The organism is Reyranella sp. (genome assembly GCF_050185545.1).
GTDB lineage: Bacteria > Pseudomonadota > Alphaproteobacteria > Reyranellales > Reyranellaceae > Reyranella.
This window is the reverse complement of record NZ_JBFWZI010000012.1, coordinates 1-57,228: the sequence shown is the minus strand read 5'-3', so window position 1 is coordinate 57,228 and position 57,228 is coordinate 1. Positions and strand designations below refer to the sequence as shown.

Sequence of the window (57,228 nt, the reverse complement as noted above, 5' to 3'; positions counted from 1 at the left end):
CCGCGGGCGTCTCGCCCGCTCATCGTCAACAAGAGCGGGCGAGACGCCCCCCGTCCCGTAGACCAAGACCGCTCCGTCGCCGTATGACGGCGAAACCTCCCCAGCGGAGCTGGGGAGGAGTATGAACTACGCCACCTTCGCCGGCTGGCGCCGCTTGTCGACCTGCCAGGTGTCCAGCATCTCGCGCGCGTGGTTCGACTTGGGATCCATCGCGCTCTCCCGGCCTGGGACCTTGGCGGCGAGCTCGATCACGTAGCCGTTGGGGTCGCGGAAGTAGATCGAGCGGATGAACTTGTGGTCGGAGACGCCGCGCACCTCGCGTCCCTCGGCCTTGCCCTTGGCGAACATCTGCTCGAGAACATCCGGCTCCACCTCGAGTGCGATATGCAGGTCGAAGTCGTGCTGCTCCTTGAACTCGAACGGCATGTCGGGCGCCTCGAAAAAGGCGAGGCACGAGCCGTCGTCGAGCTGGAAGAAGGTGTGCAGCACCCCGGTGCCGGTCTTGCGGCCGGTGATCGTCTGCTCGATCCTGAGCGTGTGCACGAGCGGCAGGCCGAGGAAATCCTCGTAGAAGCGCCGGGTCTCCTCCGAGTCGCGGCAGCGATAGGCGTTGTGGTGCAGACCCTTGATCATGGGACTCTCCTGGTCAGATCGCCTGCCAGGGTTGTCCCTTGGTCGAGGCGCAGAAGCCGTTGAAGGTTTCGTAGATCTTCGCGTAGTTCGGCCCGGCTTTGAAATTGGCGAGCCAGCGCTGGATATTGGGATAGGCCGACATATCGCAATGGATCAGTTCGCCCGCCGTGGTGACGGCGGCACCGAAATAATCCGCGATCGTAAGCTGGTTACCGCACAGGTACTTGTTGCTCGGGCCGATCCAATGGTCGTTCAGGATCTGCAGCCAACCCTTCGACTTCTCCTTGCCCCAGGCCACGACGGCTTCCTGCACCTTCGGGTCCTCGCGCTTCAGATGGGGGAAGAGCTGCGGGTAGATCAGGCCATACCCCCAGTCGCGATAGAAGTTGGAGTTGAACCAGTCCATGACCTCGTTCACGCGGGCCCGCTGCTTGAGGTCCTTCGGATAGGTGTCCGAGCCGATCTTCTCGGCGAGGTAGCGCAGGATCGCCGCGCTCTCGGTCAAGCGGAAATCGCCGTCCTCCAGCATCGGAATCAGGTGGTTGGGGTTGATCTTGCTGTAGGCCGGCTCGTAGTGCTGGCCTTTCAGGATGTCGACGACCTCCATGTCGACCGGGATGTTGTTGTCGGCAATGAACTGCATCACCGGGCGGCTGGTCGTGGATACGGGATGCATGTAGAGCTTCATCGTCTTCTCCCTGTCAGTGGTCGAGCCGGACGTCCTCGAACCGGCAGTGATTATAGAACGGGTGGATGGGCAGGTTCACGCCTTTGACCTCGGGCCGCCGGCACGTCGTGGTGCCCCGGACGTGCTGTATCACGGGACGGGCGCCGCCTTCCGGTAACTTTTTGTCGATCCGTAACGCGACGACCGGCGAACGGCAGCATGTCTCGCGGGAATAGTGACCCGGCGCTTGTCGCGCCGCGTCCCCGAGCTTAAGGGAGCTTGAGAACCGTTCGGCCGACGGCAACCTGCCAAAGGGCGGCAATCAGGACGATGACGGCCACGGCGAGGAAGGCTGCGCGATAGCTGGCCAGCGCAGCGATGACGGCGAACAGGGGTGGTCCGATGACTGCCCCGGAGAAGGCGAGCGCCGTCTGCACGGCAGCGACCGCGGCAACCTGTCCCGGCGGAGCGAGGTGGGCGAACTCGGCGATCGACACGCCGTTCCAGCTGATCACCACCGTTCCGTAGGCGACCACGATGGCGGCGATCAACCAGTAGGGCGTGTCGGTCGCGATCAGCGCCGTGGCGGCGGCGCCGGCGGCGATGGCGAGGCCGGTCCAGCCGAGCAGCATCATCCGCGGCAAGCGGTCTCCCAGCGCACCCAACACCAGGCGCTGTCCGGTGCCGGCCAACTGCGCGAGGAACAGCAGGAAGCCTGCCTGGGCGATGTCGAGCCGGCAGTGCTCGTAGAGATAGGTGACCAGGAAGAAAGTGAAGGTGTGCTGGGCCACGACATAGATCAGCGCCGACAGGCCGAGCACGCGCAGCGCCGGGTGCCCGATCACGAATCGGAACGAGCGCCAGATGCCGGGCGACGGGCCGGGCGGCGTCATCGCGGCATCGAGACGGCGGCGCAGCAGGCCGAGCCCGAACGCGCCGGCCAGCAGCATAGCCCCGGCCGCCAGGGAGGCGCCGCGCCAGCCGACCCAGCCGAGCAGCAGCGGCAGCACGATGCCTGCGGTGGCGAAACCGACCGGCACGCCGGTCTGCTTGACCGAGAAGACCAGGCTGAACCAGCGCCGCGGCACGCGCTGGCTGAGGATGTGCGCCGAGGCCGGATTGATCGGTCCCTGGGCCAGCCCGATCAGTACGACGGCCACGACCGTGGCGACGAGCGAGGCGGCCGCGGTCACGGCCAGCCCCGCCGCGGCCGCGATCATGGCGAGCTGGCAGACCCGGACGGCGCCGAGCCGGGCGATGGCGCCGGCGCTGCCCAGCGCAATCGCCGCGGCGACCGCATAGGTGATGGCCGTGAAGCCACCGACCAGCTTGGGATCGACTGCGAGGTCGCGCGCCACGGCAGGCATCAGCACGCTGAGCGCCAGCACGGCCAGGGAGATCGCGATCTGGGTGCCGAGCATGGCACCCACCGGCACCAGGGCGGCTTTCAGCTCGGCGTGCGGCTCACCCATAGACCAGGCGGGGCAGCCACAGGCTAATGCCCGGAAGGTACGTGATGGCGATGAGTAGGCCGAGCATCAGGACGATGAAGGGATTGACCCCCCTGATAACGATAGCGAGCGGTGTCCTGGACACCGTGGCGAGAACGTAGAGGTTGAGGCCGACCGGCGCGGTGATCAGCGCGAGCTCCATGTTGACGGTGACGACGATCGCGAAATGAACCGGGTCGATGCCCAGGGGCTTCAGGACCGGTATCAGGATGGGCATGGCGATCAGCAGGATCGAGGCGACCTCGAGGAACATGCCGAGCACGATCAGCATGAGATTGATGGCGAGAAGGAACTGCCAGGCGGAGAAGCCGTTGTCGCGGATGAACTGCACCAGGGCGGCCGGAATCCCCGACTCGGTGATCCAGTGGCCGAACGCCAGGGCGGTGGCGATGATGATCATGATGGTGCCGGCGTTCTTGATCGATTCGCCGATCACCGACAGGGTCTCCGACGCCTTGAAGCCCTTGTAGTAGAACAGGCTGATCAGCAGGGCCACGGCGGCGGCCAGCGCCGCCGTCTCGGTCGTCGTCACCCAGCCGCCATAGATGCCGACGGCGATGATCACGGGCATGGAGAGCGCCGGGATGGCGTCGATGTTGACGCGCCAGAACTCTTCGCGCGAGCGCGGGGGCTCGGCCGCCAGGTTGTGGCGGCGGCCGTACCACAGCACGTAGAGGATGAAGATCGTCGCCTGCATCAGTCCCGGAACGACGCCGGCCAGGAACAGTCGCGGCACCGATTCGTCGGCGATGATGGCGTAGAGGATCAGCGGCAGGCTGGGCGGGATCAGGATTCCCAGCGTGCCCGAGGCGGCGGTGACGCCGAGCGCGAACGGCCTGTCGTACTTGCGCTCGATCATTGCCGGAATCAGGATCGTGCCCATGGCGAGCGCGGTGGCGACGGAGGAGCCGCAGATCGCCGCGAACATGGCGCAGGCGGCGACGCAGACCACGCCGAGCCCGCCGCGCACGTTGCCGACCCACGCCGCCGCGACGTCGACAAGAGCCTTGGCGATGCCGCCGCGCTGCATGAACGAGGCGGCCATGACGAAGAAGGGCACGGCGAGCAGTGTCGTCGAGTTGAGCTCGTCGAGCATCTTCTGGGCGATGCCGACCAGCGGCTTGCCCTCGATGGCGAACATCGAGCCGGCCGAGACGCCGAGCACCAGCCAGATCGGCAGGCCCATGCCGAGCAGGACGAAGAAGACGACGGCGAACAGCTTGGTCATGGCTACTCGCGCCCCGAATGGACTTCCATGGTCGCGGGATCGAAGGCGAAGCAGAACTGCCACAGCCGCCGTGCGTAGCGCATCGACATCAGCGCGGCGGAGACCGGCAGGGCGGCGTAGTAGATCCAGAGCGGAAAGCCGAGCGCGGTGTTGCTGCGCTCGCCGAGGTCGAAGGAGTCGTAGGCGACCAGCCAGCCGTACCAGGTGAGCCCCAGGCAGAAGCCGAGGGCGATGGCGCAGTTGGCGATCTCGACCCAGCGCTGGCGCTCGGGCCGCATCATGCGCAGCAGCAGGTCGGCGCGCACGTGGCCATCCTCGCGCACCAGCAGGCTGGCCACCAGGAAGGCGGCCCAGATGATGATGTAGACCGTGAGCTCCTCGGCGACCGAGAAGTCGATCGCCGTCGTTACGTAACGGCCGACGATTTGGGTAAGGTAGACAACCAGCCCGAGAGCGCCCAGCAGACCGATCAGCCAACGCTCTATCCTGTCCCATGCATCGAGCATGCGAACCCTCCGCCTGTCGTCGATATGGTGGAAGAGAAAGGGGCGCCCGCCTGCACGGGCGCCCCTGTCGTTTAGCTCTTGCCGCTGATGCCCAGCGCCGCGTTGGCCTGGGCGACCAGGGCCGGGTCGAGCTTGAGCTCCTTGATGACGGTGTCCTGCGTTACCATCAGGCGCTTGCGCGTCGCATCGAGAGTCGCGGCGTCGGGCGTGACCGCCTTGATCCCGGCTTTCTGCAGGGTCTCGAACGATTCGGCCTGGCTCGCCGCCATGTCCTTGCGCCAGCCGTCAATCTTGGACGCCCACAGGCCGGACACGACCTTCTGCAGGTCAGGTCCCAGCTTCTTCCAGAACGCCTCGCCCACCATGGGGATGTATTGGGCGAAGAACTGGTGATCCTGCAGCGAGAATTTCACCCCGGAATCCCAGAGCTTCGCTGACTTGACGCTCTCGTTGGTGGTGAACAGCGCGTCGAACGTGCCCTGGCTCAGCGCCAGCGGCACGTCGGGCCACGCGGTGAAGTTCGGCACGCCCTCGAAGAACTTGACCCGGACCATCTGACCGGCGCCGCCCGACGTGCGGATCTTGAGGCCCTTGAGATCGTCCGGACTGTTGAGCGGCTTGGCAGTCGAGAAGGTATGCGACGCGCCGAGGTCGAGCCACTTGCCGAGGATGTGCACGCCGAGCTTCTTCTCGAGCATGCCGTTCAGCGCGCGGCCGACGTCGCCATCGATGACCTTGTACACCTCGGCGGCCGTGCGGCCGTAGAAGGCCGGCGACTGGGTGATATCGAGGTTGGCCTCGATGCCGGTCAGGTTCCACGGCCCCGGGACGCCCATCTCGGCGCCGCCCTGGCGCAACGCCTTGCCGACGTCGCGGTCGCGAAACAGCTGGGCCGAGTGGAACACCTCGACCTTGATCTTGCCGCTGGCGACCTTCTCGAGCTCCTGGGCGAAGCTCGTCATTTGCAGGGTACGCGTGTGGGTCGCCGAGGTGTCGAGCGACAGCCGCATCTTCACCGGTTCCTGGGCCCGCACAAGTGCCGGAGCGGCGAGGGTCGAAGCGGCGACGCCGCCCAGCAGGGTCCTTCTAAGCATACTCACTTTCCTCCCAAACCAGACCGTCTTGTTCATTCGCCGGCGGTTCGGCGTGTCACATGCCGAAGAGATCCGCCTTGTTGAGGACGGTGTTACGCAGAATACGAATCGACGCAACGTCGACCATGATGCCATCGACGTTGATCGCGCCCAGACCCTTGGCCTCTGCTTCGGCATAGGCCTTCTCGAGCTTGCGCGCGCGGGCGACATCCTCGGGTTTCGGCGAGTACACATCAAGCGCGATGTCGATCTGCGACGGATGGATGGCCCACTTGCCGACGCAGCCCAGGATCATCGAGCGCTTGCATTCCTCGCGGTAGGCATCGGGATTGCGGAAATCGGCGAACGGGCCGTCGACCGGATCGATGCCGGCGGCGCGGCACGCCATAATCAGGCGGAAGCGGGCGTAGTGCCAGATGTCGCCGGGATAGCCGTCGGTCTCGCCGACATTCTTGTTGGTGACGCCCATCGAGGCCGAGAAGTCACCCATGCCGAACACCAGACATTCGAGGCGCGGCGTGCAGGCGGCGATGGCGTCGACGTTCTGCATGCCCTCGACCTCCTCGATCAGAGCCTCGAGGCCGATGCGGCGCTTGAGCTTCAGCTTCTTCTCGAGCTGGTGCAGGAGCTTGTCGGCGAACAGCACGTCGGCCGGCGTCAGCACCTTGGTCATCATGATCGTGTCGAGATGCTCGCCGGCGCCCTCGACCACCTCGATGATGTCCTCGAAGGCGTATTCGGTGGTGAGGTCGTTGATGCGCACGCAGCGGGTCTTCTTACCCCAGTTCAGTGACTTCAGGCCCTCGACGATCTTCTTGCGCGCCTGGCGCTTCTGGCTCGGGGCGACGGCGTCCTCGAGGTCGAGGAAGACGTGGTCAGCCTTCGAGTCGGCCGCCTTCTGGATCATCTTCTCGCTCGATCCCGGCGTGGAAAGCTGGACGCGGCGCGCGCGGCGCGGACGGTCGGTCATGTCGGATCTCCCTCAGGCAATGATTTTCCCGGCCCGCAGCCGCGCAATATCCGCGCCACCGAGGCCGAGGCCGGTCAGATACTGGTCGGTGTGCTCGCCCAGCAACGGGGCGCGATGGCGCACTCGTCCGGGTGTTTCGCTCATCTTGATCGCCACGCCGGCGACCTTGGTCTCGTGCGCGAGGCCGGGATGGGGTACCGACACCACCATGTCGCGGGCGGCGAAATGCGGGTTGGCGAAGACGTCTCGCACGTCGTTGACCGGCGCGAACGGCACCTGCCCGCCGAGATGGTCCAAGAGCTGCTGCTTGGTTCGATCGCGGGTGAAGGCGGAGACCGCCTCGATGATCTCCTCCTGGTTGGCGCGGCGGTCCTGGACCGTGGCCAGGCGCGGATCCGTGCCGAGCTCGGGCCGGCCGATCAGCCGGCACAGGATCGGGAAATGCGTGTCGGCGTGGGCGGCGATCGTGACGTGGCCGTCCTTGGCCGGGAACATGCCGAACGGGCAGAGCAGGGGGTGATGGTTGCCTTCCGGTACCGGAACGCCGCCGGTGTAGGAGTGCTGGTGCACGATGCGCTCGCAGAGCGACAGGATGGCGTCGACCATGCCGACATCGACCAGCTGGCCCTGGCCGGTCTTGTGAGCGCGAAGTATGGCGCTGACGATGCCGACGGCGCACATGGTGGCAGGCATCAGATCGCCGATGCCCGGGCCGACCTTCATTGGCGTGTCCTTGTCCGGACCGGTGATCGCCATGACGCCGCCGAACGCCTGCGCCACCACGTCGTAGGCCGGCCAGTCGGTGTAGGGACTGCGGCCGGTGCGCCAGTCGCCGAAGCCGCGGATGGTCGCGTAGACCAACCTGGGGAACCGCTCGTGCATCGTCTCGTAGCCCAGCCCCAGCCGGTCCATGACGCCGCCGCGGTAGTTCTCGACGATGGCGTCGGCGCCCTCGCACAGCCGCAGCACGAGCTGGCGGCCCTCCGGCTTCTTGAGATCGACGGCGACCGATTTCTTGTTGCGGTTGACCGAGGCGAAGTAGCCGCCGAACGCCTTCAACGTGTCGTCGGCGTGGTAGGGACCGACGATGCGCGTGTGGTCGCCGTCGAGCGGCTCGACCTTGATCACCTCAGCCCCCTGGTCGGCCAGCAGCATGGTGCAGAACGGCCCCGCCAGCATCTGCGTCAGATCGACGATGCGGACCCCGTCGAGCGCGCCGAGGGGGGAGGTCATGCGTTTTCCCTCCTCCCCAGCTTCGCTGGGGAGGTGTCGGCGTCTTCGCCGACGGAGGGGTCATGCTTTCTTGGACCGCGGGCGTCACGCCCGCGCAGATTCATGAGCGGGCGAGACGCCCGCGGTCCCGAAGACCAAGTCCCCGCCGCCCCCTAAGACGGGGCCCATCCCCCGCAAGGCTGGGGAGGAGGTCCTGAACTCACTTATCCCCCCAGTGGGTGCGGCGCTTGATCAGCACCGTGCGCTCGCCTTCGAAGACGTGCTTGTCGTCCTGGTTGACGCCGTAGTGCCTGAAGCGGACGATGCCGCCGTCGGGCCGCGGTCCGTCCTTCGTCTCCAGCACCTCGCTGTAGCAATAGAGCGTGTCGCCGTGGAACACCGGCGCCTTCAGCCGGATCTTGTCCAGGCCGAGCTCCATCAGGGCGTTCTCGGCGGTGTCCTCGGCGGCAAGCCCGATGCACATCGAGATGGTGACGCCGCCGAAGCCGAGCCGCTTGCCCCAGGGGCTCGACGACATCAGGTGCTCGTTGAAGTGACCCTCGGCGGTGTTCATGGTCACGTTGGTGATCCACACCTGCTCGAGAGGCTCGACCGTCTTGCCGCGGGCGTGCTTCAGGACGTCGCCGACGGTGAAGTCCTCGAAGTAATTGTGGCTGCCGGTCAGGGCGCAGACCTTCATCAATTCCTCCCGCGGCCCAGCAGTCGATCGGAAATGATGCGCTTCTGGATCTCCGACGTACCCTCGAAGATCTTGGTGAGACGCGCATCGCGCCAGTGGCGCTCGACGGCATGCAGGGTCGTGTAGCCGGCGCCGCCGTGGATCTGGATGCCCTCGCTGCATACCCGCTCGGCCATCTCCGAGGCGAACAGCTTCACCATCGATGCTTCCTTGTCGCAGCGCTGGCCGGTGTCGATCTGCTCGCAGACGAAGTAGTTGAGCTGTCGCGCCGCCTCGATCTGGGTCGCCATCTCGGCGATCTTGAAGCGGATTGCCTGAAAGTCCGCGATCGACCGGCCGAACTGCTTGCGGTCGTTGGCGTAGGCGATCGAATCGTCGAGCGCGCCTTGCGCGAGCCCGATGGCGCGCGCGGCCGTGTGGGCGCGCGCCGTCTCGAGGCCCGAGGTGGCGTAGTAGAAGGCGTGGCCTTCCTCGCCGATCATGTCGGACGCCTCGACGCGGAAATTGTCGAACGCCAGCTCGTAGGTCTTCCAGCCGAAATAGCCGATCTTGGGAATCGGCGCGCCGCTGCAGCCCTTGGGCAGCTCGCCGCGCTTCTTCTCGACGAAGAACATCGACAGGCCCATGTGCCGCTTGTTCGCCGGCGCATCGGAGGTGCGGGCGATGATGATCAGGAAGTCGGCGCCGTCGGCGAAGGTGCACCAGTACTTGTTGCCGCTGATCAGGTAGCCCGTGCCATCCTTGCGGGCGCGGCAGGATATGTTGGCGATGTCGGAACCGGCATTGGGCTCGGACATGGAGAAGGCGCCCAAAAATTCGCCCTTCGCCATGCGCGGCAGGTAGCGCGCCCGCTGCTCCTCGCTCATCATCTGCGCGCCGATCAGGAGGTTGCCGCGCGCGATCAGCGAGGCGACGCTCATCCAGCCGCGCGACAGCTCCTCGGTGACCAGGCAGTACTCGAAGCAGCCCAGGCCGAGGCCGCCGTACCTCTCCGGGATGAGGATGCCGAAATAGCCGAGCTCGGCCATCTTGTCGCGCAGCGACATCGGGATGTCGCCCTTCTCGGGGTCGAGCTTGTTGGCGACCGGCAGGACCTCGTTGAGGGTGAACTCGCGCGCCTGCTCCTGGATCATGCGGCGCTCTTCGGTGATGTAAGGCATGTTAGGGATTCCTGAGACGCACGAGGTTGGTGCGCTTGAAGTCGATGACGATCTCGTCGCGCTGGTTGAGGCCCTTGCTGTGCCAGGTGACGATGCCGAACCCCTTGTGGGAGTCGGACACGCGGCGGTCGAGCACCTCCGACTCGGCGCGGAGCGAATCACCGGGATAGACGGGCTGGTGGAAGCCGAGCTCGTTGACCCCGAGGAACGGCCCGCCGCCTTCGCTCAGATCTTCGACCGTGAGGCCGAACACCGTGGTGAAGACGAGCATCGGGTTGGCGACGACGCCCGGATGGCCGTGCGCGCGGGCGTAGGCGGCGTTGTAGTAGTGCGGATTGAAATGCAGCGTCAAGGTGGAGAAGAGAGTGCTCTCCGACTCGGTGATGGTGCGCCCCCAATGGTGTCGGAACACCCGCCCGACCTCGAAATCCTCGTACCGGTTGCCCTTCGGCACCAGCCGGGCGCGTGATCTGAAATCTTCCGTCATTCTGTCTCCAATTCATCTCCCTCCCCAGCTTCGCTGGGGAGGTGTCGCCGTCTCACGGCGACGGAGGGGTCATCGCCGGGAGCGCGCCACTCCGTGGCGCTCTTCTTGTCGATCACACATTCCATGAGCGCCACGGAGTGGCGCGCTGCCGGCCATGAGAGGAAAGTGACTAGCCCCTCCCCGACGCCCGCGCGAGCTCGCCGACATCGTCCAGCGTATCGATGCGTTCGATCGCGTCGAACAGGCGCTTCGCGCCCGCCGCGCCCAACACGGGCACGACCAGGCTTTCGTACTTGTTCTCGATGGCCTTGCGCTGCTTGGCGAGGTCGGCCCATGGGATGCCGGAATCGTGCGAGGCCTCGATGGTCGTGCCGTCGTCGAGCTGGATCGCCATCTCGGCCAGCGAGTGTTCCCAGTTGGGCTTGAACTCGATCGCCATCTTCTCGCGCAGGGCCTGGATGCGCGGCTCCCGCGTGACCGCCTCGTTGTAGGAGTCGAGATTGGCCGTATCGACGCCGGTCAGCGCCATCGCCACGGTCTGGCGCAGCGAGAACTTGGCTTCGAGGCCGCTGGTCGGATGGGGGATGTTGCACACGCGGTCGGCCCCAGCGTCGATGCGCAGCAGGATTTTCTTCACCCGCTCGGGCGGGAAGTTGCTCTTGAGCCTGATCTCCTTGGCGCACTCGATCGGCGCATGCGTCAGGTAGCAGGCGGCATGGTACTTGAAGAGGTTGTTTCGCAGGTGCCATCCCTGCGGGGCCTCGCCGAGCGCTTGCTCGGCGTTCAGATGGTCACTCTGCGAGGAGGCAAACCCCTGATCGCACTCGAGCACGTCGCTGCGCGCGGTAAACCCCTTGGCGGCGAGGCGCGCGGCGCGCAGGCCGTGCTCGGAGGCGGTGCCGGCGTGCAACGGCTTGCACATCGTGCCGAAGCTCGACTTCAGGCCCGCGGCCTGGGTCGCCGCGATGCCGAACGCGACGGCGAGCTGGCGGTCGCTGAGGCCGAGCATGCGGCCGGCCGCGGCCGTGGCGGCGAACGAGCCGACCGTTCCGGTGACATGAAAGCCCTTCTGATAGTGGCTCGGTGAGACGAGGCGGCCGACCCGCCCCGAGGTCTCGTAGCCGGCAACGAAGCTCTCGATGAAGAGACGACCCGAGGCGCCGGTCTGCTCGCCGAGCGCCAGCAGGGCAGGGACCACCGTTACCGTCGGATGGCCACCCATCGAGAAGTTGACGTCGTCATAGTCGAGGGCGTGGCTTGCCGCCCCGTTGATCAGGGTGGCGGCCGACGGCAGCACCCTCTCGCTGCGACCGACCACGGTCGCCGGACCCTTGGCGCCATCCTCGAGCGCCTCCCGAACCAGGATCTCGGTGAGCTCCTCCTGGGCGCCGGCCACCGTGACGGCGAACCAGTCGAGCAGGCACTGCCTGGTGCGCTCGATCAGGTCGTCGGGCAGGTCGGTCCAGGCGAGAACGGCGGCGCGTCGGGCGATCTCGGACGTGACGGCAACGGTGGCCATGGCGACTCCTTGCGGGCAATCCTCTAAGTTTCCGACGAGAGCACGCGCATTGTCTACTGCGGCGCGGCGTCCTCGCGCTTCCGCGCTACGATATGGAAGATGTGCCAGTGCTTGGCGTTGCCGCGAGGCGTGACGCCGTCGGCCTCCTCTTCTTCGAACATCTCAAGATCGAAACTGTCGAGCAGCCCGAGCGCCTCGTCGCGGCTGAGGAACGTCATGCCGGAGCGGCCGACCCAGCTGTCGCGCGGCCCGTACCATTGGCCGGCGAAGCGGCCGCCCGCCGGCAGGGCGTCGCGAATGCGCTGCCAGAGCCGGCGGAAGTCGTCCGGTGCGCACAGCGGCATGGCGAAGCTCGAGTTGACCAGAGTGACGCCAAGCGGCAACGGGACGTCCTCGAACCGGGCGACGATGGGCGTCAGGTCGCTGCCGGCGGGCAGGGGACGCGCCTGCAGCCTCTTGAGCGCTTCCGGTTCGGCATCGACGGCCACGACACGCCAGCCGCGGCGCAGTATCTCGATCACGTCGCGTCCGTCGCCGCATCCGAGATCGATGGCGAGCGAGCCCGCCGAGGCTGGTCCGAAGCGATCGAGCGCGGTGAGAAGGGTGCGGCGTGGCGGCCGGTCGCGAAGCTTCTCGTAATAGGCGGCCCAGTCGGCCGATCGGTCGTCCGTCATGGGCTCCCTTGCCGGGCACGCGAGCTTGTCGCGCGCCGGCCCGTGTGATCGTATCGCCCGCAACGATAATACGAACGTGCTCAGGGAGGAAACCGATGAGGGTGTGCGCGCGCATTTGCGTCGTCCTCGCGCTCGTCTTCGCGCCGGCCGCGCGGGCCGACGTCAAGGCCTTGGAGAAAGCCGCCAGGAAGGAAGGGGAGCTGACCTGGTATGTCGCCCACTACACGTCGGAGGGCGCCGAGGAGCTCGCCGACGGGTTCGGCAGGCTCTACGGCGTCAAGGTGAACGTGGTGCGGATGGCGGCGCAGGTCGCCTATCAGCGCCTCCTGCAGGACCTCAAGAGCAACCAGCCGATCTGTGACGTCTTCTCATCGACCGACATTGGCCACTATGTGCGGCTCAAGACCAAGGCACTGTTCGAGAGATATGTTCCGGAGTCATCGGCCAGGATCCTGCCGGCCTTCCGGAACTTCGACCCCGACGGCTACTATCATGCGACCTCGGCCGGCCTGGTCGCGCTCACCTACAACAGCGCCAAGGTGAAACCGGAGGAAGCGCCCAGGAAGTGGCAGGACCTGCTCGACATCAAATGGAAAGACAAGGTGTCGACCGGCCATCCGGCCTTCTCCGGCTATATCGGCACCTGGGTGTTGGCGATGAGCAATCTCTATGGCTGGGAGTATTTCGACAGGCTGGAGAAGAACCGACCCCAGATCGGCCGCTCGATCAACGACACCGTGAAGGCGCTCACGGCCGGCGAGCGCGTGGTCGCCGCCGGTGCCCTGGGACCGACGCTGTTCAGTGCGGCCCGCGGCAGTCCGCTGGCGGTCTCCTACCCGAGCGACGGCGCCGTGCTGGTCATCGCGCCGTCGGCGATCATGAAGGATGCCCGACACCCCAATGCCGCCCGGCTGTTCATGGAGTATCTCGATTCGCTCGAGGCGGCGAAGATCAGCGCCAAGCACTTCTCCATTCCGCTGCGGCCCGAGGTGCCGGCGGCACCCGGCGCGAAGCCGATCAGTGAAATCAAGACGATCCAGCCGACCGTGGCCGAGATCGACAAGGGCATGCCCGAAGTGATCGAGCATTGGCGCGACACGTTCGGGAATTGACAAGAATGCGCTGGGAGCGCGCCACTGCACCTCCCATGAGCGCCATCGGAGTGGCGCGCTCCGAGCCATGAGCCTCTCTTCCATTTTCGCGGCATCGTGGTGCGCGCCGGGCGTGCTGGGTGTCTCCCCCATCATCGGAACGATGACGGAGGAAGATTGGAGAAATATCGAATCTCTGGCATTTTCGCTGGAGGGAGCAGACATGGCGTCAGCGTGCCGCAGTGGTCGTCGGCGCGTCGTTGCGCCGCTGCTCTGGTGCAGCCTGCCCCGTCCCTGGCCCTTGATCTTCATACCGTCGACGCGCGAACTGTCGGCCGCGGTCTTCTCAACGGCCCGAGCATCAAGGTGGCGTCCGTCATGATTTTCGAGATGAGCGAGGAGGGCACTCTCGAGTACCTGGCTGCGCTCGCCCTGATCCTGCAGGGGCTGCTCATGCCGACCCTGCCGCTGCCGTGGACCGGCCCAAAGGCACTGGGTCGCGATTTCGTGCCGAGGCCCAGCGCGACATGAGCAAGCTCGCGCTCAGAAACGTCTCCCGCTTCTACGGCTCGGTCGAGGCTGTCGCCGATTTCTCGCTCGAGCTCGCCCAGGGGGAGTTCGTGTCGCTGCTGGGGCCCTCGGGCTGCGGCAAGACAACGACCTTGCGCATGATCGCGGGCTTCGTGCCGCCGTCGGCCGGCACGATCGAAATGGACGGCCAGGTGATCTCCTCGCCGACGAACGTGGTGCCGCCGGAGAAGCGGCGCATGTCCATGATCTTCCAGAGCTACGCCATCTGGCCGAACATGACGGTGGGCGAGAATGTCGGCTTCGGCCTGCAGGTGCGCAAGCTGTCACGAGCCGAGATCGACCGCCGGGTCGACGCCATCCTCGACGTGGTCCAGATGCGCAGTCTCAAGGGCCGCTATCCGGCCGAGCTGTCGGGCGGCCAGCAGCAGCGCGTGGCGCTGGCCCGCGCCATCGTGGTCGAGCCCGAGGTGCTGCTGCTCGACGAGCCGCTCAGCAACCTGGACGCCAACCTGCGCGAGGAGATGCGCTTCGAGATCCGCCGCCTGCACGATGCCTTCAAGATCACCACGGTCTACGTGACGCACGATCAGTCGGAGGCCATGGTGACCTCGGACCGGATCGTGGTCATGAACAAGGGCCGGATCGAGCAGGTCGACGCCCCGCACAAGCTCTATGTCCGGCCGAAGAGCCGGTTCGTGGCGGGCTTCATCGGCCGCACCAATTTCCTCGAAGGCAAGCGGCAGGGCAGCGATGTGTGCTTCGATGGCTTCTCGGCGGCGGCGAGCCGCCTGGAGGGCGCGGACGCTGCGGGTGGGCTGCTCTATTCGCTGCGCCCGCAGGCGATCGGCCTGTCGAGCCAGAAGCCCAACGGCAACAGCGTCGCCGTCGAAGCGGAAATCGCCGGTCGCTCCTACCTCGGCGAGTATTGGGACTACCAGGTGCGGCCGCTCGCCGGCGCCGGGGCGGTGCGGGTCTCCACCGGCCCGAACGCCATCTTCGAGGTCGGCAGCCGCGTCTGGCTGGAGATCGATCCCGCGGCCATGGTGCGGGTGGAGTAGGAGCGACAACGTCGCGACGACAGCCATGATCGAGGAACGTCGAGATAGCTACTACGGGCAGACAATTGGGGAACGGGTCGCGCTGGTGGCAGGAGAACTTGCCGCTGACGGCGTTGGTTTCTGGCGGGTCGTTTCTTTTGACCGGCAAGGATTTGATCTGTCTGGTGACGATCTGACCCAATACGTCCGTCGCAACGTACTTGCCTTGCTGCACAATGGCGCAAAGCCGGTCATTTGGGTGGCAAACGTCATTGACGGCCGCGGCCGGCTACCTGCCGAATACGGGCGCATGCCCGACGAGATCGCCGACGCCACCATCGCGGAATGGCTGCGCGAGAAAGAGAACTCCACTGTCCGCGTGTGGTTTGCGTTGCCTCAAATGTGCCTGAAGCTCGAATAGGGAGCGAAAGGCGAAATCGCAGGGCGGCTCTGTTCAGGGTGTCTGGCTGGACGTCCAGTCGGCATGGTACGGATGGTTCCTCGTCCACGACCAGAGAGCAGCCATGACCGCCGGACCGCTTTCCCGATTCACCGTCCTTGACCTGACTCGGGTGCGCGCCGGTCCGACCGCAGTGCGCTATCTCGCCGACTGGGGTGCCAACTGCATCAAGGTCGAGATGCCGCCCGGCGCCGGCGATATGGACATGGGCGGGCCGCGCCACGGACCCGACTTCCAGAACCTGCATCGCAACAAGAAGTCGATCACGCTCAACCTCAAGGAGCCGGACGGCAAGGCCGTCTTCATGAAGCTGGTCGAGAAGGCCGACGTCGTGGTCGAGAACTACCGCGCCGACGTGAAGTTCCGGCTCGGCATCGACTACGAAAGCCTCAAGAAGGTGAACCCCCGCATCGTCCTGGGCTCGATCTCGGGCTTTGGCCAGGACGGGCCCTATGCCGAGCGCGCCGGCTTCGACCAGATCGCCCAGGGCATGGGCGGCCTGATGTGGGTGACGGGGATGGAGGGGCAGGGCCCGGTGCGCGCCGGTATTGCTGTCGCCGACGTCGGCGCCGGCCTGCACTGCGCCATCGGCATCCTGATCGCGCTCCTGGAACGCGAGACCTCGGGGCAGGGCCAATGGGTGTCGAGCTCGCTGCTGCAGGCCATGATCTCGATGTGCGACTTCCAGGCGGCGCGCTGGACCATCGCCAAGGACGTGCCCGGGCAGGCGGGCAACAACCATCCGACCTCGATTCCGACCGGGGTGTTCAAGACCAGGGACGGTTACATCAACATCGCGGCGTCCGGAGGCCACATCTACAAGCGCTTCTGCGAATGCATCGTGGCGCCGGAGCTGTTGACCGACGAGAGGTTCGCGACCGACAAGGCGCGCCGCACCAACCGCGACCTGCTCAACTCGGAGATCGAGAAGCGGGTCGAGGCCTACGGCAGCGCCGAGCTGGTCGAGAAGCTGAACAAGGCCGGCGTGCCCGCCGGCCCGATCTACAAGATGGACGAGATGTTCGCCGACCCGCAGGTCAAGCACCTGATGATGGCCCATCCCGTGAAGTCACCCAAGCTCGGCGAGATCGAACTCATCGGTCAGGCGATCAACATGAGCCGCACGCCGTTCGAGATGCGCTCGGCGACGCCCGAACAGGGCGAGCACACCGAAGCGGTGCTCAAGGAGGCAGGCTACGACGATGCTGCCATTGCGAGCTTCCGGCAGCGTGGCGTGATTTAGAGTCAGAATCCTCCCCAGCTTCGCTGGGGAGGTGTCGCCGTCATACGGCGATGGAGGGGTCATGCGTCATCGCTGGGAGCGCGCCACTCCGTGGCGCTCATAGGATGTGTGATCGAACGAGAAGAGCGCCACGGAGTGGCGCGCTCCCGGCCTTGCCACCTCCGTCGCCGTATGACGGCGACACCTCCCCAACTTCGTCGGGGAGGAGAACATGAATGGAGACCCCGTCATGATCAGTCCAACCCCCAACATGATTGCCGAGAAACATGGGCCGGTCGGCAAGCTCGTCTTCAACAAGCCGGCGAAGCACAACGCCACCTCGACCGACATGTGGGAGGCGATCCCGGTCATCCTCGATGATTTCGAGAAGGACCCCGCGATCCGCGTCGTGGTGGTGACCGGGGCAGGCGACAAGGCCTTCGTGTCGGGCGCCGACATCTCCGAGTTCGAGAAGGCGCGCTCGACGCCCGAGCAGGTCGCCTACTACGACAAGATCGGCGAGGTCGCCAATGCGCGCCTCACCAAGTGCTCGAAGCCCACGATCGCCCGCATTCGCGGCTACTGCATCGGCGGCGGCCTGGCGGTTTCCCTGACCTGCGACATCCGCATCGCTTCGGACAAGTCGAGATTCGGCGTACCGGCCGCGCGGCTCGGTCTCGGCTATCGCGCCGCCGGTCTCAAGAACCTGATGGACCTGGTCGGCCCGGCCTATGCCAAGGAGATCTTCTTCACGGCTCGCCATTTCAGCGCCGAGGAGGCGCTGGGGATGGGACTGCTCAACCGCGTGGTGCCCGACGGCGAGCTCGACGCCTACGTCGACAACTACTGCAAGCTGATCGGTGAGAACGCGCCGCTCACCATGCATGCGGCCAAGCGCACCCTCGAGGAGCTGACGCGGCTGGACGGTAAGCCTGATTTCGGGCGCACCAGCGCGCTGGTGCAGGAGTGCTTCGCCTCCGAGGACTACATCGAGGGCCGCCGCGCCTTCATGGAAAAGCGCCGTCCGCAGTTCAAGGGGCGGTGACGAGCGCCATGCTCTTCTGGGCCGCGAGCGTCTCGTTCGCTCATGAGCTTGAGCGAGCGAGACGCTCGTGACCCGGAAGACGATGAGCCTTCGGCAGTCCCCTGCAACTCGAAGCATTTGGTCTTTGCACGGCACGGGCGCACTGTTCAAAATATCCGGCACTATCAGGAGAGATTCCCATGCCCGTTCTCAGCCGCGAACAGATCGATGCCTTTTGGCGCGACGGCTATCTCATGGTCGAGGACGCCGTGACGCCGGCCCAGCTCGCGGCGCTCAGGGCCGAGATCGACTCCTGGGTCGAGCAGAGTCGGGCGCATTCCCGGCCGTTCGGCCCGCCGACGATCGACGGCCGCCCGCGCTTCGACATGGGTTCCGAGCACAGCGCTGAGAAGCCGGCGCTGCGGCGCATCAACAACCCGTCGGACATCTCGGACACCTATCGGGAGGTCATGCTCGACGCCCGCACGGTCGATATGGTGGCCGACCTGATCGGACCGGACGTCAAATTCCATCATTGCAAGATTAACCTGAAACTGTCGGGCGCCCGCACCGAGGTCGCCTATCACCAGGACTTCGCCTATACCCCGCACACCAACTCCGACATCGTGACGGCGCTTCTCTTCCTCGACGACATCGACGAGAGCAACGGTTGCCTCACCGTGGTGCCGGGCTCGCACAAGGGCCCGATGCTGTCGCTGTTCGACGGCGAGCGTTTCACCGGCGCGGTGGCGGCTGATGCGGAAAAGCAGGCACTGGCCCGGTCGGTGCCGTGCGTCGGCAAGGCGGGCAGCGTTTGCCTGATGCACACCAAGCTCCTGCACGGCTCGGCCGCCAACGGCGCCGACAAGGCGCGCGGCCTCTATATCTGCGTCTACACTGCCGCCGACGCCGTGCCGATCGCGCGCAACCCGATGCCGAGCCCGAACGAAGGGCGCATCGTGCGCGGCAAGGAGGCAAGGTTCGCCCGTCTGACCGAGGGGCTGGTCGAGCTGCCCAAACAGCCCAAATCAGCCTCGTTCTTCACCGTGCTGGGTCAGGAGTCGAAGCAGGCGGCGGAGTGAGCGATCCATTCCCCGCCATTGCCGAGGCGGAGGCAAGCGGCTCGACGGCCGAGCTGTTTGCCGACATCCGTGCGACGGTGGGCGTGCGGGTGGTCAATCTGGTATGGCGCCATCTGGCAACGATGGACGAGGCCTTGCCGTGGGCGTGGGCCGCCGTGAGGCCGCTCTATCAGCAGGGCATGGTCGACCAGACGGTCATCGGATTCCGGCAAGCCATGGCCTTGCCGCGTCTGGCGACTCTTGCCGGCGACGAGCCGGCAAGCGTCGACGCCGTGCTGGCGAGCTACGACCATTCGAACACGGTGAACCTTTTCTCTTTGGGAGCGCTGGCAGCGTGGCTGCGCGGGGAGGGGGCGGCGCACGGCTTGCCGCAACCTGGCACACGTCTTCCGACGCCCGACGTGGCTCTGCCGGCACTCGCCTCGGAAAACGACGTCACGCCGGAAACATGGCGACGGGTCTTGCGGCTCAATTGCTTCGGCGACTCGGAGCAGCCGCTGATTCTTGCCAGCATGTATCGTCATGTGGCCCATGCGCCGGCGTTCCTCGCCCGCCTCGAGCCTGCGCTGGCGGCGGTGCAGGCGGACGGCTCACTGGATCGCGCCATCGCGGCAAACCGCGAGGCAGCCCGTCGATCCTCTCGTCTGCTGGCGCGCGCAATCACTGCCGAACGCCCTGCGCACGCCACCGACATCGAGAGTTCGGTCTCGGCCTTCGTCAACCACGCCATCGGCAAGATGGTCACGATCTGCCGGGCGATCCGGGTGGCGCGCGAGAGCGCTGCGGCCTGACGTTCGCACCCCTCTTGTGATCCTGCAGCGAGGTGCCTGCCCTGAGCGGAGTCGAAGGAAAGGATCTCATTGTCAGAAGTTTCGGCGTACACCGCACCGGGCGCCAAAGAGATCCTTCGCTTACGACGCCTTCTCCGCAAGCGTCGGCCTCAGCACGACAGAAAAGTCAACCGCGCTCCAACCAATACTAATCCAACCCGGCGCGGCGGAAGCCTTCGACGTAGTGCGCGCGTTCGGCGTCGTCGCGGATCGGCACCTGGTCGGCGACCCACTGCAATGAAATGTTGGGCTGCACCCGGCGCAATTCCTGCAGAGCGCCCGCTGCGACCCCAGCCTGTCCGGACATTCCCGCCGCCGAGGTGAGTCCGCGGTAGCCGCCAATAAAGTCGGGATGCAGCCGGATCGCCGTGCGCGCCAGTTGCATCGCTTCGTCGTAGTTGCGGCCGACGAACTGCGTGTAGGAAGCTACGCCGTAGTAGAGGGCGGAGAATGGATCGTGCGGGCTCAGGCGCAGCGCCCGGTGTGCTGCCTCTTCGCCCTCTTTCCAGCGGCCGCAAAAGGCCAACGCCAGACCGTAGTAGCCCTGGGCCAGGCAGAAATTCGGGTTGAGCCGCAGGGCGTGCTCGAAATCGGCAAGGCAATCGTCGAACCGGCGGGCAAACAGGTGAATGCAGCCCAGGGCATGGTGCGCCCAGGGGTCGTCGCTGTCGGCCCGGATCGCCGCCAGCGCCGCACGCTCCGCAATCGGCCCGACGATCGTCCTGTCGGCCCATCCCATGGAAGCATTGAACAGATGGGTCGTGGCGAGCAGGCCGAGTGCCTGGCCGTACACGGGATCGATCTCAATGGCCTTCTCGAGCAACGCCAGCGCGATGGCGTTGTCTTCCCGGGTCAGGCGCCAGTAGTGCGACGTTGCCCGCATCAGCAGGTCCCAGGCGTCAAGCCGGTCCGGCGGCTTGCGCAGGGTCCGGAAGTTCTCAGCGGCATAGATCTGCGGTTCGATCGCCGCGACGATGGCCTCCGTGATCTCGTCCTGGACGGCGAACACGTCGGCGAGATGATGGTCGTAGCGTTCCGCCCAGATCTGGCTGCCGTTGAAGGCGCTGCTGAGCTGCGCGGTGATGCGAACGCGATCGCCGCGGCGGCGGACGCTGCCCTGGACCACGTAAGCGACGCCCAGTTCCTCGGCGATCTGCTTCAGTGGGACGGTCTTGCCCTTGTAAAGAAAAGAAGAATTGCGGGCGATCAGCAGGAAACGGCGCAGCTTCGACAGCGCCGTGATGATGTCTTCGCTGATGCCGTCGGAGAAATAGTCCTCGGCTGGATCGCCGCACATGTTGGTGAACGGCAGGACCGCGATGGCCGGCCCCTCGGCATGCGAGAGGCCGATGGGCAGGGGGACTTCCTTCGATGGTTGTGGATCGATTGCCACCACGGCACGGCTGCATGGAGCCTCGGTTCGCACGTCGCCGACGAACCGCAACCCCTTGCGGGAAATCGTGCGGATCAGCTTCTGGCCCTGGCCGTCGTCGCCAACCGCCTTGCGGGCGGCATGGACGCGGCTCGTCAAGGTCGCATCGGATACGATCCGGCCACCCCAGACCGAGGCAATGAGATCGTCCTTCGTGACGACGCGATCGCGGTTCTCGACGAGACAAATCAGCAAATCCAGCACCTGCGGCTCTACGGCAATGTCCTCGGCGCCGCGACGCAGCTCGCGGCGGTTGGTGTCAAGTACATGATCGGCAAAGATAAATTCCAATTTGCTGTCCCCGGTTGCTGGCCAAGAATTTTTCCCGAAAGCGACCAAGTCGTGGCAGATCACGATGGTCGTGCGCTTTCGCGGCCGCCTGTGGCTTTTGTGCACGGGCCGGTACCAGAACCCGGTTCACGCCGCACGCATCAAAAATGCAGACCTTCTCAATGAAAAATCAACGTCGCCTGCAGTGCGGCTTCAAGCCGGTCCTCGGAGCCACGGTTAAGCATGATCCATCCGCGCATCTCGCATGGGCGGCGTTTGTGAAAGGACCAGGATCATGGCTATCAAGGCTAGCTTCACCCCCGGCGCCGGCCTTCTGTCGGTATTCGGCGATGAGCTCGAGAACAGCATCACCATAAGCCGCAACGCAGCCGGCCTACTTCTCGTCAACGGCGGCGCCGTGGCGATCACCGGCGGCACGGCCACGATTGCCAATACCACGCGGATGTCGTTGTTCGGCCTCGGCGGCGACGACGTCATCACGCTGAGCGAAGCCAACGGCGCGCTTCCTGCCGCCGACATGTTCGGCGGAGCCGGCAACGACGTCCTCACCGGCGGTTCGGGCGGCGACCGGCTGTTCGGGCAGGCCGGCAACGACACCCTGCTGGGCAAGGGTGGCTTCGACTTCCTGTTCGGCGGCACCGGCGACGATGTCCTGACCGGGGGCGATGGCGACGACCAGGTGTTCGGCGAAAGCGGCAACGACCGCATGATCTGGAACCCGGGCGACGATACCGACCTGTTCGAAGGCGGCGCCGGGACCGATACCGCGGAGGTCAATGGCGGCGGCGGTGACGAGGTCTTCACCGCCACGGCAAACGGCACGCGCGTGCGCGTCGACCGGCTCAATCCGGCACCGTTCTCCCTCGACATCGGCACGACCGAGAAGCTCGTGGTCAACATGAACGGCGGCAACGACAGCTTCAGCGCCACCGGCAATCTCGCCGCGCTCATCAGCGTCACGGTCGATGGCGGCACCGGCAACGATACGATTCTGGGCAGCAACGGCGCCGATACGCTGCTGGGTGGCGACGGTGATGATTTCATCGACGGCCAGCAGGGCAACGACGCGGTCTTCCTGGGCGCCGGCGACGACGTCTTCCAGTGGGATCCCGGCGATGGCAGCGACGTCGTGGAGGGTCAGGACGGCACCGACAGGATGCTGTTCAACGGCAGCGCCGGCAACGAAATCTTCGAGGTTTCCGCGAACGGCGGGCGCACCCGCTTCACCCGCAACCTCGGCAACATCGTCATGGACCTCGACGACGTCGAGCGGATCGATCTCAATGCGCTGGGTGGCGTCGACTCGGTCAAGGTCAACGACCTGACCGGCACCGACGTGACCGAGGTCAATGTCGACCTCGCGGGCACGATCGGCGGGACCGCCGGCGATGGCGCGGCCGACACGATCACCGTCGCCGGCACCAACGGCGCCGACATCATCGACATCTTCGGCGCCGGCAGCTCGGTCTCGGTGCTGGGCCTCGCCGCACGGGTCAATGTCGCTCATTCGGAAGGCGCCAACGACCGCCTGGTCATCAATGCCGGCGAGGGCAACGACGGGATCACCGCGACCACGATGCCGGCGGGCGTCATCGGCCTCACCATCGATGGCGGCACCGGCAACGACACCATCCTGGGCAGCCAGGGCGCCGACGTACTGATCGGCGGCGAGGGCGACGATTTCGTCTTCGGCGACAACGGCAACGACCTCGCGCTGCTCGGTGCCGGCGACGACGTGTTCCAGTGGGACCCGGGCGATGGCAACGATACGCTCGAAGGCCAGGACGGAAACGACCTGATGCTGTTCTTCGGATCCAACGTCGCCGAGAACATCGACATCGTGGCGAACGGGGGGCGCGCACTGTTCGTGCGCAACATCGCGAGCGTCACGATGGACCTCGACGACATGGAGCGCATCGAATTCCGCGCGCTCGGCGGGGCGGACAACATCGTCGTCGGTGATCTCACCGGCACTGACGTGACCAGGGTCGACGTCGACCTGCGAGGCCCAAACGGCGGCGGCGACGGCGCGGCGGACAATGTCACAGCGAACGGCACGAATGGCGGCGACACCATCTTCGTCTCGGGTGACTCGGGAGGCGTATCGGTCACCGGCCTTCAGGCCACGGTCAACGTGTTCTTCCAGGAGGTCGCGAACGATCGTCTCACGGTCAACGGCCTCGGCGGCAACGACACCATCAACGCTTCGAGCCTGGAAGCCGACGGCATCCAGCTGACCTTGAACGGCGGCCTCGGCGTCGACACCTTGATCGGCAGCGAAGGGGGCGACCTCTTCAACGGCGGCGACGGCAACGACACTGCCCTGATGGGCGCCGGCGACGACACGTTCGTCTGGAACCCGGGCGACGACAACGACATCGTCGAAGGCCAGGCCGGCACCGACACGCTGCTCTTCAACGGTGCCAATGTCGCCGAGATCATCGACATCTTCGCCAACGGCGGGCGCGCGTTGTTCACCCGCAACGTCGCGACCGTCACGATGGACCTCGACGACGTCGAGAGCATCACCTTCAATGCGCTGGGTGGCGCCGACACCATCAAGGTCAATGATCTCACTGGGACGGACGTGACCCACGTCACGGTCAATCTGGCGAGCACCCTGGGTGGAAGCCTGGGCGACGGCCAGGCGGATACAATCGTCATCGACGGCACCGCCGGCGACGATGTGATCGTGATCACCAACGACAACGGAGTGATCAGGGTCCAGGGTTTGGCCGCCGAGGTGACGATTACCGGCTTCGAGGCGGCGAACGATCGGCTCGTGATCAACGGTCTCGCCGGCGATGATGTCGTCGAGGCGTCGGGCCTGTCGGGGATCCAGCTCACCGCCAACGGCGGTTCGGGTAACGACGTCCTGATCGGCAGCCCGGGCAACGACGTCCTGGCGGGCGGCGAGGGCGATGACGTGCTGCTGGGCGGCGGCGGGCTGGACGTGCTCGACGGCGGTCCGGGCGACAATGTCGTCATCCAGTCGCTGATGGGCCAGTTCATGGCGTCGAGCTTCGTGCCGGCCGGGCCGGGCCTGGGCGGCATGTCGATGGCCGACCCGGCGACGAGCCAGCCGATGCTTCTCGCGCAGCCGCACGCCTGATCGCTGGAACTCGGGTCCTGGAGAACGCCGATGAGCACCTCAACCGCCATCCCGGCCGATCCGGGACTCGAGGCCCTCGTGACGCTGCTGCGCCTGAAGGACGTCGCAGCCGATCGACGGCAGATCAGGCACCGCCTGGGGACAGACAAGATCGGCGCAGCGGAGATGCTCCGCTGCGCGAGGGATCTCGGCCTGAAAGCGCGCGCCTGGCGGACCCAATGGTCCAGGCTCGCACGTACTCCTCTGCCTGCCATCGCGTCCCTGCGCGATGGCAGCTTCATGGTCGTCGCCAAGGCGTCAGAGGACCAGATCCTGGTCCAGTCGCCGCAAACAGCGCGCCCGGCGCTGATGACGCGCGACGAATTCGTCTCGGTCTGGGACGGCGGGTTGATCTCGATGACCCGCAGGGCCGCGCTCGGCGATGTCGCCCGCCGCTTCGACGTCACCTGGTTCGTGGGCGCGATCCACAAATACCGGTGGCTGCTTGGCGAGGTGCTGGTCGCCTCGTTCTTCCTGCAGGTCTTCGCCCTGGTCGCGCCGCTGTTCTTCCAGGTGGTGATCGACAAGGTGCTGGTGCACCGCTCGCTCAGCACGCTCGACGTGCTGGTGATCGGCCTCCTGGCGATCACGCTGTTCGAGACCGTGCTGGGCATCCTGCGCACCTACCTTTTCGCCCACACGACCAACCGTATTGACGTCGAGTTGGGCGCGCGCCTGTTTCATCACCTGCTGGCCTTGCCGATGGCCTACTTCCAGGCTCGGCGGGTCGGCGATTCGGTAGCGCGCGTGCGCGAGCTCGAGAACATCCGCACCTTCCTTACCAGCTCGGCACTCACTCTGGTCATCGACCTGTTCTTCACCTCGGTGTTCCTGGGGGTGATGTACCTCTACGCGCCGACGCTTACCTGGATCGTGCTGGCCTCGCTGCCCATCTACGTTGTCCTCTCGGCGGCGGTGACGCCGCTGTTCCGGCGGCGGCTCGACGAGAAGTTCCAGCGCGGGGCGGAGAACCAGGCATTCCTGGTCGAGAGCGTCACCGGCATCGAGACGCTGAAGGCCATGGCCGTCGAGCCGCAGATGCAGCGGCGCTGGGAGGAGCAGCTCGCCGGCTATGTGAGCGCGAGCTTCCGCGTGCTGAGCCTCGGCAACACCACGAGCCAGATCGTGCAGGGCGTCAGCAAGGTCGTCACCGCCGCCATCCTCTATTTCGGCGCCAGACTGGTGATCGACGGCAGCCTGTCGGTCGGCGAGCTGATTGCCTTCAACCTGCTGGCCTCCCGGGTCAGCGCGCCGGTGCTGCGCCTGGCGCAATTGTGGCAGGATTTCCATCAGGCGCGACTCTCGATCCAGCGCCTGGGCGATATCCTGAACACCACCGCGGAGCCGACCTATGCGGCGGGACGCAGCCGCCTGCCGGCGATCCGCGGCAGCATCAAGTTCGACCATGTCGGCTTCCGCTACCGTCTCGACGGCAAGCAGATCCTGAACGACGTGAGCTTCGAGGTGCCGGCCGGCCAGACGGTCGGCATCGTGGGACCCTCGGGCTCGGGCAAGAGCACCTTCGCCAAGCTGGTCCAGCGCCTCTACGTGCCGGAAAGCGGGCGCGTGCTGATCGACGGCATGGACCTCGCCATGGCCGACCCGGCCTGGCTGCGCCGCCAGATCGGAGTGGTGCTGCAGGAGAGCACGCTGTTCAACTGCTCGGTGCGCGACAACATCGCGCTCGCCGATCCGGCGATGCCGATGGAGCGCATCGTGGCGGCGGCGCAGCTCGCCGGCGCGCACGATTTCATCCTCGAGCTGCCCGAAGGCTATGACACCATCGTGGGCGAGCGTGGCTCGACGCTGTCGGGGGGCCAGCGCCAGCGCATCGCGATCGCGCGCGCCCTGGTCGGTGACCCGCGCATCCTGATCTTCGACGAGGCGACCAGCGCGCTCGACTACGAGAGCGAGCGCATCATCCAGGAGAACATGCGCCAGATCGTCAAGGGCCGCACGGTCCTGGTGATCGCCCACAGGCTTTCGACGGTTCGCGGGCTGGACCGCATAGTCACACTCGAGAACGGCCGCGTGGTCGAGGAGGGCACGCACGACGCCCTGATCGCGACCGGCGGCCGCTACGCCTCTTTGTACCGCTTGCAGGCAGGTATCCATGAAGTCCGCTGACATCGCCGCACCCGTGGTCCCGATGACTCCGGGCAGGCTGGCCGAGGGTAAGCCAGCCGAGGGGAAGCTCGCTGAGGGAAAGCCGGCCGAAGGCGGGGCGGCGGAGGGCGGGGCGGCCAAGATCGTCCGTCTGCCCGAGAGGGCCGGCAAGACCCGGCCTGCCCGGCGGAGCCGCGAGGAGCTGGCCTTCCTGCCGGCCGCGCTCGAAATCGTCGAGACGCCGCCGTCGCCCATCGGTCGGACCATCGGCCTCACGCTCGTCGCCCTGTTCTGCGCGGCGCTGGCCTGGGCGTGGTGGGGCACGATCGATATCGTGGCGTCGGCCACCGGCAAGATCGTGCCGAGCGGCCGCATCAAGGTCATCCAGCCCTTCGAGACCGGCGTGGTGCGCTCTATCCGGGTGCAGGACGGGCAGGCGGTCAAGGCCGGCGACGTGCTGATCGAGCTCGATCCGACCGCCAACGCCGCCGACCGCGATCGCCTGCGCAGCGATCTTCTGGCCGAGCGGACCAGCATCGCCCGCCTGCGCGCCGCCCTGGGTGGCGCCGAGGATCCTTTGGCGGATTTCGCGCCGCCGGCCCACGCCGATCCGGTCCTGGTCGGCGTCCAGCGCCAACTCCTGCTGAGCCAGGTCGGCGAGCACCGGGCGAAGCTGGCCTCGCTCGACCGTCAGCACGCGCAGAAGGAGGCCGAGCTGGCCACGACGGTCGCCACGATCCACAAGCTTGAGACCGTGATCCCGGTGATCCAGCAGCGCGTCGACATGCGCCGCGTGCTGGTCGAGAAGGACCTCGGCTCGAAGATCGTCTACCTGGAGACGCTGCAGCTCCTGTTCGAGCAGCAGAAGGAGCTGCTCGTCAGGAAGAGCAGTCTCGTGGAGGACGAAGCCGCCGTCGCGGCGCTCCGCGAGACGCGGCGCCAGGCCGAGGCCGAGTATGGGCGCACGCTGGCCGACGAGCTCGCCAAGGCCGAGCAGAAGGCGGCCGGCCTTGCCCAGGAGCTGATCAAGGCCGAGCAGAAGACCCGGCTGCAGCAGCTCACGGCGCCGGTCGACGGCATCGTGCAGCAGCTCGCGATCCACACGGTCGGCGGCGTCGTCACGCCGGCGCAGGCCCTGCTGGTCGTCGTGCCGAGCGACAGCCGGCTCGAGATCGAGGCGCTGGTGACCAATCGCGACATCGGCTTCGTCCAGCCCGGGCAGCAGGCCGAGATCAAGGTCGATACCTTCAACTTCACCCGCTACGGGCTGCTGCACGGCGAGGTGCTGAGCGTGTCGCAGGACGCCATCATCCGCGACCGCCGACAGGACCGCGCCGACGATCGCAAGCTGGGGATGCAGACCGACAGCAGCGAGCCCAAGGGCCAGGAGCTGAACTACAGCGCCCGCATCTCGCTCGACGCCACGAAGATGCGCATCGACGACCGCATGGTGACCCTGTCGCCCGGCATGGCTGTCACGGTGGAAATCAAGACCGGCTCACGCCGGATCTTGAGCTACCTCCTGTCGCCCCTGCTGCGCTACCGGCACGACGCGCTGCGCGAGCGGTGAAGTAGTGTCGCCCCGCCGCACTGGGTTGCCCTCATGGATGGACGTTTCCCTGACGTGAGGCGCGGGAGAGGGCGGCATACGAACGTACCGTTGGTTCGAATTCCACTCGCTCCGCCAGTGATCCTAGGGAAAACATTCTCCGTTTGGGATAACAGGAGCGAAAAGGCCCAGCATTTGCGGGTTTTTCGGCACGGACCTGATGACTGCCTTTGTCGGCTCGGAGGCCATTTTGCTCTCTCTCTTCGGCCCTTCTTCTCCAAAGCTGTTGACTCCGTGATTTCAGTACGCTTCTTGTAAGTCGTTGATTTAACGCGCCTTTTTAGGATGGCGAAAAGCGTACTTCGAAACCTGATCTTGCATGGGCGAGCGTCGCCAGAATCGAACCAGTGCATTGATTTCATTAGGAAACATCGAGTCTCCAGTACGGAACATGCGGTTCGGAAGGGCGTGCAGATCGGCCTTTGGGGCAACGCCGGGTGAAGCGCATGCTCAAGCCCTTTAGCCCACATGTGGCGTAACCGAGCGACCGTGCACTTCTCGTAGCGGCCCATCAGCCGCGAGTAGCCGGCGACGTCGGCCGACACGGTGGCGGCGATGGGAGCGAGACTGCTCCCGACCGCTTCCCGAGGTGCAGCGACAATTGTCGGTATCGCAAGACCTGCCCTTCATTCAGCAAGCGAGCGCCGGGCCCTCCACTCAGAGGACTCGCCGAAGTCTGGTTGCCTCGTCTCGCACCTCAGGATCGCGTTGGAACTCCTCAATCGCGCGGTCGATTTGCGAGCGCACGGCTTGCCGTTGGTCGGGGGAGAGCACGGCGCCCATATCTAGTGCGCGCGCCACGCCTGTGAACAGGGTCATGAAGGGGTGGACGGTCGGATGCCCGCGGTCGCGCTCAATCGCGATCGCTTCGCCCAGTACCGTGATCGCCTCCGCAAGATCGACGGCGCCGATCTGGCGTAGCACCTCCATCCGGCCAAACAGCATCCGCCCGATGGTCGTCTTGGTAAATTGGTGGTGAGCCTCGATGGAGCCTGCAAAGCGGGCGTGCTGGACTGCCATGTCCGCGCTTTCGCGCCGCTCGAACGGATCGATTGCGGCAGCGGCGATATCTAGCCGGTGTTGCGCCCGCTGGTGCCAGTACCGTGAATTCCACGCCCACGCGCGCTTCGTGGTCTCGTAAAAGTCGCCGGAGGCCTCGCGACCGAGAAGTGGCTTCACTACCTCGTCATAGTCGAAAAGTCGTGACGCGATACGGGCGCAGGGCTCGCCTGTGACGATGGTGCGTACGTTCACCCTCGGCGCTATGGCGGCTGCGAGATCGACGAAGACGCGGAGCATTCGCGTGGGCTCGCGATTCGCGAACCTGCCTAAGACAGTCGTCGAGACTGCCTCGTTGGCCGGCGTCACGAGTTCGATGTCAAGCACCGTCTCGGACTTCAGGGGCAGAGGACCGTCAGCCTCGATCTGCAGGTCGACCTTGTAGTCGGGGAAACGACCTGCGATCACGTCCATCTCAACGCCGCTTCTATGGCAATGTGCGGCAAGCGCCGCGAAGACGTAGCAGTCGACGTCCTGCGGACGATGACCGAGGGACTTGTCCACGATCGCCGAGAGCGGCTCGAAGTCGTTTAGGATCCGGCAGCACGCGATCGCGACGAGTTCGTCGGCGAGAGCGAATCTGATTCGGTCCGCACTGCGGGGCGCGGCGAGGCCGAGGCCCTGATAGGCGGACACAAGCTCTCGCGCCATGTCCGCGCCGACCGCGCCCAGCGGGATGGGTTCAATCACGCCTTTGCCGAGAACCCGCTCCACATGCCCGAGGCGGTAGTCGCGTTCGGCGCCGACAAGAACGACATCATGATCGCGCAGCCGGTCCCGTAGGGCGGCAACTTCGGCGACATTGTCGGCGAGGTTTTCGACGAAGACGTATCGCCGTCCCTTGATGCTCTCCAAGATCGCCACTGCGCCGGCAACCCGAATGCGACCGACCGATCGCGCCCATAGACAGGGAGCGCCGGTCTGGGCCAAGCTCCACGCAATCCTGCGGAGCGTGGTCGACTTACCTGAGCCCGGTCCGCCGGCCACAACGACAATCCGGGACTTGCCCGCGGCGACGATCCTCCCTTGGATCTTGCCGGTGTCTGGCCGGGCGACGTCGCGGCCGTTCTGGATGTCCGCCCATGTCGCTTGGTGACCATAGGCAAAATTGGGACCACCGTCCCGGTCAGCGCTCGCGTCGAAGGGGGCGCGCTCGAAGTCTGCATTGAATTCGGCGAGCCGGGCGGGTTCGACCGGCAGGTGCGAGATGTCGCCCAGATTGTGCTCGATCGCGTCCGCCACCGACGGACGCGCCGGGAAGCGGCGACCGACCTCTCCGAAAAAATCGAGTGCGGAGCCCTCGAAAAGATCGAGCCCGTATGTACGGCAGTCAATTTCAGTTGCGGCATCGGCGAACGGTTCGACGAGGATCGAGGGTGGAATGTCACCACGAGGCCTGATCTCCTCTCGCTGAGCAAGGAAGAAAGAGAGGTCGGGCTCCTCCAGCAAGGTGCCGATCACGATGAATGGCTCCGACCGGATTAGGTCGGAGAGGACGTGCGCCCACACGTTGTTGCGCGCCATATTGCGAGCGTATTCCGACAGGTCGAAAACGTAGCCGCACTCGGGTTTCCTCGCCCAGCCATGCAGATGCACGACGGGCAGGACGCCCAAGTCGCGCACGCTTTCGTATAACGCGTCGTGGTTGTAGCTCCTGACGGCCTGCACCGGGGAGGGCCGTGTCTCATAGGCACGCTCGAGCGCATCGTCGACGTTCAGCGTAAATATGCGCTTCCATCGGAACGCTGCCAGCGCTTCCACCGTCGGCCCCGGCACACAGCCGGCAAAACGCTTGGTGATCAGCTGGTCGACTTGCTCCTTAGTCATGGCCTTTTTGAGCCTGTTGAGGCTTGAGCCGGCATTCACGCCTGGCAGGGCGGTGGCGAGTTCCGCTGCTAATCCTTTGCCCGTCGGCAAGTCCTTACCTGTTGCGAGGCTCTTGCTGTCGAGGCTGACTCCCGCCCCAACCAGAAGGTTGTAGCGACCGGCCTTGATGCCATCGCCCACCCGCGCCCATTGTTCGTCCAAGAGCATTCAGTCCCCTCTAACCCGGAACAAAAGGGCACGCCGGAACGACTAGCTGCTGATCCACGCGCGCGCTAAAGGCGATATTCGACGGCCATGCCCAAGGATGCAAGGGTAGTCGTTGACCTCGCCGATCTTAGGCGACCTTGCGCGCAAATGGTCGCTCCTCCAGTCCATCGTCCGACGGTGGACGGACGGTGGGTGAGCCCTCCGTGTCATTCCCAATCACGGGAATGATGTTCTAAGCGGAAGGGCCGCTACCCCAAAATCCGCTCGATCCCCATCCGCTTCTCTGAAGCGCCACTTTTCTCGCCGCATGGTGGGTTTGACGACGGGGCCTGCGACAACGCCGTGGAGTACGTTGGGGATTTGATCCGCCGCGACAAGAGCGAGCGGAACGCGAGCGCTTCGAGATGCTGAGGACCGAGCTTCGCATGCCTTGGCCGAGCCAGAGTTCGTCATCGACTGCAACGGCTGAGACACGATGCCCGTCGTCCGCATTCAGAGGGCGGCCGCCCATCACTTGCTTCACCCGATCCGGCTATCGCAGCTCTGCTGGGCCGCTTCTCGAAACGGTGAGACGCGCGCTGCACGGTGACGTGCTGACCCATACCAAGGCAGCCAGGCTATCGGCGTCGCGCTCATTGCGATCGACAAGCTACTGAGCACGTATCACACTACCCAGTAGCTGACAGCAGTCTGCGTGGCGACTTTCTAGGGCATATAGCTCTTCCAAGCCTTCAATGTTAGGTTGCGAGGGGGGAGGGCAAAGCATGCCGCTTTCGATTGTGAAGGCAATGCCAGTGGAGCTGCGGTCACTTGGGCTCGATGAAAGATGGTTACAGAACCAGATCGAAGCCGATCCAAGCCTCCTCGGTCTTGGAAACTTGGAGATTGCTGGCCGGGAGCATCGTCAGCCCGTGGGAGGCCGCATCGACTTCTTGTTGCGAGATGCCGAGGCCCAGACCTTCTATGAAGTAGAGATCATGCTTGGCGCATTGGACGAGAGCCATATAATTCGCACCATCGAATACTGGGATATAGAGCGCCAAAGGAGACCACAGTGGGAGCATCGTGCAGTTATTGTCGCCGAGCACATCACCTCACGCTTCTTTAATGTTCTGCGCTTGCTGAATCGGTCTGTTCCCCTAGTTGCCGTGAAGTTGAGTGCGTTTCAGATGGATGGCAAGGTGATCGTCCATCCAGTGACAGTGCTCGACGTCATCGAGGAGAGCTCAGATCAGGACGTTCTTGATCCCGTCGAGCGGGTAGACCGGACATACTGGGAAAGGATTCACCCGACTGGTGTGTTGACTGTCACGGATAAGATCGACTCGGCATTGCGATCGAAAAGCATCCAGCCTAGCTTGACCTATAATCGCAATCATATTGCACTGGGAACAACGGGACGCAATTTCTGCTGGCTTCATCCGCGGAAATCGGGAAATGCCTTTATTAACCTCCGGCTTTCGCAGGAGGCACGGGATGAGACGCTGTCTTACCTGGAGAACAGCAAGATTGACGCATCTGCCGGCGATGCGGAGTACATCAAGTTCAGTATCAGCCCAGCTGATCTTGACAGGCACATTGACGCGATTATGACCGCGCTTCTCCGCGCCGAGGAGGCGTCTCGTTGAGGCGCAGCGCGCAGGGCCCTTGCCTATCCCGCCTTGACAATTGTCAGCTTCAGGTCGGCGGTGAACTTGCGAGCCCCCTCGACGTCGAGGAGCCGCTCGGCCAGCAACCGATCCTCCATCTCCTGCGGCAGGCAGGGCTGAAACTTGCTGACCGAGCCACGCGTCATTCTGCGAGCCGCTTCTGCCGCCGTATGTTCCCAGTCGAGGTGACCAAGCTCAGTGAGCAGAGTTTCTGCGGCAGCAGGCGAGGCGACTTTGCCTCGCAGCGAAAGATTGCCGGAAATCCATCTGCTGCCTGACAGCTGCTCCAGTCCCGCCACCAGGACGCGGTTGATCGCGCCGCCGGCAAACGTGTGCCAGACGGCACCCTCCTGCTGCAGTTCGAGAGGTGCCTTTCCAGACGTAAGGATGTCGCCGTATGAATCCCGCAATGCGGCGAGAGCCTCGGACGCCTCGGAGGTCAGCCACGTGCCCTCGCGCGCATCTTGCTCCAGCAGCACGTCTCTCATTGTCCGGCAGAGGTGCAGTGACAGCGCGCCGGGAAAGCCTAGCCAGCTGGGAACCCGCCCGCTTTCGGACATCATCACCGCTCTGTCGCGGTTCCGGTCGCTGTTCGTCATCGCCCGAAACTCAAGCTTCACCTACAAGGACAGAGCCGTGGACATCAAGCGGGTCGGCCGCGAGCTGGGCGTCCGCTATGTGCTGGAAGGCAGCGTCCGCAAGGCCGGCAACCGCGTCCGGATTACCGGTCAGCTCATCCAGGCCGATACGGGCGCCCATATCTGGGCCGAGCGTTACGACGGCGAGATCACCGATGTCTTCGATCTTCAGGACAAGGTGACGCTGGATGTCGTGGGGGCGATTACGCCGAAGCTGGAGAGAGCCGAAATAGAGCGCATGCAATACAAGCCGACGGAAAGCCATCACGCCTACGACTGCTACTTACGAGGTTCGGCGCTCAACTATGCGGGACTGGACAAGCTGAAGGAAGCACGGCACTGGTTCTACCGGGCTATCGAGCTCGATCCCGACTATGCTCCTGCCTATGCCTGGGCGGCGATCACTTACAGCCGCGGCAAGGGCCAAGGGATAACTCTCGACGAGGCCGCGGCTTCGGAAGCGATCCGGCTGGCGACACGGGCGGCACAACTCGACAGCGAGGACTCGCTCGTTCTCAGCCTTGCCGGCTGGGTACTCGCCTTTGTCGCCGGCGACCTGGTGACTGCCGCGAGCATGGTAAGCCGCGCCGTCGCGCTGCATCCGAACCTGGCCCCCGCCTGGGGGATGAGCGGCTGGATCAGTACGTGGCTTGGCAAGCCGGATATGGCCGGCGAGCATTTCGTGCGCGCGGTAAGACTGAGTCCACGTGACCCCAACGTTCACTTTGTGCATTCGGGTAGTGCGCACGCCCATATGATGGCCGGGCGCTATGACGAAGCCCTGTCGTCCGCCTTGAAGGCTGTCGAGGAGAGGCCAGCGGCTGCAAACTACCGAATCGCGGCAGCGAGCGCAGCCTTGGCCGGACAGATCAACGAAGCGAAGATATTTGCCGGGCTTCTTCTTCAGGCTGACCCTCAACGTCGCATGTCCAACCTCGGCGAGGTGCTCGGTCCTTACAAGCGGGCCGAGGACATAGAGCGATACAAGGAGGGCCTGCGGCTCGCTGGCCTTCCCGAATGAGGAAACGACCCCGCTGCCCTACTTGGCCAGGAATGATCTGATTTCATCACGGAAGCGCGGGTAGCTCCGCCCGTCAGCATCTGCAACGGGTCAACTTCAGACTAGGTGCGCGAGCGGCCGCGACTTTCTCACTATCGGGCTGCCGTTGAGTGTCGCCTGCGAGAGCAAACCATCCTTCGAGGGACTATGATGAAGTGGCTCGCTGTCACTGTGCGTGCCGTCGCCACCGCGGTGCCCGGTCTCCTGCGGGACTTGGCTGGTCTCAGTGGTGTCGGGCTCGTGGCCTACGGCGCCTGGCTGATCTTTCCCCCAGCCGGCTTCATCGTCGGCGGCACCCTTTTGATCCTCGGCGCCCTGCTGCTGGCGCTCGGTCACCGCTCGACCGGCTGATGCCAGGACTGTTCGGGTCGCTGGTCTCAAGCCTGCGACGCGGCGAGGTGAAAGTGGCGGACGCGTCCGCCCTGACGGGCCTGTTCAGCCAGGCCACCGTGCGTTCGGGTGTATCCGTCACTATCGACAGCGCCCTGAAGGTGTCGACGGTTTTCGCTTGCCTCCGGGTACTGGCCGACGGCATCGCCCAGGTCCCGTTGAAGGTCTACCGCGAGAAGGCCGACGGCACGAAGGAGCTGGCCAAGGACCATCCAGCCTACCGGCTGCTGTCGCGGCGCCCCAACGAGTGGATGACCTCCTTCGAGTTCCGGCAGGTGATGATGTTCCATGCGGCTCTGCTGGGGAACGGCTGCGCTTATGTCGGCCGGATACGTGGAGTGCCGCACGAACTGATCCCGCTGGTGCCAGGCAGCTACACCATCGAGCAGGCGAGCGACTACACGCTGAGCTACCGGCTAACCGACCTCGCCGGACAGACGACGATCCTGCCGCGCGAGGATGTCTTTCATCTGCGGGGCCCGAGCTGGACGGGGCGGGCGGGCCTGGATGCCCTGCAGATCGCCCGCGAAGCGGTGGGTCTCGCCATCGCCACCGAGCAAACCCATGCCGCCCTGCACGCCAATGGGACGCAGCCCGGCGGCGTGCTGTCGGTCAAGGGATCGCTCGACGATGCAGCACGGGCCCGCTTGAAAGAGGCCTGGGCCCAGTACCAGGGTGGCCTGCATAACCGGTTCAAGACCGCGGTGCTCGACATGGAGAGCACCTGGACGCCGCTTGCCATGAAGGGCGTCGACGCCGAGCACCTCGACACGCGCCGGTTCCAGATCGAGGAAATCTGCCGCGACCTGAAGGTGTTTCCCCAGATGGTGGGCTACGCCGACAAGACCGCGACCTTCGCCTCGGCGGATGCCTTCTTCCTGGCGCACGTGATCCCGTAGGGCCAGAATACCAAATCGACAGAGAGCGTTCACTTCTATCATTCTTAGCGCCTTCAGATTCATCTGATAGTCGACTAGTTTACCAACGTACAAGGGTCGGCACTCCGCCCCTTCGATTTGGAAGCATTGCCATGCTGAACAACCGTGTTACGACAATACTCGGAATCGACACGCCGATCTTGATGGCGCCGATGGGCCGATGGGCCGAGCCATCCCTCGCCGTCGCCGTTAGTCAGGCCGGCGGGCTCGGCAGCTTCGGTGCGTGGCCGCACATGGGCCTCGATGCCGGCGAAGTGCGTCGGCATGTAGCGCGCATTCGACAAGGGACGGACCGTCCCTTCGGAGCCGGCTTCGTCAATCACCTGCTGCCGGACCATCGCGCCAACTTCGATGCTGCGCTGGAGGAACGGGTGCCGGTCATCATGCTGTCATTCGGCGATCCGTCGCCGTGGATTCCACTGGTGCGCCAAGCAGGATCGAAAGCAGTATGCCAGGTGCAGTCGTTCGAGTTGGCCGCGAAGGCGGTCGACGCCGGAGCCGATATCCTATGCGTGCAGGGCAATGAAGCCGGCGGGCATACTGGCTCCGAGAACCTACTGCCATTCCTGATCCAAGTCCTGGAAGCGTTTCCGGGCACTCCGGTCGTCGCCTCCGGTGGCATCACCAGCGGACGAGCATTGGCGGCCGTGCTGGCCGCGGGTGCCGAAGGCGCCTGGATCGGCACCGCTTTGGTCGCGGCCGAGGAGGCCGCTTTCACTTCGCCGGAGCTGCGCCGGGCCATCGTCGCGTCCAACGGGCGGGACACGGTGCGTAGCAGCGCTATCGATATCGTGCTGAACGCCTTAGCCTCGCGGCCTCCGTGGCCGAACGGTGTTGCGCTGCGTCACGGACCGAACGAGATCACCGAACGCTGGCACGGCAAAGACGAGCAGCTAGCACAGGACAGCAACGCCATCGCCGGCTACGTCGAGCGATTGACGAAAGGAACCGGCGGCCTCTTTCCACTACTATATGGGGAGGGGGCAGGTTCCATCCGCGAGATAAAGACGGCAAAGGTGACGATCGACTCTCTCGTCGGCGATGCAGTGGCGCTGTTGGCCCGGTTCGGCCGCTGAAAGCTTTGCGCAAATCAGTGCCGCAGCGGGATGATCCGTGGCGAAATCGAATGCTTCCGTAGGGTCAAAATACCGAAACGACTGAGAGACCAGTAGGTTAGTGGGTGTCTGCTGGGACGTCCCCCAGTCGTTCCGAGCGATCCTTGCGTCGGGCGAGGTCGAGCCACTCGCACTTCCCGCGCAAAGCCCGAACTTGTATGCCTACGCCGAGCGCTGTGGACCGGCTAGACCAAGGCGACCCTCGGCGCAGGCCCGCGCCAAGGGCCCGGCCGAAATCATTCGTTGGGCTTCCCAGCACCTCAACATCGAGATCGGGCTGGCGCTGCGTTCGGACCCGGTGGGTTGGCGCCGACTTTTGGCAGCGTGCTTCCGACGGGAACCTGACGCTCGACACCCTGCTGGACCGAAGCGAGGTCGCGGTGATCGGCATCGACGGCGGTGGGCTCGACGATTTGCTCGGCCTGGCAGTGTTGGGCCGCGACGGTGGCAGCCGGAAGTGGCTGCTATGGTCGCGAGCATGGGCCCATGGCTCGGTGCTGCAGCGACGCAAGAGCGAGGCCTCGGTGTTGCACGACTTCCAGGCTGCGGGCGAGCTGTCGATCGTCGACACCCTGGGCGACGACATCGGCGAGGTCGCCGATCTCTGTAAGCGTGTCGACCGGACTGGCAAGCTTGCGTCAGTCGGGTTGGACCCATTCGGCGTCGGCGCCATCGTCGACGCGCTGGCCGACGTGGGCATCGCCGGCAACGATCGCGTTGTCGGCGTCACACAGGGCTGGAAGCTCACCGGCGCGATCAAGACTGCCGAGCGCAAGCTGGCGGACGGCACGCTGGCGCACGACGGGTCAAGGCTGATGGCGTGGGCTGTCGGCAACGCTCGGGTCGAGCCGCGCGGCAATGCCATCGCGATCACCAAGCAGGCCTCCGGCACGGCCAAGATCGACCCGCTGATGGCCGCGTTCAATGCCGTGGCGCTGATGGCGATGAACCCGAAGGCGAACGGGAGATCATATCTTGGGTCGAGTGACCTGATGGTGCTTTAGGAGTAGACCGTCCTGGAAACGCGAAAGCCGCAACAGCCCGTATTGCCATCGCCAAGTTGGATGTCCGCTTTGCAGCGCTCTGCGGACTCAAGTCGTTCGTCACGTGACGTCAGAGAAGGGCCAATAGCGGTCATAAGGCATCGCCGCATCCGGTTGCCACGACCTCAACTGGCTGTAGCCGATTGCGCAGGCTGCAACAGGACCTTCGCCAGAAACGGTCCGACGTGGGGGAGAACGAGATCGCTGCTGCAATTGGCTGCTACATGGCTCAAACCCGGCAATGACACGAACTGTGCGCCGGGTATAGCGGAAGCAGTTTGCCGCACTGGATCGTGGATCGGATCAGCACTTCCGGCATAAATAAGCGTCGGTACGGCAATTGTGGGCACCACGTCGGAAAATCTCTTGGTGTTCAGCCGAAAACCCTGCAGGCTGGCAATTAAAGCGGCGTGATCATTTGCCAGGAGACGCTCCCGAATTAGAGGTGTCGCCCAGTCGCCGTAAAATTTGATGATCTCTTCTGGTCCGGCACGAAACGCTGCCATCAGTGGGTCTTCGTTTCCCGCCTCAGCCGGGAATGCTCGTTCGCTGCCGGCTGTCGCACCCCCGATCACGAAACACGCAACTCGATCCAGCGCGTGTTGTGCCAAAGCATAGCCATACAGTCCTCCTTGTGAATACCCCCAGTAGGTGGCGGTCTTCAGTCCGAGATCGTCGAGAATGGCGACAATGTCGGATGCACACGTTTCCGTCGTATAGGATTGAGGATCGTGGGGTTTATCGCTTTGCCCGTGACCGCGAGAATCGATCAGGATGAGGCGGTATCTCGGCTTCAATGCCGCGACGAAGCCGTGCTCATACCAAACGTCGCTGCTACTGGTAATGCCGTGTCCGAGGACGACAGGTGGTCCATCGCCTTCGACCCTGTAGTGGATCGAAACGCCTTTATTTGAGACGCGGGCCATTTAGTCCTCCCCTGTGTGCGGTGCGGCTTTGAACCTACGATGCACCCGCCCACCATCAGGAGCAATACCCGTCCAACGTGTGCTTTAGCCTCCACCCGACGGGTGGCGCGATGTCTGCTTGGGGTCAGGCGCGTCGGTTTGACCTCCCGTCCGCCATGTCCGGTGTACCCGACCGTCGGCGGAACGATGAAGGGTAAATATCGGCAAGGATAGAACTGGAGGGTCCCTATTCGAATCGGGGACATGGTCGGCGCCGCCATTGGCGATTTCGTTCCAATGGGACATCGCCAAGCGACGTTCGCAAAAGGCTCGTTCTTTCGAGGTAACCATGATGAAGCAGCTCGCGGTTGCTGTGCGTGCCACTGCGGCGGCGGTGCCCGGTCTCCTTCGCGATCTGGCAGGGCTCAGCGGCGTAGGGCTCGTCGCCTATGGGGCGTGGCTGATCTACCCGCCGGCCGGCTTCATCGTCGGTGGCAGCTTGCTCATCCTGGGCGCCCTGCTACTGGCGCTCGGTAGCCGCTCGACCGGCTGATGGCAGGACTGTTCGGGTCGCTGGCCTCGGGCCTGCGGCGCGGGGAGGCGAAGGCCGCGGGCGCCTCGGCATTGACCTGGTCAGGCTTGTTCAGCCAGCCCAACGCGCGCTCCGGCGTGTCGGTGACCATCGACAGCGCCCTCAAGGTGTCGACGGTGTTCGCCTGCCTGAGAGTCTTGGCCGACGGCATCGCCCAGGTGCCGTTGAAGGTCTACCGCGAGAAGGCTGATGGCACGAAGGAGCTGGCGAAGGACCATCCAGCCTACCGGCTGCTGTCGCGACGCCCCAACGAGTGGATGACCTCCTTCGAGTTCCGGCAGGTGATGATGTTCCATGCGGCACTGCTGGGGAACGGCTGCGCCTATATCGGCCGCGTGCGCGGAGTGCCCCGGGAACTGATCCCGCTGGTGCCGGGTAGCTACACAATCGAGCAGGCCAGCGACTACACGCTGAGCTACCGCCTGACCGACCTCGCCGGGCACACGACGATCCTGCCGCGGGAGGATGTCTTTCATCTGCGCGGCCCGAGCTGGACGGGGCAGGCAGGGCTCGATGCCCTGCAGATTGCCCGCGAAGCGGTGGGTCTCGCCATCGCCACTGAGGAGACCCACGCCGCCCTTCACGCCAATGGCACCCAGCCGGGCGGCGTTCTGTCAGTCAAGGGATCGCTCGACGATGCCGCGCGGGCCCGGTTGAAGGAGGCCTGGGCACAATATCAGGGTGGCCTGCACAATCGGTTCAAGACGGCGGTGCTCGACATCGAGAGCAGTTGGACGCCACTCGCCATGAAGGGCGTCGATGCCGAGCACCTGGATACACGCCGGTTCCAGATCGAGGAGATCTGCCGCGACCTGAAGGTGTTCCCCCAGATGGTGGGCTACGCCGACAAGACCGCGACCTTCGCCTCGGCCGAGGCCTTCTTCCTGGCCCACGTCATTCACACCCTGGCGCCGTGGATCGAGAACTGGGAGCAGTCGCTGGCCCGCGACCTGTTCCCGGACGAGGACGACATCGTCGCCAAGTTCTCGCTGCAGGGGCTGCTGCGCGGCGACAACGCCGCTCGGGCGAGCTTCTACGCCAGCGGCATCACCAACGGCTGGCTGACCCGCAACGAGGCCCGCCGCTTCGAGGACCTCAACCCGATCGAGGGGCTCGAGGAGCCGCTGCTGCCGCTCAACATGGCGACGCAGGCCCAGCGCCCTGCAGCGCCTGCCACCGGAGAGACCTGATGCTGCGCACCACCCGGCCGTTCGAGCTGAAATTCGCGAGCGATAGCAAGCCCGGCAGCTTCTCGGGCTACGGGGCCGTGTTCCACAACATCGACGACGGCGGCGACGTGATCGCGAAGGGTGCCTTCCACGACACGCTGGTCGACTGGAAGGCCCGCGGCAAGATGCCGAAGATGCTGTGGCACCACGGGCTCGGCATGTCGTCGGAGGACCTGCTGCCGATCGGCTACTGGACGGCGCTTGAGGAGGACGACCACGGGCTCAAGGTTGAGGGCCAGCTGATCGCTCTCGACACCGACCGGGGCCGCACCCTGCACGAAGGGATGATGGCCGGTGCCATCGACGCCATGTCGATCACCTACTCGGTGATCGAAAGCGCGTTCGGCAAGCGCGACGGGGAGAGCTTCCGCGCCATCACCAAGCTCGACCTGTTCGAGGTCGGCCCCGTGCTATGGGGCATGAACGACCAGGCCGGGATCGAGGACGCCAAGGCGTCGCGGCCGATCCGGACCATTCGCGAGTTCGAAAGCTTCCTGCGGGACGCAGGCGGCTTCTCGATTGCCGCCGCCAAGGCGATTGCCAGCGGCGGCTTCAAGGCCAATCCGACCCCTCGGGACGAGGGCGGCATGGCGAAGGAGCTGGCGGCCCTGCGCGAGCGCGCTGCCGGCGTTTTCACCACCCCCTAATCCTCAGGACAAAGCATGCATATGCCCAATCGGCGCCACATCGAGCGCAAGGGTGGGGCTGGCATCAGTGTTGCCGACGAGATCAGAAAGATCGTCGACCCGCTGATGACCGGCTTCGAGGAGTTCAAGAAGACCAACGACCAGCGGCTGGCGGAAATCGAGAAGAAGGGAACCGCCGATCCGCTGACGCTGGAGAAGCTCGAGAAGATCGAGACCGACCTCGCCCAGGCCGAGGAGGTGAACCAGAAACTGGTCGCGATCGAGCGGGAAGCCAAGGCCGCGATCGAGCGCGAGCAGGAGCTGCGCGAGACCATCGACAAGCTGGAGCTCAAGCTCAAGCGGCCGCGGCTCGGCGGTGACGATGTCAAGGCGCAGCTCAAGGCGGCGCACTCGACCTGGGCGTGGGCTGCGGTGCTGTCCTCGATCGGCGGCATCCAGCTGTCGGACGAGCATCGCAAGGCGCTGGCTGACGTCGAGGCCGAGTGCAAGTCGCTGTCGATCCAGAACGATACGACCGGCGGCTACCTGGCGCCGCCGGAGTACGTGAAGGAGATCATCAAGGGCATCACCGAAATGTCGCCGGTGCGCTCGCTGGTCCGCGTCCGCTCGACCGGCTCGAAGTCGATCATGCTGCCCAAGCGCACCGGCCAGTTCGCCGCCCGTCGCGTCGGCGAGCAGGAGACGCGCACCGAGACCACCGGTCTCACCTGGGGCATGATCGAGATCGTGGCGCCGGAGATGTGCGCCCTGATCGACATCAGCCGGCAGAACCTCGAGGACTCGGCGTTCGACCTGGAGGCCGAGCTGCGCCTGGAGGCCGACGAGCAGTTCGCCGTCAAGGAAGGGGCCGAGGTCGTGTCGGGCACCGGCGTCAACCAGTGCGAGGGCTTCCTGACCAACAACGACGTCGGCACCACGGTATCGGGCTCGGCGGCCAGTGTCGCCGACGCCGACGGCCAGGCCGACGGCATCCTGACCTTGAAGCACTCGATCAAGACGGCCTATACGCGCAACGCCAGCTGGGCGCTCAATCGCACCACGCTGGGTTCGGTCCGCAAGCTCAAGGACGGCAACAAGCAGTACATCTGGATGCCGGGCCTGGCGCTCGGCAAGCCCAACACGATCGACGGCGACCCCTATGTCGAGGTCCCCGACATGCCGAGCGAGGGCGCCAACACCTATCCCATCGCTTACGGCGACTTCGCCCGTGCCTATACGCTGGTCGACCGTCTGGCGATGTCGCTGCAGCGCGACAACCTCACCCAGGCGACCAGCGGCAACGTCCGCTTCCTGTTCTGGAAGCGGGTTGGTGGCGCGGTGACGCTGGCCGAGGCCATCCGCAAGCTCAAGTGCTCGGCCTGACCAGCCGGCACTGATCGCCACTTCGATTGAAGGCGCACTTCCCGGGAGGTGCGCCTTCTTGATTCAGGACCCTCTCTAGAAGGACTGTCGGATGCAGGATCTGCACAACAACATTCATCCCAGGCGAGGGATCAGCCCCGCCGCTGCCGTCGTCGACAACACGCCGTTCGTGTCGCAGATCGTCGACCTTGCCGGCCACGATGCTGCCGAGTTCGTCATCCTAACCGGGTCTCTGGCGGACGCCGATGCGACGTTTGCGACGCTGGTCGAGCACGGCGATGCGGCCAACCTGTCGGACGCGGCCGCCGTGCCGGACGATCAGCTGCTCGGCCTGGAGAACCAGGCGAGCTTCGCGTTCGGCGACGACGACAAGGTGTTCAAGATCGGCCTGCGCACCTCCAAGCGCTACGCCCGCGTGACGATCACCCCGGCGGCCAACAGCGGCAACGCCTTCATCGCCGGAGTCTGGATCCTGGGGCATCCGCGCAACGCACCGACGCCCAACCCGCCGGGCTGATCGGCCGACGTGCCGTGCACGACCCGATCCTTGAGGTGATAGAGCCTGCTCTTACCGTCGAGGCCCGTCGTCTCACTACCGTGGAAGCCGTACGCGCGACGATGTCAGACGATGCGGTGGTCTCGGAAACTGTCCTGGCTGCCATCATCGACCAGGTGACGGCCAGTATGGCGCGCTTCGCCAACCTGGCCGTCGATGTACGCGGCACGCCTCCCACCTTTGCGGCCGAGGGCCTGCGGACGACCTGGCCCACAAGTCGACGTGAACGGCCTCCTCGGCTCCTGCTGCCCTGGCGCGTCCCCATCACCGAGATCGAGTCGGTGGTGGAATCGGGGGTCGCGCTCGACCCCGACGCCGACTTCCGGCTCACAACGGGGAGTATCCTGCTGCGCCTCGTCGCCGATGCGCCGGCGCCCTGGGCGATCGGCAAGATCGTGGTCGAGTACCGGGCGGGCTGGACCTTGCCCGACGAGGCGCCGGCCGACCTGGCGGCCGCCGCCGCTGAGCAGGCCAGGTATGTCGCCCTCGCGGCCGGGCGTGATCCCGGAGTGCGCTCCTACACGACGCCTGATCTCGAGCAGGTGAGCTTCAACGTGCCCGGCGGCAACAGCATCGGCAGCTCGGGGCTCCTGATCCAGGTCGAGACCGCGCTGGCGCCATACCGGCACTTCTCAGTCTAAGCGCTCTTACTCTCTCTATCCGGCCGTCACCGTGCCTGCGCGTTGCGCAGGGACGCGCTCGCGACGGGCCCCCTTCCTCCGAACACGACAGGACACATGCAATGGCGATGAACTTCATCGTCGGGCTGCGCAATGCGATGCTCGACTCCATCGAGGCCTTCATCGGCACCAGTCCGGTGCTGAAGCTGCGAACCGGCGCCAAGCCGACTGCCGCGGCGGACCCTGACTCCGGCACGGTGGTGGCGACGATCAACCTGCCCTCGGACTGGCTGGCCGCTGCCGCGGGCGGCCAGAAGGTGAAGTCCGGGACCTGGCAGGACACCGACGCCGATGCCGACGGCATCATCGGACACTTTCGCCTCTACGACAGTGGCGGCAACTGCATGCTCCAGGGCAGCGTCACCAACACCGGCGGCGGTGGCGAGATGACGGTCGACAACGTCAACGTCAATCAGCACCAGCAGATCACCATCACGGCGTGGACCTTCAACGCCGGCAATCCATAGAGCGGGGCGCCCATGGCACTCACTGTCGAACAAGCCGAGCAGGCCGGCGCGGTCGCGGCTGCGATCCGGAAGGCCAACGAAGCGATCGCCGATCTCGACGCCCGGATCGCCGAGGCGATCCCGCTGGTCCGGCTCTCCGGTGATCGCGCCGACGGCTCTTTTGTCCGGGCCGAGATCACGCTCGACGTCGACGAGACGGCGGGCCTTTACGGCTACCTAAAGACCGTCGTCGAGGCCAAGCGCGATGCGCTCGTCGAGACACTCGCCGGCCTCGGCTGATCTCACGGAGGGCAAACTAGACCATGGCCATCTTCACCGTGCCGATGCACGCCATTGCCGTGTCGCAGGCGCAGGACCTCTGGCACATCAAGGCAGGTGCTGCATACCCCCTGATCCTTCACCACATCGAGCTCGACCAGAAGGGCCTGATCGCGGTCGAGGCGCGCGAGGTCCGCATCAAGCGCCATACCGTGACCGTGACCCAGGGCTCCGGCGGCTCGGTGGCGACTGCCGTCCTGCATTCGCCAGGTGGCGCCAGCTCGGGCGTCACTGCCCGCATGAACGACACGACGCAGGCCTCGGCCGGCACGATCACGACGCTGCTCTCCAAGACTTGGCAGCTGCTGAACGGATGGTTCTACATGCCGGCGCCCGAGGATCGGCTCTACTTTGCGCCCGGCACCGGCATCATCGTCGACCTGCCGAACGCGCCGTCGGGGTCGATGACCGTATCGGGCTTCATCACCTGGGAAGAGATCGGCTTGTAGAGGCGCGCGATGGCCTTTCGCTATTGGGTCGGCGGTGCAGGCGATTGGTCCGACACCGCGCACTGGTCGACCTCGAGTGGAGGGGCGGGTGGCGCCAGCGTGCCGACGGCGTCGGACGACGTCCGTCTCGACAACAACTCCAATCTGATTTCCGACGCGATCCGCCTGACGGCTGATGCCGTATGCGCAAGCTTCGTTGGATCCGGGGGACCGTATTGGCAACTGAACTGCCAGAACACCTATCGGCTGACGATCAACAGCGGCGGCGGCCAGATATTCCGCTGCACCGTCATCAACCCGGCTCCCGACTATGTGTTCATCCTGAAGTCGGGCACTCACAGGATTTACGATAGCGTCCCTGGTGTCCAGATCGAGACGGGGACGGTCACCCTCGACGTAGCGCTCATCTCGACCGCCGTCCTAAATGTCGTATCCGGGACTCTCGATACCGGCGGATACGGTGTCTCGGCAACGCGGGTCAAGGTCGCGTCAGGTGCCAGCCTCACGCTGGGCGCTTCTCTGGTGCAGGTCACTGGTGTGGATGTCGGCGGCGCATCGGCCTGGGACATGCTCGGCGCCCTGTCGGCCGGGACCTCGACGATCAAGTTCACCAACACCTCCGCCGCGGCGCGGACCTTCAACGGGGGTGGCAAGACCTACAACGACGTCTGGTTTGCAGGAGCCTACACCGGCACCCTCTTTGTCAACGGTTCGAACACGTTCAACGACTTAAAGTCGGATGCGGGGCTGCACACGATCCACTTTGCCGGAGGTTCCACCCAGACGGTGTCGACGTTTACGTTGGGTGGCACCGGCGGGTCGGCCAAGACGACGCTCCGGAGCCAGGCGGACGGCGCCTCCTGGAACCTGGTCAAGGCAACCGGCAGCGTGGTCTGTGATTGGGTTGATCTAAGGGACTCGCACGCCTCAGGCGGGGCGTCCTTCACGGCGACGAACTCGATGGACGGCGGCGGCAACAGCGGCTGGACGATCACGGCGCCGCCGGTGTTTCCCTTCGCCGGCGGGCCGGCGCGACGCGCCTACATCAGGCGTTAGCGCATGGCCAAGGGCTACGTCTTCCGCCGGCCCTCGTCCGCGCCGATCGTCAACAGGCTGGCGCGCGAGCGCAGTGAGGCCATTGCTGTCGTCCGTGGACGCCCATCGGAGGCGGCGTCGGTCCGGGCCGAACAGCGCCAGGCCTGGCTGAAGCGGAAGGGACGGCGGGCGTCGGCGCCGGCGATCAAGCACGTCGTTCGCCGGCGCGAAGCGAACGTCGTCGCAGAAACGCTGCGGCGCGCGCGGGCCGCCGAGATCGCGATCGAGAGGCGGACGGCCTGGCGGCATCGGGAGGCGCGCTTGCACCGCGCCTGGGCGGCGACGCGCCGGCACTACCAGCACCTGGCGTTCCATGTCATCGCCAGTACGAACTTCAATGCGGCGCTGACCGTCGCCCTCGACGATGTAGCCCTGCAGGCCACGGCGGCGGCGCTGGTGCGGGGTACCGTCGCCGTCACCGTCGACGACGTCGGCCTTACCGCCGCGGCGACGGCGTCGATTGCTGCTGCGGCGGACCTCGACCTTAACGACGTCGTGCTCCTCCCGGCGACGGCCGCTGTTGCACTGACCGCTGCGGCGAACCTCGACGTGGCCGATGTTGCGGTGGCCGCAACGACTACAGTGGTAATGACTGCGTCGGCCGACTCCGCGCTCGACGACATCACGTTCGCCGCTTCCGCTACCATGGCGATCGCCGCGGCCACTGAACGTGCTATTGACGACTTCACCCTCGAAGCAGCTCTCTGCGTTGGTGCTTCTGCGTTCGCCTCGCTCGACCAGGTCCTTGCTGACGTAGCGCTGGCGGCGACGGCCGCGGTGCCGGTCGTTGGCACGGCGACTGCGTCGGTCGCCGATGTCGCACTAGTCGCGTCGGCGACAGCCAGCGTGGCGGCAGCCGCAAGCCTCGACGTTGCTGACACGACGCTGTCGGCTGTGAGCCAAATCGGCGTTGTGGCGGGCCTCGCCTTGGCGCTCGACGACGTCGTGCTGGCGGCCAACGGCACCAATCTCGATCTGGCCGCAGCCTTGGCGACCGTCGACGATATCACGCTGACGGCTTCTGCGCAGGCTCCCGTCGTCGGCGCACTCGTCGAGCCGCTGGACGACGTGACATTGTCGTCGACCTTCACGGTCGCGACCCCGGCGTCGGCCGACGTGGCGGTCGACGAGACGACGCTGTCGGCTATGGCCAGCGTTCCGGTAGCGGCAGTGGCTGACCTCGGCGTTGCTGATATCGCTTTGCTGGCCGAGGCCGTTACGTCGATCGTCGGCACGGCCGCGTCTCAGGTCGGCGATGTCGTGCTGTCGGCGGCGGGTCTGATTCCCGTGGTGGGCGGGCTCGTCGGAACCCTGGACGACGCGAGCCTGTCGTCGGTCTTCACGGTCACGACGTCGGCATCGGCCAGCGCGTCGGTCGATGCCATCACTTTGCTGGCGACGGCAAGCGCTCCGATCGAGGGGACGGCCGACTTGGCCTTCCTCGACGTGACACTGGCAGCGGCGATGGTAACCGGGATTGCCGGCACTGCCACTCTGCCCTCCGGCGACATCGAGTTGTCGGCTGCAGCGATAGCGCCGGTCGCCGGCCAGGCAGTGTTGGCCCTTGACGACATCACACTGTCGGCATTTGGGCAGCGCGTGGCGCCTGCGGTTGCAAGCTTGGCGATTGACGATGTCGGACTGATGGGAGCTGCTGCCACGATGGTGGCTGGCCAGTCCGATGTCGCAGTGAATGATGTCTTGCTGGCGGCCTCGGCCGCGGCGCTGGTCCAGGCTTCGTCAGCACTAGATGTTGACACCATCACGCTGACGTCGACGCTCCAGCGCTGGGGTTTGGCGTCATTCGTCGGCACGTTCGAGAACGTCACGCTGTCGGCGACGGCCCTGACGCTGATTGCGGCGGACGCGGCGCTCACGATCGCCGACGTCACGTCAGAAGGCTGGGCGACGGTCTACTGGCGGCCGCACCTGACTGTGTATGCGCGCAGCCTTGGGAAGGTAGGGGATCTTGCTGCCTATGCGCGGCCTGGCGAAAGCGAGATCGTCGCGCTCCGGGCCAAGCGAACCCCTGGTAGCACGGAGGCGACCACGAACGCCGGGGAGCACCAGGTGTTCAGGGTGAGGATCCGACCACACGAGTTGATCGCGTCGAGCTGGAAGCTCCGAACGCCGTTCCCTGGCGATCGCATCACGATCAACGGGCGGACCTGCAAGGTCCTCGACGTGAAACCGCTCCTGAAGGGCCGGCGCATCGAGGGCTACATCCTGATGGTCGCGGGGTAATCGATGCCGGTACATGTCGAAGGCCCGTCCCTGCCGCAACTCGATCGGAGCATCGGCGAGTGGGTCCAGGCGAACATGCAGGATCTCTGGCCGCGAGCCCTCACGGCCGAGGTTCGCCGAGGGTTCGACCCGCAACCGGTCGTCATCACCGACGGCGTGGTGGGCCGGGATCCGAAACAGGTGCGGCCCTTCGGCAAGATCGAGTTCGTCGCGCGGGCCGACATCGCCGACCTGGTCATGCTGGCACACGCCGAACTCGTGCGGCGCAGCCCGATCGGGCCGGAGGAGGGCGGCCACTATCGCGACGATCACCGGCTCCTCATCAACGACGTTGAGGTGAAGGGTCCCTGGCGCCCCGCGCTGCAGCGGGTGAGGGGAGGCGATCGCATCCAGCTCGTCAACGTTCGCATCTATGCCCGCAAGCTGGAGAGCGCGACCGCAAACCAGCGCACCGGCCGCCAGCGGCGGCGCGGCTCGAGCCGCCAGGCGCCGGGCGGCATCTATCGGCCGGTGTTGCGCATGATCGTGCAGCGCTACAGCCGGTCGGTCTATGTCGACTACAAGCTGGTGAAGCTCAATCTCGGCGCAAAGGTGCTTGGCCAGGTCGGTGGTCGCCGCAAGATCAAGGGCAGGATCGTCGATGGGCCGAAGCGGCCGAAAGTGCTGCGCGACCAAGTGTACCCGGCGCTTCAACTGTTCGTAAGACCCAGCCAGGTGAGCTGAGGCGGCTATGTCGACAGGCGAGGTGGGCGATCCGCTGCACGATGCCTTCCTGGCGCACCTGGAGAAGGTGGCCGGGATCGTCGGCATCGTCGACCCGTGGCGCGTGGTCGACACGCGCAACACCGGCGTCAGCCCAGATGCCGGCGCGCCTTACATCGACTTCGAGATCATCTCAGGCGGCGAGAAGCAGGCTTCGTGGGGAGCACCGAGGCAGAACCACCAGCTCGAAACCGGCCAGATCACGATCAACTTCAACATGCCGCTGAGCGAGCACCAGAAGGCCGCGGGTCGCTATGCCTGGCTGCTGCTCGAAGCGTTGCGGACGGATCACAGTACCTTCGAAGCGGCAGGTCGCACCGTGACCCTGTTCGAGCCGATCCGCATGGGCGGCGGCGACAAGAAGGGCGGCCTTTGGACCGAGTCCATGGCCATCGACTACGAGCTCTATCACGTCGGCTGAAGCCGACCGTTCGCGACCGCCAGCGCATCCACCAGCCGCCCTCTCGGGCGGCTTTTTTGTGCCCTGAGGAGAGGCAAGCGCCATGGACAATGCCTTGCGGCAGACCGCTGTCGTGAAGGAGACGGTGTGGGGCACGATCCCGCCCACGCCGGCCTGGAAGATCTGCCGCGAGACCCGCGCCGACGGTGTCGGCATCAACGGCCGCAGCCGATCGCCGGAACGCACGCCGCACCGCATGGCTGCCGCGATGGTGCAGGAGAACACGCGGTTCGAGGTCTCCGCCGAGTTCGCCTGGGCCCGCGACTCGGCGCTCGACATCTGGCTCGAAGGCCTCCTGTGCAATGCCTGGGCGACGAACCAGCTCAAGAACGCCTCGACCATCCAGCCCTTCGCGATGGAGATCAAGCACGTCGGCGCTACCAGCGTCTATCGGCGCTTCCCGGGCATCCTGGTAAACACAGCGCAGTTTGCGTGGCGCATCGGTGGTCCTGGCACGGTCTCGTTCACTGGTTACGCCAAGGATCACACGACCGGCACGACGGCAATCGCTTCCTCGACCTATGCCTCGCCGACGCCGGGCCACGATCCGGTGTCGTCGCCGGCCGTCCTCATCAACAACCTCTGCGGCGTCACGGGCCCGATCGCGACCGCCTTCAACATGACGGTCACCAACAGCATCGACCTGGAATACGGCTTCGGCTCCGACAAGCCCCAGCAGATGCCGCTCGGGCAGTTCGATGTCTCGGGCTCGTTCTCGTTCTACCTCAAGGCGCTCGCCGACTACGACGCCTTCAAGACGTTCGCGGGCGGCCAGGTGATCGATTTCACGATCGGCAGCGTCGCCAACAACAAGGACCAGCTGCAGCTGCCGAATCTCGACGTCTGGAACCCCGCGGTGCCGGACAAGGCATCGCGCGGCTCGGACGAGGTCACCGTCAACTTCATGGGCAAGTACTACGCCACGGATGCGAACGCGATGAAGCTGATCCGCAACGTGGCCTGATTTGGGGAAAGCAGATGGCAGCACAGGCGAAGGTCAAGGTCATCGCGAAGTTCCATCGCGAGGTGCCGATCGGGGAGGACAGGGAACGCCAGGAGCGGTTCACCATCGGTCAGACACCGACAGTTCCCCTCGACGTGGCCCAGCAATGGGAGGCCGCCGGCCTCGTCGAGATCATGGAAGCGATCGACGCGGACCCTGAGCCGGAGCCCGAACCCGCTCCGACGCCGTAGTCCTCGTGAATGCCGCCCGTTCGAGAGCGGCAGTCCCACTCCTTCTCACTATCAGAAGAAGAACCGACATGGTCGAAGAGTTCCGCTTCCGAAACATCAAGAAGAGCCAACGCAATCGCGAGATCGAGGGTGTGATCGGCACCGAGCTTGGGCTGCCCGACGGCGTCAAGCTGCAAGTCCTGTGCATGAGCGACGCCAATTCGCGCTGGGTCGAGTTCGGCGACGACTACACCGCAGAGGTCAACCGCCTGACACGCGCCGGCGCCTCGCCGAAGCGCCAGAAGCAGTTATTCGACGAGTGGCTGCCCAGGCTCTTCGTCATCGGCTGGCGGGACATTCCGGGCGAGAACGACGAGGACGTGCCGTTCTCGCTCGACGCCTGCCAGAGCTACTTCCGGCAATCCGACGACGCCTACCTCGCCGTGCTCGAGTTGGTGCGAGACACCAAGAACTTCCGCGGCGCACGCGCCCAGGCCGTGCGTGAATCCGTGGGAAACTGATCCGCTGGGACATCCAGCACGCCGCTGATGTCCCGAAGTGGCACCTGATCGCCCGGCAGGGCGACGACTGGGGCACCGAACAGCTGCTGTCCCGGCCATATCTGTCCCCAGACGAGCAGCTTTACTACGACGCCTGGGCGTACTTGCGACGTGACAGGCCATACCTCTCGCATTCGCTCGGCATGTCGGGTGCGCTGCTCCTGCAGCAGAAGACGCCGCGCCAAAGCATCCGTGCGGAGGGCGAAAGGTTGGGCTTCGAGGGCGATGACCTCGACGAATTCGTCGAGATCGTCGCCGGACTGGAGGACATCGACTGGGAAGAGAGCCGGCGTCAGCAGTCGCAAGACATCGCCGACGCGTTGAGGCGCCTCCGTCAGTGAGCAATCGACAACACGGACTGCCGTATGGCCGATGAAGTCAAGATCATCCGGCTGGTCATCGACAGCTCCAAGGCAGTCGACGGACGGGATGCCGCGCGGCGCGCGATGCAGGACATCGAGCGCAGCGCGGGGTCTCTTTCGTCGGCCGTCAGCGCCCTCGAGTCGACCTTCAAGCGCGCCTTCGCCGCTCTTGCTGCGGCCCTTGCCGTCCGCGAGCTGGTCCAGGCGATCGACACGTTCACGCAGCTGCAGAATGCGATGAAGGTGGCCGGCCTCGAAGGCCAGAACCTGGTCAACGTCCAGGACCGTCTATTCCAGATTGCCAGCAAGAACGGGGTGGAAGTCGGCGCTCTCGGCCAGCTCTACAGCCGTCTGGGCATGGCGAGCCGCGAACTCGGCACCTCCCAGGACCAGATGCTCAAGTTCGTCGAGGGTGTCTCGGCGGCTCTGCGCGTCCAGGGCGGATCAACGGAGCAGGCGTCCGGCGCTCTTCTGCAACTGTCGCAGGCCATGGCAGCCGGCGTCGTCAGGGCAGAGGAGTTCAACTCCATCCTGGAGGGCGCTTTCCCGATCGCCCAGGCCGCGGCCCGCGGCATGGCCGGCATGGAAGGCAGTGTTGGCAAGCTCCGGACCGCGGTCACCGACGGAAAGGTCACATCGCAGGCGTTCTTCGAGGGTCTTCTCAAGGGATTCAAAGAAACCGAGGTCCAAGCGCAGGCTTCTACGCTCACCATCGGCGGCGGTTTCACGGTTCTGAAGAACCAATGGGTTCAGTTCGCCGGTGAGATCGATAAGTCGACCAAAATTGGCGGCGCCATTGGCCTACTTGGCACCGTTCTCGGCGAAGCGCTGGCCAGCCTGACCCGGGCCGCGAAGGACGGCGACTTCGACTTCGTCGGCCGCATGATCGATGGCCTGACGGTGCGTGCTGCGCTCCTGGCGCAGGGCTTCCGGCAGATCGGCCCGGCACTCTCGGCGGCAACGACGACGATCGGCGACTGGACGGCCGTCGCGCAGCAGGCGTTCTACGACCTCAACGTCCATGGCGCCGCCGCACGTGGCCGCCTTATCGACACTTTCACCGGCATCGGCGAAGACCTCCGGCAAATCTTCGTCGATGCGATGAACGCCGTGCTGGAAGCCGTGGAGAAGGGTCTCAACGCCTTGTCCTCGATTCCCAGGCCGTCGTGGTTCGGAGGCGGGACGGTCAACCTCTACGATCCGATCAGGCTGGGACGGGTTGGCGGCGGCCCACCCGGCGGCCTCGCCCTGGAACCATCCGTCGCCATGGCCAACGAGCAGGTCCTTCGCCAAAGCACCCGAGACCTGTTCGGCGGGATCCGCGACTACCGGGCCGAACTCGAGCAGCGTCGCGCGGTCAGGCGCGAAATTGCCACGGCCGGCGACTTCCTCAGCGGCATCGACACGTTGACCGGCGGTGGTATGCCGCCGTCAACGCCGGCGACCTCGCCCGGCGACAAGAAGGGCCAGGGCGCCGCCGACAAGTACAAAGAGCTGACCGAGCAGCTCACGATCAGCCGGGACGCCCAGAACGCCATGACGGCGGCGGCGCGCGCCGGCGACGTCGCGTTCCAGGAGCAGCAGGCGACCCTCGACGCCACCCAGAAGCTTTACGACATCTTCAATGCCCGCTTGAAGGAGAGCGATCCGCGACTCACGACCGTTCGGAACCTCCTGCTCGACATCGCGCAGGGCAAGGCGGCCGAGGCCTTCAACGTCGCAACTACCGAGCTGCAGAAGCAGAACGTCATCCTGCAGGCGCAGATCGACCTCAGGAACGAACTGCCGGAGGTACAGGCGCGCGAGCTGGCCGTCATCAAGGCGCGCCAGGAGGCCGAGAAAGCCGGCACGGCGCTCACGGCCCAGGATGTCGAGAACCGCCGCTCAGCGATCGAGACCAATGAGCGCCTGAAGATCCAGGCCGAGGAGCTGAAGCAGGCAACAGAACTCTGGATGGAGCCTTGGAAGCAGGCCTGGCGTGAGATCCAGTCGACCGCGGCCAGCACCTTCGAGGAGATCCTGCGATCCGGCCAAGTCAACCTTCAAAGCCTCGGCGAGACCCTGAAGGTGACCGTGCGCAAGATGATCGCCGAGCTTTTGGCTTTGGCAACCGTGCGTCCGATCATCTCGATCGGTGTCAATGCGCTCGGCAGCCTCGGCATCCTGTCGCCCTCGACCGTGTCGTCCCTGGGGGTCGGCGGGGGCGGGGGTGGCCTCGGCGGGGTGGGAACCGCGCTCGGCCTCGGCAGCCTGTTCAACGCGTCGGGCGGCAGCAGCTGGCTCGGCAGCGTCGGCAACTGGTTGAATACCCCGATCATCGGGGGATTCTCCGGCGTTGCGCCGGTTGCAGCCGGCATGTACGGGCCGGCACCGAACATCGCGGGCGCGGCCGGCCTGACGCCGCTCGGCCTGATCGGTGGGTTCGGCTCGATCGGTTACGGTGCCTACAACCTCTTCTCCGGCGGCGGCTCGCCGGGCTCCATCGTCTCCGGCGTCGGCGGCATCATCGGCGGTGGCATGTCCCTCGCGGCCGGTGCCGGACTGATCGGCTCCGCCTTCGGCCCGATCGGCACCGCCGTGGGCTTGCTGGCCGGTTTGCTCGGTGGCAGCGGCCTGCTCGATGGCCTGTTCGGTGGCGGCTACAAGATGCCGCCGCTGGTCGGTGCGTCGACGCAGTGGGCATGGAACGGCGCACTGGGGGGCTACACCAACAGCGAGAGCAGCCAGTTTGGCGGTCAGCCGCCCGGCAGCTACGGCGTCCCGGGCAAGCAGGCGGCACTCTACAAGCTCGCCGGCGGCGTCATCGACGATAGCAAGATCTGGGGCAATGCGATCTGGCAGAACTACCGCGAAGGCCAGACGACGGCCTACGTCATCTCGCCCAGCGGCAGCAGCATGCAGTGGTGGCAGGGCAGCGGTAACAGCACGCCCGGGATCGAGCAGGCAGGCGCGCAGTCCGCGCTGGCATCGTTGCTGGGCGGCGGCGTCGCCACCTCGGCCATGCTCGACAAGGTGCTGAAGCGCACGTTCGAGAGCGTGACGCCAAACTCGGTCGATCAGATCGCCGCCGTGGTGCAGGGCGTCATCGACTTCCAGAAGGCGATGGAGGACCTCGGCGAGACGACGATCGGGGCCGAGCAGGCCGTCGCGGGTATCAACAACTCCCTTGGGGCGCTCTGGAGCTTCGCCAAGACCAACGGTCTCGACGCCGACGTGACGAAGATCGAGGCGTTCAAGGAGAAGTCCATCATCGACGCCGCCAAGGCTTTTATGGCGCCGTTCGATAGCCGCGACCCGAAGACGATCGGGCTGGAAACCCTCGACAGGCAGTACGAGCAGATCCGCAAGGAAGCCTCTGCCTGGCAGCGTGCCCTCAACACCCGCCCCGATCTCTACGGCATCGACGGCGTCGAGGCCTTCTTCATCGACATGAACAAAATCGAGGAGAAGTACCTCCAGGATAGAAAAGCGCTCCTCGAGCAGTTCACCAGCCAGTCGCTGGGCTCGCTGCAGGACGTGATCAGGCGCCTCGCCTATGGTGATCTCTCCGGGGCCAATCCCGCCGACGTGCTGAGCGGCACCCGTGGCACCTATTTGGCGACCCTGGCCAAGGCCAATGCCGGCGACAGTGCGGCGATCGCCGCCCTCGGGGGAGCCACCGCCGAGTACGCACAGGCGGCGATGTCCTACTACGGCACGTCGACCATGGCCTACCAGACGCTGCGCCAGGAGCTGATCGGCAACGGCACGGCCGTGTACGCCGCGAACGGCGGCAACATCGCCGACCTGGCGCCGGCGATGGCGGCCAACACGCAAGCCCTGGAGACGGTCAGCCAGCAGTTCGCCGCGCTTGGCGTCAAGATGGAAGGGGTGCTCGACAGCGGTGGCGATCAACAGGCGCAGATCGGCGAGTTGCTCGATCTCATGCGGCGCATCGCGATGAAGATCGCCGCCTGATGCATGTCGGCCTATGAGTATCTGGTCCGGTTCAGTGAGCCGCTGACGCCGACCAGCTGGAATTACATTGCCAGCACGCACGGCCGCTCGACGGCGGGTGGTGATACGCCGGCCAGCCGGCATGTCCCGCCGACCCTGGCGGCGCCGCCGACCTTCCAGCTCTCGATCTTCGACGGCATTGAGCCGGTGCTCAATCCACGCGGCAGCATCGGCGGCGTCGTGCTGCTCGATCCGAAGGGCGTGCTCGACAATCTGCTGTTCGGTGTGCTCGACGGCGGCATCCTGGAGCTGCGTCGCGGTGCCGTCGGGGCGCTCTATTCGACCTTCACGACGGTCGCCACCTTCACCACGGCCGGCATGTTGCCCGCTCACAACGCCAAGGAAATCCGTCTCCACAACCTCGCTCGTCTCCTCGAAACGGCGGCCCTCCACGACAGTAGATACGGTGGCACAGGTGGGGCCGACGGCGATGCCACGCTGGCCGGCATCATCAAGCCCTACGGCATCGGCCGGCTGTTCAACGTCACGCCGGTTCTCGTGGTGGCGACCAAGCGGATTTATCAGCTCTCGGACTCGGCCATCTGGCAAGTCAACGCGGTGAAGGAAGGTGGCTACCCGCTGGCCTTCGGCACCAACCGCGCGACCTTTGCCGATCTCGACGCCAACGCCCCGGCAGCGGGCGCCTTCGATGTCTGCCTCGCCGCGGGCTTCATCCGGCTCGGCAGCTCGCCCAGCCTGCCGATTACCGTCGACTTCATCGGCGACACGCAGCCCGCGGCCCCCTACCTCACGCGCGGCGACATCGCTAGGCGCATCGTCACGCGCGCCGGCACGGCCTTGAGCGTTGGCCAGGTCGACAGCGCGGCTCTGGCGGCGCTCAACGCCGCCAAGTCCGCCGACTGCGGCTTCTACTGGGACAGGGAGACGACCAAGGCGGCAGCGCTTTCCGAGGTGATGGCGGGATGCCTCGGCACCTGGTTCGTCAATCTCAATGGCGCGCTGGTCCTGGGTTACCTGTCGGCGCCCGTGACGTCCCCGGTCAAGACCCACACCTTCGGCACGCAGACCGGCCTGCCGTCAATGGAGATCGTGCAGCCGCCGCGTTGGAAGACATCGGTCTCATACCAACGCAACTACATGGTCCTGGATCGCAGCCGTCTCGCCGGTGCGGTGAGCGATGCCGATGCGCAGCTGCTGGCGCAGGACGCGCAGTGGAAGAGCGAGGAGACGGCGACGACCCGAGTCAAATACCCGACG

The 57,228-nt window shown here is 65.4% G+C and carries 53 protein-coding genes; 36 read left to right on the top strand and 17 right to left on the bottom strand.

From position 1 onward, the window contains the following. Window positions 1-126: 126 nt before the first annotated feature. From AB7O82_RS05415 to AB7O82_RS05355, 13 genes are all read right to left on the bottom strand, one after another. Complete coding sequence (locus AB7O82_RS05415; RefSeq protein ID WP_428553855.1) at window positions 127-633, bottom strand: VOC family protein; 507 nt, start codon at window positions 631-633, stop codon at window positions 127-129. A 13-nt stretch (window positions 634-646) separates the two neighbouring features. After that, complete coding sequence (locus AB7O82_RS05410; RefSeq protein ID WP_428553853.1) at window positions 647-1,321, bottom strand: glutathione S-transferase family protein; 675 nt, start codon at window positions 1,319-1,321, stop codon at window positions 647-649. A gap of 248 nt (window positions 1,322-1,569) precedes the next feature. Then, window positions 1,570-2,772, bottom strand: coding sequence for an MFS transporter (locus AB7O82_RS05405; protein ID WP_428553850.1), 1,203 nt, complete (start codon window positions 2,770-2,772; stop codon window positions 1,570-1,572). Next, window positions 2,765-4,039: a TRAP transporter large permease gene (locus tag AB7O82_RS05400; RefSeq protein WP_428553847.1), complete on the bottom strand. Its 1,275-nt coding sequence runs from the start codon at window positions 4,037-4,039 to the stop codon at window positions 2,765-2,767. Before AB7O82_RS05400 ends, AB7O82_RS05405 begins: the two co-directional genes overlap by 8 nt. A 2-nt stretch (window positions 4,040-4,041) precedes the next feature. Further along, window positions 4,042-4,545 carry a TRAP transporter small permease gene (locus AB7O82_RS05395; RefSeq protein ID WP_428553844.1) on the bottom strand — a complete coding sequence of 168 codons (504 nt, stop codon included), beginning with the start codon at window positions 4,543-4,545 and terminating at the stop codon, window positions 4,042-4,044. Between the two features lie 71 nt (window positions 4,546-4,616). Beyond that, entirely contained in the window at window positions 4,617-5,639 is a 1,023-nt protein-coding gene (dctP, locus tag AB7O82_RS05390) for a TRAP transporter substrate-binding protein DctP (RefSeq protein ID WP_428553841.1), read from the bottom strand. Window positions 5,640-5,694: 55 nt separating this feature from the next. Then, window positions 5,695-6,609 (bottom strand): HpcH/HpaI aldolase/citrate lyase family protein, encoded by a 915-nt coding sequence (locus AB7O82_RS05385; protein ID WP_428553838.1) that lies wholly within the window; start codon window positions 6,607-6,609, stop codon window positions 5,695-5,697. A 12-nt stretch (window positions 6,610-6,621) separates the two neighbouring features. Then, window positions 6,622-7,842 carry a CaiB/BaiF CoA transferase family protein gene (locus AB7O82_RS05380; protein WP_428618834.1) on the bottom strand — a complete coding sequence of 407 codons (1,221 nt, stop codon included), beginning with the start codon at window positions 7,840-7,842 and terminating at the stop codon, window positions 6,622-6,624. A gap of 199 nt (window positions 7,843-8,041) precedes the next feature. Then, the gene (locus AB7O82_RS05375; RefSeq protein ID WP_428545552.1) at window positions 8,042-8,521 is read right to left on the bottom strand and encodes a MaoC family dehydratase; all 480 of its coding nucleotides are present in this window, start codon (window positions 8,519-8,521) and stop codon (window positions 8,042-8,044) included. Continuing rightward, window positions 8,521-9,681: an acyl-CoA dehydrogenase family protein gene (locus AB7O82_RS05370; protein ID WP_428545549.1), complete on the bottom strand. Its 1,161-nt coding sequence runs from the start codon at window positions 9,679-9,681 to the stop codon at window positions 8,521-8,523. The genes AB7O82_RS05375 and AB7O82_RS05370 overlap by 1 nt, the downstream gene beginning before the upstream one ends. A 1-nt stretch (window position 9,682) precedes the next feature. Next, window positions 9,683-10,168, bottom strand: a complete 486-nt coding sequence (locus AB7O82_RS05365; RefSeq protein WP_428545546.1) for a MaoC family dehydratase — start codon at window positions 10,166-10,168, stop codon at window positions 9,683-9,685. Between the two features lie 169 nt (window positions 10,169-10,337). Continuing rightward, the gene (locus tag AB7O82_RS05360; RefSeq protein WP_428545543.1) at window positions 10,338-11,687 is read right to left on the bottom strand and encodes an MmgE/PrpD family protein; all 1,350 of its coding nucleotides are present in this window, start codon (window positions 11,685-11,687) and stop codon (window positions 10,338-10,340) included. A 53-nt stretch (window positions 11,688-11,740) separates the two neighbouring features. Continuing rightward, window positions 11,741-12,361: a class I SAM-dependent methyltransferase gene (locus AB7O82_RS05355; protein ID WP_428545540.1), complete on the bottom strand. Its 621-nt coding sequence runs from the start codon at window positions 12,359-12,361 to the stop codon at window positions 11,741-11,743. A gap of 95 nt (window positions 12,362-12,456) precedes the next feature. On the opposite strand from AB7O82_RS05355, the gene AB7O82_RS05350 reads away from it, so the two are divergent. The 8 genes from AB7O82_RS05350 to AB7O82_RS05315 all read left to right on the top strand — a co-directional run bounded on the left by AB7O82_RS05350 (window position 12,457) and on the right by AB7O82_RS05315 (window position 19,599). After that, on the top strand, window positions 12,457-13,473 hold the full coding sequence (locus AB7O82_RS05350; RefSeq protein WP_428545537.1) for an ABC transporter substrate-binding protein: 1,017 nt from the start codon (window positions 12,457-12,459) through the stop codon (window positions 13,471-13,473). Between the two features lie 357 nt (window positions 13,474-13,830). After that, on the top strand, window positions 13,831-13,983 hold the full coding sequence (locus AB7O82_RS05345) for a hypothetical protein (protein ID WP_428545534.1): 153 nt from the start codon (window positions 13,831-13,833) through the stop codon (window positions 13,981-13,983). Beyond that, window positions 13,980-15,041 carry an ABC transporter ATP-binding protein gene (locus AB7O82_RS05340; protein WP_428618832.1) on the top strand — a complete coding sequence of 354 codons (1,062 nt, stop codon included), beginning with the start codon at window positions 13,980-13,982 and terminating at the stop codon, window positions 15,039-15,041. The genes AB7O82_RS05345 and AB7O82_RS05340 overlap by 4 nt, the downstream gene beginning before the upstream one ends. Window positions 15,042-15,066: 25 nt before the next feature. Next, window positions 15,067-15,441: a hypothetical protein gene (locus AB7O82_RS05335; RefSeq protein WP_428545528.1), complete on the top strand. Its 375-nt coding sequence runs from the start codon at window positions 15,067-15,069 to the stop codon at window positions 15,439-15,441. 103 nt (window positions 15,442-15,544) lie between these two features. After that, window positions 15,545-16,723, top strand: a complete 1,179-nt coding sequence (locus AB7O82_RS05330) for a CaiB/BaiF CoA transferase family protein (RefSeq protein ID WP_428545525.1) — start codon at window positions 15,545-15,547, stop codon at window positions 16,721-16,723. A gap of 229 nt (window positions 16,724-16,952) precedes the next feature. Continuing rightward, window positions 16,953-17,747, top strand: a complete 795-nt coding sequence (locus AB7O82_RS05325) for an enoyl-CoA hydratase (RefSeq protein ID WP_428545523.1) — start codon at window positions 16,953-16,955, stop codon at window positions 17,745-17,747. Between the two features lie 179 nt (window positions 17,748-17,926). Next, complete coding sequence (locus AB7O82_RS05320) at window positions 17,927-18,808, top strand: phytanoyl-CoA dioxygenase family protein (protein ID WP_428545520.1); 882 nt, start codon at window positions 17,927-17,929, stop codon at window positions 18,806-18,808. Further along, window positions 18,805-19,599 carry a hypothetical protein gene (locus AB7O82_RS05315; RefSeq protein ID WP_428545517.1) on the top strand — a complete coding sequence of 265 codons (795 nt, stop codon included), beginning with the start codon at window positions 18,805-18,807 and terminating at the stop codon, window positions 19,597-19,599. Before AB7O82_RS05320 ends, AB7O82_RS05315 begins: the two co-directional genes overlap by 4 nt. Window positions 19,600-19,786: 187 nt before the next feature. On the opposite strand, the gene AB7O82_RS05310 is transcribed toward AB7O82_RS05315, so the two are convergent. Further along, window positions 19,787-21,361 (bottom strand): winged helix-turn-helix domain-containing tetratricopeptide repeat protein, encoded by a 1,575-nt coding sequence (locus tag AB7O82_RS05310; protein WP_428618847.1) that lies wholly within the window; start codon window positions 21,359-21,361, stop codon window positions 19,787-19,789. Between the two features lie 274 nt (window positions 21,362-21,635). Here AB7O82_RS05310 and AB7O82_RS05305 point away from each other — a divergent pair, with 274 nt between their 5' ends. The 3 genes from AB7O82_RS05305 to AB7O82_RS05295 are packed head-to-tail and all read left to right on the top strand — an operon-like array spanning window position 21,636 to window position 28,188. Beyond that, complete coding sequence (locus tag AB7O82_RS05305; RefSeq protein ID WP_428618831.1) at window positions 21,636-24,473, top strand: beta strand repeat-containing protein; 2,838 nt, start codon at window positions 21,636-21,638, stop codon at window positions 24,471-24,473. Window positions 24,474-24,503: 30 nt separating this feature from the next. Next, entirely contained in the window at window positions 24,504-26,639 is a 2,136-nt protein-coding gene (locus AB7O82_RS05300; protein ID WP_428545511.1) for a type I secretion system permease/ATPase, read from the top strand. Further along, window positions 26,626-28,188 (top strand): HlyD family type I secretion periplasmic adaptor subunit, encoded by a 1,563-nt coding sequence (locus tag AB7O82_RS05295; protein WP_428545508.1) that lies wholly within the window; start codon window positions 26,626-26,628, stop codon window positions 28,186-28,188. Before AB7O82_RS05300 ends, AB7O82_RS05295 begins: the two co-directional genes overlap by 14 nt. A 696-nt stretch (window positions 28,189-28,884) precedes the next feature. Here the strand turns inward: AB7O82_RS05295 and AB7O82_RS05290 are convergent. Next, a complete protein-coding gene (locus AB7O82_RS05290; protein ID WP_428618828.1) occupies window positions 28,885-31,320 on the bottom strand; it encodes an SIR2 family protein in 2,436 nt (811 codons plus the stop codon). Between the two features lie 764 nt (window positions 31,321-32,084). Between AB7O82_RS05290 and AB7O82_RS05285 the strand changes: the two genes are divergently transcribed. Then, the gene (locus tag AB7O82_RS05285) at window positions 32,085-32,948 is read left to right on the top strand and encodes a hypothetical protein (RefSeq protein ID WP_428618826.1); all 864 of its coding nucleotides are present in this window, start codon (window positions 32,085-32,087) and stop codon (window positions 32,946-32,948) included. A 23-nt stretch (window positions 32,949-32,971) separates the two neighbouring features. On the opposite strand, the gene AB7O82_RS05280 is transcribed toward AB7O82_RS05285, so the two are convergent. After that, window positions 32,972-33,568 (bottom strand): hypothetical protein, encoded by a 597-nt coding sequence (locus AB7O82_RS05280; RefSeq protein WP_428618824.1) that lies wholly within the window; start codon window positions 33,566-33,568, stop codon window positions 32,972-32,974. Window positions 33,569-33,605: 37 nt separating this feature from the next. Here AB7O82_RS05280 and AB7O82_RS05275 point away from each other — a divergent pair, with 37 nt between their 5' ends. The 5 genes from AB7O82_RS05275 to AB7O82_RS05255 all read left to right on the top strand — a co-directional run bounded on the left by AB7O82_RS05275 (window position 33,606) and on the right by AB7O82_RS05255 (window position 38,114). Then, complete coding sequence (locus AB7O82_RS05275; RefSeq protein WP_428618822.1) at window positions 33,606-34,628, top strand: tetratricopeptide repeat protein; 1,023 nt, start codon at window positions 33,606-33,608, stop codon at window positions 34,626-34,628. 186 nt (window positions 34,629-34,814) lie between these two features. Further along, entirely contained in the window at window positions 34,815-35,018 is a 204-nt protein-coding gene (locus AB7O82_RS05270) for a hypothetical protein (protein WP_428618819.1), read from the top strand. 53 nt (window positions 35,019-35,071) lie between these two features. Beyond that, complete coding sequence (locus tag AB7O82_RS05265; protein ID WP_428618817.1) at window positions 35,072-35,956, top strand: phage portal protein; 885 nt, start codon at window positions 35,072-35,074, stop codon at window positions 35,954-35,956. A gap of 131 nt (window positions 35,957-36,087) precedes the next feature. Further along, window positions 36,088-37,071, top strand: coding sequence for an NAD(P)H-dependent flavin oxidoreductase (locus tag AB7O82_RS05260; protein ID WP_428618814.1), 984 nt, complete (start codon window positions 36,088-36,090; stop codon window positions 37,069-37,071). 419 nt (window positions 37,072-37,490) lie between these two features. Further along, a complete protein-coding gene (locus tag AB7O82_RS05255) occupies window positions 37,491-38,114 on the top strand; it encodes a terminase TerL endonuclease subunit (RefSeq protein ID WP_428618811.1) in 624 nt (207 codons plus the stop codon). A gap of 164 nt (window positions 38,115-38,278) precedes the next feature. Here the strand turns inward: AB7O82_RS05255 and AB7O82_RS05250 are convergent, their stop codons facing one another. Further along, complete coding sequence (locus AB7O82_RS05250) at window positions 38,279-39,079, bottom strand: alpha/beta fold hydrolase (protein ID WP_428618808.1); 801 nt, start codon at window positions 39,077-39,079, stop codon at window positions 38,279-38,281. 328 nt (window positions 39,080-39,407) lie between these two features. Here AB7O82_RS05250 and AB7O82_RS05245 point away from each other — a divergent pair, with 328 nt between their 5' ends. From AB7O82_RS05245 to AB7O82_RS05155, 19 genes are all read left to right on the top strand, one after another. After that, on the top strand, window positions 39,408-39,611 hold the full coding sequence (locus AB7O82_RS05245; RefSeq protein WP_428618806.1) for a hypothetical protein: 204 nt from the start codon (window positions 39,408-39,410) through the stop codon (window positions 39,609-39,611). Continuing rightward, entirely contained in the window at window positions 39,611-40,840 is a 1,230-nt protein-coding gene (locus tag AB7O82_RS05240; protein WP_428618803.1) for a phage portal protein, read from the top strand. Before AB7O82_RS05245 ends, AB7O82_RS05240 begins: the two co-directional genes overlap by 1 nt. Then, on the top strand, window positions 40,840-41,526 hold the full coding sequence (locus AB7O82_RS05235; protein ID WP_428618801.1) for an HK97 family phage prohead protease: 687 nt from the start codon (window positions 40,840-40,842) through the stop codon (window positions 41,524-41,526). Before AB7O82_RS05240 ends, AB7O82_RS05235 begins: the two co-directional genes overlap by 1 nt. A 15-nt stretch (window positions 41,527-41,541) precedes the next feature. Next, window positions 41,542-42,888, top strand: a complete 1,347-nt coding sequence (locus tag AB7O82_RS05230; RefSeq protein WP_428618799.1) for a phage major capsid protein — start codon at window positions 41,542-41,544, stop codon at window positions 42,886-42,888. 91 nt (window positions 42,889-42,979) lie between these two features. After that, window positions 42,980-43,405 carry a hypothetical protein gene (locus tag AB7O82_RS05225; RefSeq protein ID WP_428618796.1) on the top strand — a complete coding sequence of 142 codons (426 nt, stop codon included), beginning with the start codon at window positions 42,980-42,982 and terminating at the stop codon, window positions 43,403-43,405. A gap of 101 nt (window positions 43,406-43,506) precedes the next feature. Further along, window positions 43,507-44,085, top strand: a complete 579-nt coding sequence (locus tag AB7O82_RS05220) for a hypothetical protein (protein WP_428618794.1) — start codon at window positions 43,507-43,509, stop codon at window positions 44,083-44,085. Between the two features lie 101 nt (window positions 44,086-44,186). Then, entirely contained in the window at window positions 44,187-44,591 is a 405-nt protein-coding gene (locus AB7O82_RS05215; RefSeq protein ID WP_428618792.1) for a hypothetical protein, read from the top strand. Window positions 44,592-44,603: 12 nt separating this feature from the next. Further along, window positions 44,604-44,870: a hypothetical protein gene (locus AB7O82_RS05210; protein ID WP_428618790.1), complete on the top strand. Its 267-nt coding sequence runs from the start codon at window positions 44,604-44,606 to the stop codon at window positions 44,868-44,870. Between the two features lie 23 nt (window positions 44,871-44,893). Next, complete coding sequence (locus AB7O82_RS05205) at window positions 44,894-45,358, top strand: hypothetical protein (RefSeq protein WP_428618787.1); 465 nt, start codon at window positions 44,894-44,896, stop codon at window positions 45,356-45,358. 9 nt (window positions 45,359-45,367) lie between these two features. Beyond that, a complete protein-coding gene (locus AB7O82_RS05200; RefSeq protein ID WP_428618785.1) occupies window positions 45,368-46,414 on the top strand; it encodes a hypothetical protein in 1,047 nt (348 codons plus the stop codon). Between the two features lie 3 nt (window positions 46,415-46,417). Further along, entirely contained in the window at window positions 46,418-48,697 is a 2,280-nt protein-coding gene (locus AB7O82_RS05195) for a hypothetical protein (RefSeq protein WP_428618782.1), read from the top strand. A gap of 3 nt (window positions 48,698-48,700) precedes the next feature. Then, window positions 48,701-49,420, top strand: a complete 720-nt coding sequence (locus tag AB7O82_RS05190; RefSeq protein WP_428618780.1) for a hypothetical protein — start codon at window positions 48,701-48,703, stop codon at window positions 49,418-49,420. Window positions 49,421-49,427: 7 nt separating this feature from the next. Continuing rightward, window positions 49,428-49,880, top strand: a complete 453-nt coding sequence (locus tag AB7O82_RS05185; protein WP_428618777.1) for a hypothetical protein — start codon at window positions 49,428-49,430, stop codon at window positions 49,878-49,880. A gap of 82 nt (window positions 49,881-49,962) precedes the next feature. Continuing rightward, complete coding sequence (locus AB7O82_RS05180) at window positions 49,963-50,883, top strand: phage tail tube protein (protein ID WP_428618776.1); 921 nt, start codon at window positions 49,963-49,965, stop codon at window positions 50,881-50,883. 14 nt (window positions 50,884-50,897) lie between these two features. Further along, a complete protein-coding gene (locus AB7O82_RS05175; protein WP_428618774.1) occupies window positions 50,898-51,113 on the top strand; it encodes a hypothetical protein in 216 nt (71 codons plus the stop codon). Window positions 51,114-51,181: 68 nt separating this feature from the next. Continuing rightward, window positions 51,182-51,613 carry a hypothetical protein gene (locus AB7O82_RS05170; RefSeq protein ID WP_428618771.1) on the top strand — a complete coding sequence of 144 codons (432 nt, stop codon included), beginning with the start codon at window positions 51,182-51,184 and terminating at the stop codon, window positions 51,611-51,613. 248 nt (window positions 51,614-51,861) lie between these two features. Beyond that, the gene (locus AB7O82_RS05165; protein ID WP_428618768.1) at window positions 51,862-51,993 is read left to right on the top strand and encodes a hypothetical protein; all 132 of its coding nucleotides are present in this window, start codon (window positions 51,862-51,864) and stop codon (window positions 51,991-51,993) included. A gap of 24 nt (window positions 51,994-52,017) precedes the next feature. Then, window positions 52,018-55,971, top strand: a complete 3,954-nt coding sequence (locus AB7O82_RS05160; protein WP_428618765.1) for a tape measure protein — start codon at window positions 52,018-52,020, stop codon at window positions 55,969-55,971. Window positions 55,972-55,974: 3 nt separating this feature from the next. After that, window positions 55,975-57,228 (top strand): hypothetical protein (locus AB7O82_RS05155; RefSeq protein ID WP_428618762.1); only part of this gene is annotated, 1,254 nt, incomplete at its 3' end.

Bases quoted from the DNA above. Each gene is read 5' to 3' on its own strand.
- AB7O82_RS05415 (WP_428553855.1), bottom strand. From the start codon at position 633: ATGATCAAGGGTCTGCACCACAACGCCTATCGCTGCCGCGACTCGGAG.
- AB7O82_RS05410 (WP_428553853.1), bottom strand. From the start codon at position 1,321: ATGAAGCTCTACATGCATCCCGTATCCACGACCAGCCGCCCGGTGATG.
- AB7O82_RS05405 (WP_428553850.1), bottom strand. From the start codon at position 2,772: ATGGGTGAGCCGCACGCCGAGCTGAAAGCCGCCCTGGTGCCGGTGGGT.
- AB7O82_RS05400 (WP_428553847.1), bottom strand. From the start codon at position 4,039: ATGACCAAGCTGTTCGCCGTCGTCTTCTTCGTCCTGCTCGGCATGGGC.
- AB7O82_RS05395 (WP_428553844.1), bottom strand. From the start codon at position 4,545: ATGCTCGATGCATGGGACAGGATAGAGCGTTGGCTGATCGGTCTGCTG.
- dctP (WP_428553841.1), bottom strand. From the start codon at position 5,639: ATGCTTAGAAGGACCCTGCTGGGCGGCGTCGCCGCTTCGACCCTCGCC.
- AB7O82_RS05385 (WP_428553838.1), bottom strand. From the start codon at position 6,609: ATGACCGACCGTCCGCGCCGCGCGCGCCGCGTCCAGCTTTCCACGCCG.
- AB7O82_RS05380 (WP_428618834.1), bottom strand. From the start codon at position 7,842: ATGACCTCCCCCCTCGGCGCGCTCGACGGGGTCCGCATCGTCGATCTG.
- AB7O82_RS05375 (WP_428545552.1), bottom strand. From the start codon at position 8,521: ATGAAGGTCTGCGCCCTGACCGGCAGCCACAATTACTTCGAGGACTTC.
- AB7O82_RS05370 (WP_428545549.1), bottom strand. From the start codon at position 9,681: ATGCCTTACATCACCGAAGAGCGCCGCATGATCCAGGAGCAGGCGCGC.
- AB7O82_RS05365 (WP_428545546.1), bottom strand. From the start codon at position 10,168: ATGACGGAAGATTTCAGATCACGCGCCCGGCTGGTGCCGAAGGGCAAC.
- AB7O82_RS05360 (WP_428545543.1), bottom strand. From the start codon at position 11,687: ATGGCCACCGTTGCCGTCACGTCCGAGATCGCCCGACGCGCCGCCGTT.
- AB7O82_RS05355 (WP_428545540.1), bottom strand. From the start codon at position 12,361: ATGACGGACGACCGATCGGCCGACTGGGCCGCCTATTACGAGAAGCTT.
- AB7O82_RS05350 (WP_428545537.1), top strand. From the start codon at position 12,457: ATGAGGGTGTGCGCGCGCATTTGCGTCGTCCTCGCGCTCGTCTTCGCG.
- AB7O82_RS05345 (WP_428545534.1), top strand. From the start codon at position 13,831: ATGATTTTCGAGATGAGCGAGGAGGGCACTCTCGAGTACCTGGCTGCG.
- AB7O82_RS05340 (WP_428618832.1), top strand. From the start codon at position 13,980: ATGAGCAAGCTCGCGCTCAGAAACGTCTCCCGCTTCTACGGCTCGGTC.
- AB7O82_RS05335 (WP_428545528.1), top strand. From the start codon at position 15,067: ATGATCGAGGAACGTCGAGATAGCTACTACGGGCAGACAATTGGGGAA.
- AB7O82_RS05330 (WP_428545525.1), top strand. From the start codon at position 15,545: ATGACCGCCGGACCGCTTTCCCGATTCACCGTCCTTGACCTGACTCGG.
- AB7O82_RS05325 (WP_428545523.1), top strand. From the start codon at position 16,953: ATGATCAGTCCAACCCCCAACATGATTGCCGAGAAACATGGGCCGGTC.
- AB7O82_RS05320 (WP_428545520.1), top strand. From the start codon at position 17,927: ATGCCCGTTCTCAGCCGCGAACAGATCGATGCCTTTTGGCGCGACGGC.
- AB7O82_RS05305 (WP_428618831.1), top strand. From the start codon at position 21,636: ATGGCTATCAAGGCTAGCTTCACCCCCGGCGCCGGCCTTCTGTCGGTA.
- AB7O82_RS05300 (WP_428545511.1), top strand. From the start codon at position 24,504: ATGAGCACCTCAACCGCCATCCCGGCCGATCCGGGACTCGAGGCCCTC.
- AB7O82_RS05295 (WP_428545508.1), top strand. From the start codon at position 26,626: ATGAAGTCCGCTGACATCGCCGCACCCGTGGTCCCGATGACTCCGGGC.
- AB7O82_RS05290 (WP_428618828.1), bottom strand. From the start codon at position 31,320: ATGCTCTTGGACGAACAATGGGCGCGGGTGGGCGATGGCATCAAGGCC.
- AB7O82_RS05285 (WP_428618826.1), top strand. From the start codon at position 32,085: ATGCCGCTTTCGATTGTGAAGGCAATGCCAGTGGAGCTGCGGTCACTT.
- AB7O82_RS05280 (WP_428618824.1), bottom strand. From the start codon at position 33,568: ATGACGAACAGCGACCGGAACCGCGACAGAGCGGTGATGATGTCCGAA.
- AB7O82_RS05270 (WP_428618819.1), top strand. From the start codon at position 34,815: ATGATGAAGTGGCTCGCTGTCACTGTGCGTGCCGTCGCCACCGCGGTG.
- AB7O82_RS05260 (WP_428618814.1), top strand. From the start codon at position 36,088: ATGCTGAACAACCGTGTTACGACAATACTCGGAATCGACACGCCGATC.
- AB7O82_RS05250 (WP_428618808.1), bottom strand. From the start codon at position 39,079: ATGGCCCGCGTCTCAAATAAAGGCGTTTCGATCCACTACAGGGTCGAA.
- AB7O82_RS05245 (WP_428618806.1), top strand. From the start codon at position 39,408: ATGATGAAGCAGCTCGCGGTTGCTGTGCGTGCCACTGCGGCGGCGGTG.
- AB7O82_RS05240 (WP_428618803.1), top strand. From the start codon at position 39,611: ATGGCAGGACTGTTCGGGTCGCTGGCCTCGGGCCTGCGGCGCGGGGAG.
- AB7O82_RS05235 (WP_428618801.1), top strand. From the start codon at position 40,840: ATGCTGCGCACCACCCGGCCGTTCGAGCTGAAATTCGCGAGCGATAGC.
- AB7O82_RS05230 (WP_428618799.1), top strand. From the start codon at position 41,542: ATGCATATGCCCAATCGGCGCCACATCGAGCGCAAGGGTGGGGCTGGC.
- AB7O82_RS05225 (WP_428618796.1), top strand. From the start codon at position 42,980: ATGCAGGATCTGCACAACAACATTCATCCCAGGCGAGGGATCAGCCCC.
- AB7O82_RS05220 (WP_428618794.1), top strand. From the start codon at position 43,507: ATGTCAGACGATGCGGTGGTCTCGGAAACTGTCCTGGCTGCCATCATC.
- AB7O82_RS05215 (WP_428618792.1), top strand. From the start codon at position 44,187: ATGGCGATGAACTTCATCGTCGGGCTGCGCAATGCGATGCTCGACTCC.
- AB7O82_RS05210 (WP_428618790.1), top strand. From the start codon at position 44,604: ATGGCACTCACTGTCGAACAAGCCGAGCAGGCCGGCGCGGTCGCGGCT.
- AB7O82_RS05205 (WP_428618787.1), top strand. From the start codon at position 44,894: ATGGCCATCTTCACCGTGCCGATGCACGCCATTGCCGTGTCGCAGGCG.
- AB7O82_RS05200 (WP_428618785.1), top strand. From the start codon at position 45,368: ATGGCCTTTCGCTATTGGGTCGGCGGTGCAGGCGATTGGTCCGACACC.
- AB7O82_RS05195 (WP_428618782.1), top strand. From the start codon at position 46,418: ATGGCCAAGGGCTACGTCTTCCGCCGGCCCTCGTCCGCGCCGATCGTC.
- AB7O82_RS05190 (WP_428618780.1), top strand. From the start codon at position 48,701: ATGCCGGTACATGTCGAAGGCCCGTCCCTGCCGCAACTCGATCGGAGC.
- AB7O82_RS05185 (WP_428618777.1), top strand. From the start codon at position 49,428: ATGTCGACAGGCGAGGTGGGCGATCCGCTGCACGATGCCTTCCTGGCG.
- AB7O82_RS05180 (WP_428618776.1), top strand. From the start codon at position 49,963: ATGGACAATGCCTTGCGGCAGACCGCTGTCGTGAAGGAGACGGTGTGG.
- AB7O82_RS05175 (WP_428618774.1), top strand. From the start codon at position 50,898: ATGGCAGCACAGGCGAAGGTCAAGGTCATCGCGAAGTTCCATCGCGAG.
- AB7O82_RS05170 (WP_428618771.1), top strand. From the start codon at position 51,182: ATGGTCGAAGAGTTCCGCTTCCGAAACATCAAGAAGAGCCAACGCAAT.
- AB7O82_RS05160 (WP_428618765.1), top strand. From the start codon at position 52,018: ATGGCCGATGAAGTCAAGATCATCCGGCTGGTCATCGACAGCTCCAAG.